This is a genomic window from Streptomyces sp. NPDC056883 (assembly GCF_042788835.1).
GTDB lineage: Bacteria > Actinomycetota > Actinomycetes > Streptomycetales > Streptomycetaceae > Streptomyces > Streptomyces stoeckheimensis.
The window spans coordinates 113,292-167,927 of record NZ_JBHUBS010000008.1 but is presented as its reverse complement, the minus strand read 5'-3'; the positions used below and the strand labels follow the sequence as shown (position 1 = coordinate 167,927).

General features: G+C 72.2%; 54 protein-coding genes and 1 tRNA gene (2 of these 55 running past the window's edge). 27 read left to right on the top strand and 28 right to left on the bottom strand.

What is annotated here, in order from left to right; all coding sequences use genetic code 11:
- The 4 genes from ACFRU2_RS21365 to metH all read right to left on the bottom strand — a co-directional run.
- Positions 1–692, bottom strand: the beginning of a protein-coding gene (locus ACFRU2_RS21365) for an ABC transporter substrate-binding protein (RefSeq protein WP_382974268.1). The gene continues 889 nt to the left of window position 1, outside the view; 692 of the gene's 1,581 nt are visible here — the first part of the coding sequence; its start codon is at positions 690–692; its stop codon lies beyond the left edge, outside the window.
- Positions 693–770: 78 nt separating this feature from the next.
- Complete coding sequence (locus ACFRU2_RS21360; protein ID WP_382974266.1) at positions 771–2,375, bottom strand: ABC transporter substrate-binding protein; 1,605 nt, start codon at positions 2,373–2,375, stop codon at positions 771–773.
- Between the two features lie 481 nt (positions 2,376–2,856).
- Positions 2,857–3,558, bottom strand: coding sequence for an HAD family hydrolase (locus tag ACFRU2_RS21355; protein ID WP_382974264.1), 702 nt, complete (start codon positions 3,556–3,558; stop codon positions 2,857–2,859).
- Between the two features lie 184 nt (positions 3,559–3,742).
- Positions 3,743–7,252: a methionine synthase gene (metH, locus tag ACFRU2_RS21350; protein WP_382974262.1), complete on the bottom strand. Its 3,510-nt coding sequence runs from the start codon at positions 7,250–7,252 to the stop codon at positions 3,743–3,745.
- 263 nt (positions 7,253–7,515) lie between these two features.
- On the opposite strand from metH, the gene ACFRU2_RS21345 reads away from it, so the two are divergent.
- The 5 genes from ACFRU2_RS21345 (at position 7,516) to ACFRU2_RS21325 (ending at position 13,766) form a co-directional block, all read left to right on the top strand.
- The gene (locus tag ACFRU2_RS21345; protein WP_382974260.1) at positions 7,516–8,283 is read left to right on the top strand and encodes an IclR family transcriptional regulator; all 768 of its coding nucleotides are present in this window, start codon (positions 7,516–7,518) and stop codon (positions 8,281–8,283) included.
- Between the two features lie 329 nt (positions 8,284–8,612).
- Positions 8,613–9,395 carry an MIP/aquaporin family protein gene (locus ACFRU2_RS21340; protein WP_266959047.1) on the top strand — a complete coding sequence of 261 codons (783 nt, stop codon included), beginning with the start codon at positions 8,613–8,615 and terminating at the stop codon, positions 9,393–9,395.
- Positions 9,396–9,473: 78 nt separating this feature from the next.
- Positions 9,474–11,000: a glycerol kinase GlpK gene (glpK, locus tag ACFRU2_RS21335; RefSeq protein ID WP_382974258.1), complete on the top strand. Its 1,527-nt coding sequence runs from the start codon at positions 9,474–9,476 to the stop codon at positions 10,998–11,000.
- A gap of 45 nt (positions 11,001–11,045) precedes the next feature.
- Positions 11,046–12,653 (top strand): FAD-dependent oxidoreductase, encoded by a 1,608-nt coding sequence (locus ACFRU2_RS21330; RefSeq protein WP_382974256.1) that lies wholly within the window; start codon positions 11,046–11,048, stop codon positions 12,651–12,653.
- Between the two features lie 126 nt (positions 12,654–12,779).
- Positions 12,780–13,766: a PAC2 family protein gene (locus ACFRU2_RS21325; RefSeq protein ID WP_382974253.1), complete on the top strand. Its 987-nt coding sequence runs from the start codon at positions 12,780–12,782 to the stop codon at positions 13,764–13,766.
- Positions 13,767–13,877: 111 nt separating this feature from the next.
- Here the strand turns inward: ACFRU2_RS21325 and mshC are convergent, their stop codons facing one another.
- From mshC to ACFRU2_RS21305, 4 genes are all read right to left on the bottom strand, one after another.
- The gene (gene mshC, locus ACFRU2_RS21320; protein WP_382974251.1) at positions 13,878–15,107 is read right to left on the bottom strand and encodes a cysteine--1-D-myo-inosityl 2-amino-2-deoxy-alpha-D-glucopyranoside ligase; all 1,230 of its coding nucleotides are present in this window, start codon (positions 15,105–15,107) and stop codon (positions 13,878–13,880) included.
- A 120-nt stretch (positions 15,108–15,227) separates the two neighbouring features.
- Positions 15,228–16,073: an SCO1664 family protein gene (locus tag ACFRU2_RS21315; RefSeq protein WP_382974639.1), complete on the bottom strand. Its 846-nt coding sequence runs from the start codon at positions 16,071–16,073 to the stop codon at positions 15,228–15,230.
- Entirely contained in the window at positions 16,037–16,627 is a 591-nt protein-coding gene (locus ACFRU2_RS21310; RefSeq protein WP_243333987.1) for a DUF3090 domain-containing protein, read from the bottom strand. The genes ACFRU2_RS21315 and ACFRU2_RS21310 overlap by 37 nt, the downstream gene beginning before the upstream one ends.
- Before the next feature lie 77 nt (positions 16,628–16,704).
- Complete coding sequence (locus ACFRU2_RS21305; protein ID WP_382974249.1) at positions 16,705–17,427, bottom strand: histidine phosphatase family protein; 723 nt, start codon at positions 17,425–17,427, stop codon at positions 16,705–16,707.
- 62 nt (positions 17,428–17,489) lie between these two features.
- Here ACFRU2_RS21305 and corA point away from each other — a divergent pair, with 62 nt between their 5' ends.
- A complete protein-coding gene (gene corA / locus ACFRU2_RS21300; protein WP_382974247.1) occupies positions 17,490–18,473 on the top strand; it encodes a magnesium/cobalt transporter CorA in 984 nt (327 codons plus the stop codon).
- 33 nt (positions 18,474–18,506) lie between these two features.
- Here corA and ACFRU2_RS21295 read toward each other — a convergent pair whose 3' ends face one another.
- Complete coding sequence (locus ACFRU2_RS21295) at positions 18,507–19,295, bottom strand: ferritin-like domain-containing protein (RefSeq protein ID WP_382974245.1); 789 nt, start codon at positions 19,293–19,295, stop codon at positions 18,507–18,509.
- A 189-nt stretch (positions 19,296–19,484) separates the two neighbouring features.
- Positions 19,485–20,534: an LLM class F420-dependent oxidoreductase gene (locus tag ACFRU2_RS21290; RefSeq protein WP_382974243.1), complete on the bottom strand. Its 1,050-nt coding sequence runs from the start codon at positions 20,532–20,534 to the stop codon at positions 19,485–19,487.
- 100 nt (positions 20,535–20,634) lie between these two features.
- Here ACFRU2_RS21290 and ACFRU2_RS21285 point away from each other — a divergent pair, with 100 nt between their 5' ends.
- Both ACFRU2_RS21285 and ACFRU2_RS21280 read left to right on the top strand, forming a co-directional pair.
- A complete protein-coding gene (locus ACFRU2_RS21285; protein WP_382974241.1) occupies positions 20,635–21,627 on the top strand; it encodes an aldo/keto reductase in 993 nt (330 codons plus the stop codon).
- Complete coding sequence (locus ACFRU2_RS21280) at positions 21,624–24,047, top strand: helix-hairpin-helix domain-containing protein (RefSeq protein WP_382974239.1); 2,424 nt, start codon at positions 21,624–21,626, stop codon at positions 24,045–24,047. Before ACFRU2_RS21285 ends, ACFRU2_RS21280 begins: the two co-directional genes overlap by 4 nt.
- A gap of 77 nt (positions 24,048–24,124) precedes the next feature.
- Here ACFRU2_RS21280 and ACFRU2_RS21275 read toward each other — a convergent pair whose 3' ends face one another.
- Together ACFRU2_RS21275 and ACFRU2_RS21270 are read right to left on the bottom strand one after the other, a co-directional pair.
- On the bottom strand, positions 24,125–24,793 hold the full coding sequence (locus ACFRU2_RS21275) for a hypothetical protein (RefSeq protein ID WP_382974237.1): 669 nt from the start codon (positions 24,791–24,793) through the stop codon (positions 24,125–24,127).
- Between the two features lie 60 nt (positions 24,794–24,853).
- Positions 24,854–25,177, bottom strand: a complete 324-nt coding sequence (locus ACFRU2_RS21270; RefSeq protein ID WP_382974235.1) for a hypothetical protein — start codon at positions 25,175–25,177, stop codon at positions 24,854–24,856.
- Positions 25,178–25,333: 156 nt separating this feature from the next.
- Here ACFRU2_RS21270 and ACFRU2_RS21265 point away from each other — a divergent pair, with 156 nt between their 5' ends.
- A complete protein-coding gene (locus ACFRU2_RS21265) occupies positions 25,334–25,522 on the top strand; it encodes a DUF5703 family protein (RefSeq protein WP_250740335.1) in 189 nt (62 codons plus the stop codon).
- A gap of 38 nt (positions 25,523–25,560) precedes the next feature.
- Here ACFRU2_RS21265 and ACFRU2_RS21260 read toward each other — a convergent pair whose 3' ends face one another.
- From ACFRU2_RS21260 to ACFRU2_RS21250, 3 genes are all read right to left on the bottom strand, one after another.
- Positions 25,561–26,358 (bottom strand): chaplin, encoded by a 798-nt coding sequence (locus tag ACFRU2_RS21260; protein WP_382974233.1) that lies wholly within the window; start codon positions 26,356–26,358, stop codon positions 25,561–25,563.
- Between the two features lie 176 nt (positions 26,359–26,534).
- Positions 26,535–26,768 carry a chaplin ChpH gene (gene chpH, locus ACFRU2_RS21255; protein ID WP_250740333.1) on the bottom strand — a complete coding sequence of 78 codons (234 nt, stop codon included), beginning with the start codon at positions 26,766–26,768 and terminating at the stop codon, positions 26,535–26,537.
- A gap of 169 nt (positions 26,769–26,937) precedes the next feature.
- On the bottom strand, positions 26,938–28,263 hold the full coding sequence (locus ACFRU2_RS21250; RefSeq protein WP_382974231.1) for a M20/M25/M40 family metallo-hydrolase: 1,326 nt from the start codon (positions 28,261–28,263) through the stop codon (positions 26,938–26,940).
- A 168-nt stretch (positions 28,264–28,431) separates the two neighbouring features.
- Between ACFRU2_RS21250 and ACFRU2_RS21245 the strand changes: the two genes are divergently transcribed.
- Positions 28,432–28,519: transfer RNA gene (locus ACFRU2_RS21245), tRNA-Leu, on the top strand.
- A 92-nt stretch (positions 28,520–28,611) separates the two neighbouring features.
- Positions 28,612–28,971, top strand: coding sequence for a zinc ribbon domain-containing protein YjdM (locus tag ACFRU2_RS21240; protein WP_250740331.1), 360 nt, complete (start codon positions 28,612–28,614; stop codon positions 28,969–28,971).
- Between the two features lie 75 nt (positions 28,972–29,046).
- Here ACFRU2_RS21240 and ACFRU2_RS21235 read toward each other — a convergent pair whose 3' ends face one another.
- Together ACFRU2_RS21235 and ACFRU2_RS21230 are read right to left on the bottom strand one after the other, a co-directional pair.
- Positions 29,047–30,618: an APC family permease gene (locus ACFRU2_RS21235; protein WP_382974229.1), complete on the bottom strand. Its 1,572-nt coding sequence runs from the start codon at positions 30,616–30,618 to the stop codon at positions 29,047–29,049.
- A gap of 121 nt (positions 30,619–30,739) precedes the next feature.
- A complete protein-coding gene (locus tag ACFRU2_RS21230) occupies positions 30,740–31,687 on the bottom strand; it encodes a hypothetical protein (protein ID WP_382974227.1) in 948 nt (315 codons plus the stop codon).
- A 228-nt stretch (positions 31,688–31,915) separates the two neighbouring features.
- Between ACFRU2_RS21230 and ACFRU2_RS21225 the strand changes: the two genes are divergently transcribed.
- Complete coding sequence (locus ACFRU2_RS21225; RefSeq protein WP_382974224.1) at positions 31,916–32,347, top strand: ASCH domain-containing protein; 432 nt, start codon at positions 31,916–31,918, stop codon at positions 32,345–32,347.
- Here the strand turns inward: ACFRU2_RS21225 and ACFRU2_RS21220 are convergent.
- Positions 32,277–32,564, bottom strand: a complete 288-nt coding sequence (locus tag ACFRU2_RS21220) for a DUF6193 family natural product biosynthesis protein (protein ID WP_382974222.1) — start codon at positions 32,562–32,564, stop codon at positions 32,277–32,279. The genes ACFRU2_RS21225 and ACFRU2_RS21220 overlap by 71 nt on opposite strands.
- Before the next feature lie 53 nt (positions 32,565–32,617).
- Positions 32,618–34,273, bottom strand: a complete 1,656-nt coding sequence (locus ACFRU2_RS21215; protein ID WP_382974220.1) for an FAD-binding dehydrogenase — start codon at positions 34,271–34,273, stop codon at positions 32,618–32,620.
- A gap of 82 nt (positions 34,274–34,355) precedes the next feature.
- Between ACFRU2_RS21215 and ACFRU2_RS21210 the strand changes: the two genes are divergently transcribed.
- From ACFRU2_RS21210 to ACFRU2_RS21175, 8 genes are all read left to right on the top strand, one after another.
- Positions 34,356–34,901, top strand: coding sequence for an NUDIX domain-containing protein (locus ACFRU2_RS21210; protein WP_382974218.1), 546 nt, complete (start codon positions 34,356–34,358; stop codon positions 34,899–34,901).
- 9 nt (positions 34,902–34,910) lie between these two features.
- Complete coding sequence (locus ACFRU2_RS21205) at positions 34,911–35,309, top strand: YidH family protein (protein ID WP_266959025.1); 399 nt, start codon at positions 34,911–34,913, stop codon at positions 35,307–35,309.
- Entirely contained in the window at positions 35,306–35,638 is a 333-nt protein-coding gene (locus tag ACFRU2_RS21200) for a DUF202 domain-containing protein (RefSeq protein ID WP_382974216.1), read from the top strand. The genes ACFRU2_RS21205 and ACFRU2_RS21200 overlap by 4 nt, the downstream gene beginning before the upstream one ends.
- Before the next feature lie 92 nt (positions 35,639–35,730).
- On the top strand, positions 35,731–36,033 hold the full coding sequence (locus tag ACFRU2_RS21195; protein ID WP_250740323.1) for a hypothetical protein: 303 nt from the start codon (positions 35,731–35,733) through the stop codon (positions 36,031–36,033).
- Between the two features lie 112 nt (positions 36,034–36,145).
- Positions 36,146–37,057 (top strand): MBL fold metallo-hydrolase, encoded by a 912-nt coding sequence (locus ACFRU2_RS21190; protein WP_382974214.1) that lies wholly within the window; start codon positions 36,146–36,148, stop codon positions 37,055–37,057.
- A gap of 138 nt (positions 37,058–37,195) precedes the next feature.
- Complete coding sequence (locus ACFRU2_RS21185; RefSeq protein ID WP_382974212.1) at positions 37,196–38,248, top strand: phosphotransferase family protein; 1,053 nt, start codon at positions 37,196–37,198, stop codon at positions 38,246–38,248.
- A gap of 10 nt (positions 38,249–38,258) precedes the next feature.
- On the top strand, positions 38,259–39,479 hold the full coding sequence (locus ACFRU2_RS21180; protein ID WP_375953541.1) for an acyl-CoA dehydrogenase family protein: 1,221 nt from the start codon (positions 38,259–38,261) through the stop codon (positions 39,477–39,479).
- Positions 39,480–39,724: 245 nt separating this feature from the next.
- Positions 39,725–40,351 (top strand): acetate uptake transporter, encoded by a 627-nt coding sequence (locus ACFRU2_RS21175; RefSeq protein ID WP_382974210.1) that lies wholly within the window; start codon positions 39,725–39,727, stop codon positions 40,349–40,351.
- Here the strand turns inward: ACFRU2_RS21175 and ACFRU2_RS21170 are convergent.
- Positions 40,348–40,746, bottom strand: coding sequence for a MerR family transcriptional regulator (locus ACFRU2_RS21170; protein ID WP_382974209.1), 399 nt, complete (start codon positions 40,744–40,746; stop codon positions 40,348–40,350). The two genes, ACFRU2_RS21175 and ACFRU2_RS21170, sit on opposite strands and share 4 nt — an antisense overlap.
- 62 nt (positions 40,747–40,808) lie before the next feature.
- Between ACFRU2_RS21170 and ACFRU2_RS21165 the strand changes: the two genes are divergently transcribed.
- A complete protein-coding gene (locus ACFRU2_RS21165; protein WP_382974207.1) occupies positions 40,809–41,987 on the top strand; it encodes an alkene reductase in 1,179 nt (392 codons plus the stop codon).
- Here the strand turns inward: ACFRU2_RS21165 and ACFRU2_RS21160 are convergent.
- From ACFRU2_RS21160 to ACFRU2_RS21150, 3 genes are all read right to left on the bottom strand, one after another.
- Positions 41,926–42,534: a TetR/AcrR family transcriptional regulator gene (locus ACFRU2_RS21160; RefSeq protein ID WP_382974206.1), complete on the bottom strand. Its 609-nt coding sequence runs from the start codon at positions 42,532–42,534 to the stop codon at positions 41,926–41,928. The genes ACFRU2_RS21165 and ACFRU2_RS21160 overlap by 62 nt on opposite strands.
- Positions 42,535–42,596: 62 nt before the next feature.
- The gene (locus ACFRU2_RS21155; RefSeq protein WP_382974637.1) at positions 42,597–44,324 is read right to left on the bottom strand and encodes a class I adenylate-forming enzyme family protein; all 1,728 of its coding nucleotides are present in this window, start codon (positions 44,322–44,324) and stop codon (positions 42,597–42,599) included.
- Between the two features lie 170 nt (positions 44,325–44,494).
- The gene (locus ACFRU2_RS21150) at positions 44,495–45,259 is read right to left on the bottom strand and encodes an SDR family oxidoreductase (protein ID WP_382974203.1); all 765 of its coding nucleotides are present in this window, start codon (positions 45,257–45,259) and stop codon (positions 44,495–44,497) included.
- A 123-nt stretch (positions 45,260–45,382) separates the two neighbouring features.
- Here ACFRU2_RS21150 and ACFRU2_RS21145 point away from each other — a divergent pair, with 123 nt between their 5' ends.
- The 4 genes from ACFRU2_RS21145 (at position 45,383) to ACFRU2_RS21130 (ending at position 49,742) form a co-directional block, all read left to right on the top strand.
- Complete coding sequence (locus tag ACFRU2_RS21145; protein ID WP_382974201.1) at positions 45,383–46,678, top strand: exo-beta-N-acetylmuramidase NamZ domain-containing protein; 1,296 nt, start codon at positions 45,383–45,385, stop codon at positions 46,676–46,678.
- Positions 46,679–46,759: 81 nt separating this feature from the next.
- Positions 46,760–48,130, top strand: a complete 1,371-nt coding sequence (locus ACFRU2_RS21140; protein ID WP_382974199.1) for a serine-threonine protein kinase — start codon at positions 46,760–46,762, stop codon at positions 48,128–48,130.
- A gap of 152 nt (positions 48,131–48,282) precedes the next feature.
- Entirely contained in the window at positions 48,283–48,951 is a 669-nt protein-coding gene (locus ACFRU2_RS21135) for a hypothetical protein (RefSeq protein WP_382974197.1), read from the top strand.
- Entirely contained in the window at positions 48,948–49,742 is a 795-nt protein-coding gene (locus tag ACFRU2_RS21130; protein ID WP_382974195.1) for a 3-keto-5-aminohexanoate cleavage protein, read from the top strand. The genes ACFRU2_RS21135 and ACFRU2_RS21130 overlap by 4 nt, the downstream gene beginning before the upstream one ends.
- Here the strand turns inward: ACFRU2_RS21130 and soxR are convergent.
- A complete protein-coding gene (gene soxR / locus ACFRU2_RS21125) occupies positions 49,720–50,166 on the bottom strand; it encodes a redox-sensitive transcriptional activator SoxR (protein ID WP_382974192.1) in 447 nt (148 codons plus the stop codon). The two genes, ACFRU2_RS21130 and soxR, sit on opposite strands and share 23 nt — an antisense overlap.
- A gap of 113 nt (positions 50,167–50,279) precedes the next feature.
- Between soxR and ACFRU2_RS21120 the strand changes: the two genes are divergently transcribed.
- Complete coding sequence (locus ACFRU2_RS21120; protein ID WP_250740308.1) at positions 50,280–50,741, top strand: MaoC family dehydratase; 462 nt, start codon at positions 50,280–50,282, stop codon at positions 50,739–50,741.
- On the opposite strand, the gene ACFRU2_RS21115 is transcribed toward ACFRU2_RS21120, so the two are convergent.
- The 3 genes from ACFRU2_RS21115 to ACFRU2_RS21105 form a co-directional block, all read right to left on the bottom strand.
- Positions 50,732–51,355, bottom strand: coding sequence for a TetR/AcrR family transcriptional regulator (locus ACFRU2_RS21115; RefSeq protein WP_382974189.1), 624 nt, complete (start codon positions 51,353–51,355; stop codon positions 50,732–50,734). The genes ACFRU2_RS21120 and ACFRU2_RS21115 overlap by 10 nt on opposite strands.
- A gap of 63 nt (positions 51,356–51,418) precedes the next feature.
- On the bottom strand, positions 51,419–51,730 hold the full coding sequence (locus tag ACFRU2_RS21110; RefSeq protein WP_250740306.1) for a YiaA/YiaB family inner membrane protein: 312 nt from the start codon (positions 51,728–51,730) through the stop codon (positions 51,419–51,421).
- 94 nt (positions 51,731–51,824) lie between these two features.
- Entirely contained in the window at positions 51,825–52,976 is a 1,152-nt protein-coding gene (locus tag ACFRU2_RS21105) for an acyl-CoA dehydrogenase family protein (RefSeq protein WP_382974187.1), read from the bottom strand.
- An 80-nt stretch (positions 52,977–53,056) separates the two neighbouring features.
- On the opposite strand from ACFRU2_RS21105, the gene ACFRU2_RS21100 reads away from it, so the two are divergent.
- Positions 53,057–53,704, top strand: a complete 648-nt coding sequence (locus tag ACFRU2_RS21100) for a TetR/AcrR family transcriptional regulator (protein WP_382974185.1) — start codon at positions 53,057–53,059, stop codon at positions 53,702–53,704.
- A gap of 281 nt (positions 53,705–53,985) precedes the next feature.
- On the opposite strand, the gene ACFRU2_RS21095 is transcribed toward ACFRU2_RS21100, so the two are convergent.
- On the bottom strand, positions 53,986–54,636 hold the 3' portion of the coding sequence (locus tag ACFRU2_RS21095) for a zinc-binding dehydrogenase (protein WP_382974183.1). 429 nt of this gene lie beyond the right edge of the window; 651 of the gene's 1,080 nt are visible here — the last part of the coding sequence; its start codon lies beyond the right edge, outside the window; it ends in the stop codon at positions 53,986–53,988.

Here is a 54,636-nt window from a genome sequence, read left to right as displayed (position 1 = left end):
AACTTCATCGTGACGCCGCTGTTCTTCGGCTTGGCCTTGCCGCTGTAGCTGTCGTTGACGGAGAAGGAGGCGCTCTTGTCGTTGATGGAGTCCAGCTTGTAGACGCCGGAGCCGAAGGCCTTGCCGTCGGTTCGGAGTTTGTCCGCGGGGTACTGGGTGTGGTCGACGATGGAGCCGGCGCCGGATGCGATCTTGCTGGGGAAGGTCGCGTCGGGGGCCTTGAGGTGGAAGACGACGGTCTTGTCGTCGGGGGTGTCGATGGTGCCGATCGACGCGAGCATGACGGCGGGGCCGTTCTCGTCGTTGATCTTGAGGGTGCGCTCGAAGGAGTACTTGACGTCCTTGGAGGTGAGGCTGTTGCCGTTGCTGAACTTCAGGCCGCCGCGCAGGGTGCAGGTGAAGGTCTTGCTCTCGCCGCCCTCGAAGCCGCAGGACTGTGCGGCGTCGGGTTCGGGGTTGGTGCCGCCCTTGGGGAAGCTGAGCAGGGACTGGAAGACGTTGTTGAAGAGCAGCCAGGAGCCGGGGTCGTAGCCCGAGGCGGGGTCGGTGGCCTTCACCTTGTCGGATATGCCCATGACGACGCCCTTGCCGCTGCCGGCGTTGGAGCCGTCCGTCGCACCGCAACCGCTCAGCAGCGCGGCGGCGGTGGCCGCTCCGAGGGGGGCTGCCAACCACTGGTTCCGTGTCTTCACGCGAACATCCTTCTCAGTCTTACTGGCTCGTCTGGTTCTGGTGCCCGGGGGGTGGGCACCGGGCCTGGTGCCGGGGTGTCAGCCGCTGACGCCGCGGCCGAGTTCCCACAGCTGGAGGTCGGAGATGGCGTTGACCGACCACTCCACTCCGGTGATCCCGTCGCGTGCGGCGACGTACTGCTTGCCCTGCCACAGGGGCAGGACGGGTACGTCCTCGGCGACGATGTCCTGCATCTCCGCGATCGCGGGTCCGGCGACGCCCCGGTCGACGGCGCGGCGCGATTCGGGGATGAGCTTGGTGCGCACCGTGGTGTTGGCGTACGGGGTGCCGAGGAAGTTGTCCTGCTCCAGGAAGGGGGCGAGGAAGTTGTCGGCGTCGGGGTAGTCGGGGAACCAGCCGAGCCCGTAGGCGGCGTAGTCGCCCTTCTTCTGTGCGGGCCTGAAGGCGGCCCAGTCGGCGCCCTGGACGGTGATGTCGAAGAGCTGGGTGGAGTTCAGCTGGGCCTTGAGGGCTTCGAACTCGGCCGCGGTGCCGTCGCCGTAGTGGTCGTTGGTGTAGTTGAGGGTGAGCTTGACGGGGGTTTTGATCCCGGCGGCCTTCAGCAGGTCGGCGGCCTTGGCGGTGTTGGCTTCGCCGTACTTGTTGAAGAAGGAGTTGACGTGGCCGCTCACGGTGGTGGGGACCAGTGAGTACAGGGGCTGCGCGGACTTGCCGTAGACCTTGGTGATGAGGGCGTTGCGGTCGACGGCTGCGGCGAGGGCCTGGCGTACGGCCTTGTCCTTGACTCCGGGGGCGTCGGTGTTGAAGCCGATGTAGCGGATCTCCAGGCCGGGCATGGGGACGAGCTTGATGCCCTTGGGGGGCTTGGCGGAGAGTTCGGTGATCTGGGCGGGCGACAGGGTGCGCGAGACCATGTGGACGGCGCCGCGCTCCAGGGCCTTGCCCATGGCGTCGGAGTCGTCGAAGGCGCGCAGTTCGGCCTTGTCGTTCTGGAGTTTCAGATCACCCTTGTAGTGCGGGTTCTTGGTGAAGACGGCGCGGACGAGGCGGTTGTCCTTGACTTCGGCCTTCATCGTGTAGGGGCCGGAGCCGTCGACGGTGAAGCCGGTGCGGAGCTTCTTGGCGTCGTACTTCTTGGCGCTGACGATGCCCGCGGCGGGGGTGGAGAGCTTCTGCGGGAAGGTGGCGTCGGCGGTCTTGAGGTGGAAGACGACGGTGTCGGCGCCCTTGGTCTCGACGGTGTCGACGGTGGAGAGCAGCGAGGAGGGGCCGTTCTCGTCCTTGATGGCGAGGACGCGTTCGATGGAGAACTTGACGTCCTGCGCGGTGAGGGGGCTGCCGTCGGCGAAGGTGAGGCCGGGGCGCAGGACGCAGCGGTAGCTCTCGTTGCCGGTGTCGGTGAAGCGGCAGTCGTGTGCTGCTTCGGGGACGGGCTGGCCGCCGCCTCGCGGGGTGTGCATCAGCGTCTGGACGGTCTGGCGGAGGATGTTCCAGGTGCCGGCGTCGTAGGCGTAGGCGGGGTCGAGCGGGGCGGGGGCGTAGTCGGCTGCCTCGAACCGGTCGGTGGTGCCGACGACGATCGTTCCGGATCCTGCTCCTGCGCCGCTGGTGCTGCCGCAGGCGGTCAGCGCGGGGGTGAGCAGTCCGGCGGCTGCCGTCAGCGCCATGGTCTTGCGGTTCATGCTGGAAGTACTCCCTCGACCCGGCACTTGTTCAAAGCTGGCGTGGAGGGCATCGCGGCGGTCGCCCGGTCTGGGCGGAACGATCGGGCCGGTGGTGTGACGATCGGTCCACGCGGTTCCGGAACAGGGGTGTGTGTCCGGGACGGCTGAGGTGCGGCGCAGTGCCCGTATCGACATTAGTGGCCTGCGGAGGGGTGGCTTGAACCGTGTGGAGCGGGGGTGTTGTCGCTCTGTTGCGGGAGTTGACCGGGCGGTGTGCGCGGGGTGGTGCGCAGATTCGGTCAGGTGCTGATCAATGGGGACACAAGGGGTGGTGCGGGAGGGCGCGCAGTGGTGCGAAGGGGTCTTTGCGGGTGACAAAGGTCACCCGGGACAACTCCCCCGGCAGGGATGGAATTTCGGCCTCCGGGGAAGTGCGCGGGAGATCCGCCCGCGGGACCTTGGTCCTGGGGTCGGATCTCCCGGTACGGAGCGTGCGCGGTCAGTTCAGCGGAGTGATGAGGGAGCGCAGGAAGGGCAGGTCGACGTCTTCGAGGGAGCCGACGATGGTGCGGCCCGGGGCGGGTGCGATCTGGCCTACGGAGGGGATGGCGACGACCCTGCATCCGGCGGCTTCGGCGGCGGCGACGCCGGTGGCGGTGTCCTCGATGACGGCGCAGCGGGAGGGGTGGGCGCCGAGGGTGTGGGCGGCGAGGAGGTAGGGGTCGGGGTGCGGCTTGGTGCGCGTGACCTCGTCGCCGGCGACGGTCATGGTGAAGCGGTCGCGGCCGAGGGTGAGCAGGACCTGGTCGATGACGCGCCGGTGGGAGGCGGAGACCAGGGCGGTGGGGACGTTGTGCCGGGCCAGTTCGCTCAGGAGGCGTTCGGCGCCGGGCATGAGGGGTACGCGGTCGGCGATGCGGGCTTCGAAGCGCTCGTTGAGCAGGACGGTGAGTTCGGCGAGGCCGATGTCGGCGCCGGTGGATTCGATGAGGAAGCCGGCGCTGCGGGTCATGGGGCCGCCGACGACGACGTCGCGCCAGGATTCGTCGAGGCGGTGGCCGAGTTCGGCGAAGACGCCGACTTCGATCTCCCACCAGAAGCCCTCGGTGTCGACGAGGGTGCCGTCCATGTCGAGCAGCACCGCCTGCAGGGCGTGTCCGTCTGCCGTACGGGCGACGGGGGCGGGGACTGTGCTCGTCATGCGCGCACCTTTCGGGGGGTCCGTTGGGGACGAGAAGGCCGGTCACCTCACCTCCGGGGGCGTGCCCGGGGGAACAGGTGACCGGCCTGTATGGGACCGACTAGTGTACGCCGGTCCGTCTCGATGTGCGTTGAATTACGTCTCGGCGTGCGCGGTGGTGCGTCTCGGTGTGGGTCGAGGCGTCTCAGCGTGCGTTGAAGTACTTCGCTTGGGGGTGGTGGATGACGATGGCGTCGGTGGACTGCTCGGGGTGGAGCTGGAACTCCTCCGAGAGGTGGACGCCGATGCGCTCGGGCTGGAGGAGGTCGGCGATCTTGGCGCGGTCCTCCAGGTCGGGGCAGGCGCCGTAGCCGAGGGAGAAGCGGGCGCCGCGGTACTTCAGGTCGAACATGTCCTCGACCTTGGCGGGGTCCTCGCCGCCGAAGCCGAGCTCGGCGCGGACCCGGGCGTGCCAGTACTCGGCCATGGCCTCGGCGAGCTGGACGGAGAGGCCGTGGAGCTCCAGGTAGTCGCGGTAGGAGTCGGACTCGAACAGCTTGGCCGTGGCCTCGCCGATCTTGGAGCCGACGGTGACGACCTGGAGGCCGACGACGTCGGTTTCGCCGGACTCTTCGGGGCGGAAGAAGTCGGCGAGGCACAGGCGGCGGCCGCGGCGCTGGCGCGGGAAGGTGAAGCGGGTCCGCTCGTTGCCGGCTTCGTCGAGGATGATCAGGTCCTCGCCCTTGGACACGCAGGGGAAGTAGCCGTAGACGACGGCGGCTTCGAGGAGGTTCTCGGTGTGCAGCTTGTCGAGGAGGCCGCGCAGGCGCGGGCGGCCCTCGCTCTCGACGAGCTCCTCGTACGTGGCTCCGCCGGCGCGCGCCTGCTTGAGGCCCCACTGACCCTTGAAGAGGGCGCCTTCGTCGAGCCAGGAGGCGTAGTCCTTGAGCGGGATGCCCTTGACCACGCGGGTGCCCCAGAACGGCGGGGTGGGGACGGGGTTGTCGGTGGAGGTGTCGGAGCGGCCGCCGGGCTCTTCGGTCTCCTCGACGAGGGCCGCAGTGTCGCGCTTGGCGACGCGGCGCTGCTTGAGTTCGGGGAGGCTGGCGCCGGGGACTCCGCGCTTGACGGCGATGAGGGCGTCCATGAGGCGCAGGCCCTCGAAGGCGTCGCGGGCGTAGCGGACCTCGCCCTCGTAGATTTCGTGGAGGTCTTGTTCGACGTAGGCGCGGGTGAGGGCGGCGCCGCCGAGGATGACCGGGTAGTCGGCTGCCAGCTTGCGCTGGTTGAGCTCCTCCAGGTTCTCCTTCATGATCACCGTGGACTTGACCAGCAGACCGGACATGCCGATCACGTCGGCCTTGTGTTCCTGCGCGGCTTCGAGGATCGCGGAGACCGGCTGCTTGATGCCGATGTTGACCACGTTGTAGCCGTTGTTGGTCAGGATGATGTCGACGAGGTTCTTGCCGATGTCGTGGACGTCGCCGCGGACGGTGGCCAGGACGATGGTGCCCTTGCCCTCGTCGTCGCTCTTCTCCATGTGCGGTTCCAGGTGGGCCACCGCGGTCTTCATGACTTCGGCGGACTGGAGGACGAAGGGCAGCTGCATCTGGCCGGAGCCGAACAGCTCGCCGACGACCTTCATGCCCTCCAGCAGGGTGTCGTTGACGATGTCGAGGGCGGGGCGGGTCTGGAGGGCCTCGTCGAGGTCGGCGTCCAGGCCGTTCTTCTCGCCGTCGATGATCCGGCGCTGCAGGCGCTCGTCCAAGGGCAGCGCGAGGAGTTCCTCGGCGCGGCCGGCCTTCAGCGACTTGGTGTTGACGCCCTCGAAGAGGGCCATCAGCTTCTGGAGGGGGTCGTAGCCCTCGGCGCGCCGGTCGTAGATCAGGTCGAGGGCGGTGGTGACCTGCTCGTCGTCGAACCGGGCGATCGGCAGGATCTTGGAGGCGTGGACGATCGCGGAGTCCAGGCCGGCCTTGACGCATTCGTCGAGGAAGACCGAGTTCAGCAGGACGCGGGCGGCCGGGTTGAGGCCGAAGGAGATGTTGGAGAGGCCCAGGGTCGTCTGGACTTCGGGGTGGCGGCGCTTGAGCTCGCGGATCGACTCGATCGTGGCGATGCCGTCCTTGCGGGACTCTTCCTGGCCGGTGCAGATGGTGAAGGTCAGGGTGTCGATGAGGATGTCGGACTCGAGGATGCCCCAGTTCCCGGTCAGGTCGTCGATGAGGCGCTCGGCGATGGCGACCTTGTGCTCGACGGTGCGGGCCTGGCCCTCCTCGTCGATGGTCAGGGCGATCAGCGCGGCGCCGTGTTCCTGGGCGAGGCGGGTGACCTTCGCGAAACGGGACTCCGGGCCGTCGCCGTCCTCGTAGTTCACCGAGTTGATCACGGCGCGGCCGCCGAGCTTCTCCAGACCGGCCTGGAGGACGGGGACCTCGGTGGAGTCCAGCACGATGGGCAGCGTCGAGGCGGTCGCGAAGCGTCCGGCCAGCTCCTGCATGTCGGCGACGCCGTCACGGCCGACGTAGTCCACGCACAGGTCGAGCATGTGCGCGCCCTCGCGGATCTGGTCGCGGACCATTTCCACGCAGTCGTCCCAGCGGGCCTCGAGCATGGCCTCGCGGAACTTCTTCGACCCGTTCGCGTTGGTGCGCTCACCGATCGCCATGTAGGAGATGTCCTGGCGGAACGGGACCGTCTGGTAGAGCGAGGAGGCGCCGGGCTCGGGGCGGGGGTCGCGGACGGCCGGGTCCAGGCCGCGGACGCGCTCGACGACCTGGCGCAGGTGCTCGGGGGTGGTGCCGCAGCAGCCGCCGACCAGGGAGAGGCCGTACTCGCGGACGAAGGTCTCCTGGGCGTCGGCGAGCTCGCTGGCGGACAGCGGGTAGTGCGCGCCGTTCTTGCCGAGGACGGGCAGGCCGGCGTTGGGCATGCAGGAGAGCGGGATGCGGGAGTTGCGCGCCAGGTAGCGCAGGTGCTCGCTCATCTCGGCGGGGCCGGTGGCGCAGTTCAGGCCGATCATGTCGATGCCCAGCGGCTCCAGCGCGGTCAGCGCGGCGCCGATCTCCGAACCCAGGAGCATCGTGCCGGTGGTCTCCACCGTCACCGAGCAGATCAGCGGGACGGAGACGCCGAGGGCCTCCATGGCGCGGCGGGCACCCACGATGGAGGACTTCGTCTGCAGGAGGTCCTGGGTGGTTTCCACGAGGAGCGCGTCGGCGCCGCCGGTGATCAGGCCTTCGGCGTTGATCTGGTAGGCGTCGCGGATGGTTCCGTAGTCGATGTGGCCCAGGGTGGGCAGCTTCGTGCCGGGGCCCATCGAGCCGAGGACCCAGCGCTGCTGTCCGGTGGAGGCGGTGAACTCGTCGGCGATCTCGCGGGCGATCCGGGCACCGGCCACCGACAGCTCGTGGTTCCGGTCGGCGATGTCGTACTCGGCGAGCGCGGCATAGTTCGTGCCGAACGTGTTCGTCTCGACGCAGTCGACACCGGCCTCGAAGTACTCGCGGTGCACATTGGCCACGATGTCGGGGCGGGTGACGTTGAGGACCTCGTTGCAGCCTTCGAGCTGTTCGAAGTCTTCCAGGGTGGGGTCCTGGGCTTGGAGCATGGTTCCCATGGCTCCGTCGGCGACGACCACGCGGGTCTTCAACGCCAGGCGGAGGGCATCGGCCCGGGTCTGGGTGTCTGCGGGCGGGTTCGGCAACGAGGCCATGGTTGAGCTCCCTGGGATGCGACGGCTGTCGGCTTTGCACCCCCTCTGTGTCAAGGGTGCACGCGGCCAGGGTAACGGTGCATACCCGGCCCCGGTGAGGGTGTCCCACGTGGCGGACTGCATTCTGTGCCCGGAGGGCGGCGACTTCCGGCCGGGGTGTCCTGGGCCACTCGTATCGGTGGACTCTGCCCTCATCATGCACAAAGTCGGCATCGACCGATAGTGTTCAGCATTGTCGAACTACGTCAGCAGGAGGCTGCGCGATGGCACGGAACATCCAGTCGCTCGAACGAGCCGCTGCGATGCTGCGGCTCCTGGCGGGCGGCGAGCGCCGGCTGGGGCTCTCGGACGTCGCCTCCTCCCTTGGCCTGGCCAAGGGCACGGCGCACGGGATCCTGCGCACGCTGCAGGCCGAGGGTTTCGTGGAGCAGGACCCGGCTTCGGGCCGCTACCAGCTCGGCGCGGAGCTGCTCCGCCTGGGCAACAGCTATCTGGACGTCCACGAGCTGCGGGCGCGCGCCCTGGTGTGGACGGACGACCTGGCCCGCGCGAGCGGGGAGAGCGTGTACGTGGGGGTGCTGCACAAGAGCGGGGTGCTGATCATGCACCACGTGTTCCGGCCCGACGACAGCCGTCAAGTGCTGGAGGTGGGGGCCATGCAGCCGCTGCATTCCACGGCCCTGGGCAAGGTGCTGTCGGCGTACGACCCGGTGGCGCACACGCAGGTCCTCGAGGTGGAGCGGGAGTCCTTCACCCCGCGGACGGTCACGGACGGCGCCGGCTTCGAGGAGGTCCTGGGGCTGATCCGGGCCCGCGGCTGGGCCAGCGACGTCGAGGAGACCTGGGACGGGATCGCCTCGGTGGCGGCCCCGATCCACGACCGCCGCAGGATGCCGGTCGGTGCGGTGGCCGTCGCGGGCGCCGTGGAGCGGGTGTGCGGGGACTCCGGAGAGCCCCGGGCGTCGCTGGTGGCCTCCGTACGGGACTGCGCGCGGGCGGTTTCGCGCGATCTCGGGGCGGGCCGGTTCTGACCTTGGCATGACCTCATCGCTCCGCCCGGACCACCCAACGGCCGCGTCAAAGTGGCATTTGGGTGGTTTTTGGCGTTTGATGATCAACGAATGGCCTAATTTGTTCGATCACACCGGCCGGTAACGATCCGGCTCATTGGCCTGGTCAACTCTTGACGCCCGCTTCACCTGGGCGGAAAACTGCCGTTCATCGGTCGGCAATGCCGAACACCTACCGGCAATACGCGCTAGGGTGTGGCAAGGCCAAGGACCGGTGCAGCACTCACCGAGTGCGTGGACCGCCGGAGGGACCCGGCGGCCACCACCCCTGAACGACAAAGGAGTCGCGGGTGTCCAGCTCCGACATCTTCATCGGCGAGACCATCGGTACCGCCCTGCTCACCCTGCTCGGTGGCGGCGTGTGCGCCGCACTGACCCTCAAGAGCTCCAAGGCTCGGGGCGCCGGCTGGCTCGCGATCACCTTCGGCTGGGGTTTCGCCGTCCTGATCGCCGCCTACGTCTCCGCACCGCTCTCCGGTGCACACCTGAACCCGGCGGTCACCGTCGGCATCGCGATCAAGACCGGCGAGTGGGGTGACGTTCCGGTCTACTTCGCCGGCCAGCTCCTCGGCGCCATGATCGGCGCGGTTCTGATGTGGCTCGCCTACTACGGCCAGTTCCGGGCGCACCTGTCCGACCCGGAGCACATCCGTGACGCCAAGCTCGGTCCCGAGGACCCGCACCCGCACGACGTGGCCGGCCCCGTGCTCGGGATCTTCTCCACGGGCCCCGAGATCCGCAACGTCGTCCAGAACCTGACGACCGAGATCATCGGCACCGCCGTCCTGGTCCTGGCCATCCTGACCCAGGGCCTGCAGGACGACGGCAAGGGCCTCGGCGTGATCGGCGTCCTGATCACCTCGTTCGTGGTGGTCGGCATCGGCCTCTCGCTCGGCGGCCCGACCGGTTACGCCATCAACCCGGTGCGCGACCTCGGCCCGCGCATCGTCCACGCCCTGCTGCCGCTGCCCAACAAGGGCGGCTCGGACTGGGGCTACTCCTGGATCCCGGTCCTCGGTCCCCTCGCGGGTGCCGCGCTCGCCGGCGGTCTGTACAACATCGCGTTCGCCTGATCAGCAATCGGCACCACGGCACCTCCCGCACCGCCATTCTGATTCCGCCTACTTCGACACCTGCCAGGAGCAGCCACCATGACCACCAGCACCGGCCCCTTCATCGCCGCGATCGACCAGGGCACCACCTCCTCCCGCTGCATCGTCTTCGACCGTGACGGCCGCATCGTCGCCGTCGACCAGAAGGAGCACGAGCAGATCTTCCCGAAGCCGGGCTGGGTGGAGCACGACGCCACCGAGATCTGGGCCAACGTCCAGGAGGTCGTCGCCTCGGCCATCGCGAAGGCGGAGATCACCGCGGCGGACGTCAAGGCCGTCGGCATCACCAACCAGCGCGAGACCACCCTGCTGTGGGACAAGAACACCGGCGAGCCGGTCCACAACGCGCTGGTCTGGCAGGACACCCGCACCGACGCCCTGTGCAAGGAGCTCGGCCGCAACGTCGGCCAGGACCGCTTCCGCCGCGAGACCGGCCTGCCGCTGGCGAGCTACTTCGCCGGCCCCAAGGTCCGCTGGCTGCTCGACAACGTCGAGGGCCTGCGCGAGCGCGCCGAGGCCGGGGACATCCTCTTCGGCACCATGGACTCCTGGGTCATCTGGAACCTCACCGGCGGCGCCCAGGGCGGTGTGCACGTCACCGACGTCACCAACGCCTCGCGCACCATGCTGATGAACCTGCACACCCTGGCCTGGGACGAGAAGATCGCCGAGTCCATGGACGTACCGCTCAACGTCCTCCCGGAGATCAAGTCCTCCGCCGAGGTCTACGGCCACGTCAAGGAGGGCGTCCTCGCGGGTGTCCCGGTCGCCTCGGCGCTCGGTGACCAGCAGGCCGCGCTGTTCGGCCAGACCTGTTTCGCCGAGGGCGAGGCGAAGTCCACGTACGGCACCGGAACGTTCATGCTCATGAACACCGGCGACAAGATCATCAACTCCTACAGCGGCCTGCTGACCACGGTCGGCTACCAGATCGGCGACCAGCAGCCGGTCTACGCGCTGGAGGGCTCCATCGCCGTCACCGGCTCGCTCGTCCAGTGGATGCGCGACCAGATGGGCCTGATCAAGTCCGCGGCCGAGATCGAGACCCTGGCCTCCTCCGTCGAGGACAACGGCGGCGCGTACTTCGTGCCGGCCTTCTCCGGCCTGTTCGCCCCGTACTGGCGCTCCGACGCCCGCGGCGTGATCACCGGCCTCACCCGGTACGTCACCAAGGCGCACATCGCCCGTGCCGTCCTGGAGGCCACCGCCTGGCAGACCCGCGAGATCACCGACGCCATGACCAAGGACTCGGGCGTCGAGCTCGCCGCCCTCAAGGTCGACGGCGGCATGACCTCCAACAACCTGCTGATGCAGACGCTCTCGGACTTCCTGGACGCCCCCGTGGTGCGCCCGATGGTCGCCGAGACCACCTGCCTCGGCGCGGCCTACGCCGCCGGCCTGGCCGTCGGCTTCTGGCCCGACACCGACGCCCTGCGCGCCAACTGGCGCCGCGCGGCGGAGTGGACCCCGCGGATGCCCGCCGAGCAGCGGGAGCGCGAGTACAAGAGCTGGCTCAAGGCCGTCGAGCGGTCCATGGGCTGGGTCGACGACGAAGACGCCAGCTGACCGCACGGCCGGCGCACTGCGACGAGTAAGTAGGAGTCAACGGATATGAGCACCCTGCAGAGCGTTCCCACCCTGGGTACGCACCCGACCGCCGGTTCGAACGCGAGCCGTGCCGAGACCCGTGAGCAGCTGGCCAAGGCCACGTACGACCTGCTGGTCATCGGCGGTGGCATCCTGGGCATTTCGGTGGCCTGGCACGCCGCGCAGTCGGGTCTGCGGGTCGCCATGGTGGACGCCGGCGACTTCGCCGGCGCCACCTCCTCGGCCTCCTCCAAGCTCGTCCACGGCGGCCTGCGCTACCTGCAGACCGGTTCGGTCAAGCTGGTCGCCGAGAACCACCACGAGCGCCGGGTGCTGGCCAAGGACGTGGCCCCGCACCTGGTCAACCCGCTCACCTTCTACCTCCCGGTGTACAAGGGCGGTCCGGTGGGTGCGGCGAAGCTGGGCGCGGGCGTGTTCGCGTACTCGGCGCTGTCGGCCTTCGGCGACGGCATGGGCAAGATCATTTCTCCGGCCCGTGCCGCCGCCGACAACCCGGGTCTGAAGACGGACGACCTCAAGGCCGTCGCGGTCTACTACGACCACCAGATGAACGATTCGCGCGTCGCCGTGATGACGGTCCGCGCGGCCGTCGAGTCGGGCGCGGTCGTCCTGAACCACGCCGAGGTCACCGGTCTGCGCATGACGCGCGGCCGGGTCTCGGGCGCCGAGCTCAAGGACCGCCTGGACGGTACCGAGTTCGGTGTGGACGCCCGTGTCGTGCTGAACGCCACCGGCCCGTGGGTGGACCACCTGCGGCGCATGGAGGACAAGCACTCGATGCCGTCCATCCGCCTTTCCAAGGGCGCGCACATCGTGATGAAGCGCAAGTCGCCGTGGAAGGCCGCCATGGCCACCCCGATCGACAAGTACCGCATCACCTTCGCCCTGCCGTGGGAGGACCAGCTGCTGCTGGGCACCACGGACGAGGTGTACGAGGGCGACCCGGCGGACGTGCGCGCCACCGAGGCCGACATCCAGCAGATCCTGGACGAGGCGGCCTTCTCGGTGAAGGACGCGGATCTGGACCGCTCGTTGATGACGTACGCCTTCGCGGGTCTGCGCGTGCTGCCCGGCGGCCCGGGCGGGGTCGAGAAGGCCAAGCGCGAGACGGTCGTCTCCGAGGGTGCGGGCGGCATGCTGTCGGTGGCCGGCGGCAAGTGGACCACGTACCGGCACATCGGGCGCGTGGTCATGGACAAGCTGGCCAAGCTGCCGGGCAGCCCGCTGACCGAGGACATGGAGCCGGTGAAGTCGCTGGTACGCCGGATCGCGCTGCCCGGTGTCGCCAACCCGAACGCGGTGGCGCACCGGCTGCTCGTGGACCGCGAGCCGGGCTCCCGGATGGACCCGCTGACCGCGCGGCACCTGGCCTCGCACTACGGTTCGCTGGCCTTCGACATCGCGCGCCTCGCCAACGAGGACCCGGCGCTGGCCGAGCGGATCCACCCGGACGGGCCGGAGATCTGGGCGCAGGTCGCCTACGCCCGGGACAACGAGTGGGCCGAGACGGCGGACGACGTGCTGCGCCGCCGTACGACGGTGACGGTCCGCGGTCTGGACAACGCGGAAGTGCGCGGCCGGGTCGAGGAGATGCTGGCCCACAAGGCATAAGCAGGGGCGTGAACGGGCAGAGGGGCGGTTCCAGGGGAACCGCCCCTCTGTCGTGGGCTGTGGCCGGTGCCTCATCAAGGCTTAGGCTGACCCACGTACACAAGGGAACTTCGGAAGGAGACCTGGGTGATCGAGCTTGAGGGCGTGCCCGAGCTGATCGACCCGGTCATGGTGGCCGCGTTCGAGGGCTGGAACGACGCGGGTGACGCGGCCTCCGGTGCGGTCGCACACCTGGACCGGGAGTGGAAGGGCGAGGTCTTCGCGGCTCTGGACGCCGAGGACTACTACGACTTCCAGGTCAACCGGCCGACGGTGTGGCTGGACAACGGGGTCCGCAAGATCACGTGGCCGACGACCCGGCTGTCGGTGGTCCGGATCGGCGGGACCAAACCGCGCGACCTGGTGCTGGTGCGGGGCATCGAACCGTCCATGCGGTGGCGTTCGTTCTGCAACGAGATCCTGGGCTTCGCCCACGAACTCGGCGTGGAGATGGTCGTCATCCTGGGGGCGCTGCTGGGCGATACCCCGCACACCCGGCCGGTGCCGGTCAGCGGGGTGACCTCTGACGCGGATCTGGCGCGGACGATGGACCTGGAGGAGACCAAGTACGAGGGCCCGACCGGGATCGTGGGCATCCTCCAGGAGGCCTGCACCCATGCCGGGGTGCCGGCGGTGTCCCTGTGGGCGGCGGTGCCGCACTACGTGTCCCAGCCGCCGAACCCGAAGGCCACGCTGGCCCTGCTGAACCGCCTCGAGGATCTGATCGACATCCGGATCCCGCTGGGCGAACTCCCCGAGGACGCGCGGGCGTGGCAGCTGGGCGTGGACCAACTGGCCGCGGAGGACTCCGAGGTGGCGGAGTACGTCCAGACGCTGGAGGAGGCGCGGGACACCGCCGACCTGCCCGAGGCGTCCGGGGATGCGATCGCCCGGGAGTTCGAGCGGTACCTGCGGCGGCGGGATCCGTCTGCCGGGGCGGAGCCGGGGGACGGGTCGTATCTGCGGGACACCTCCGGCGGGCTGACGCGGCCGCCGAAGCGGAAGCCGGAGCCGTCGGTGGACGAGCCTCCGGCGGTCTCGCCGGACGAGGACGAGACGCCTCCGGAGGCGTAGCCGTACGAAAGGGCGGGGCGGGGATTTTCTCCCCGCCCCGCCCTTTCGCTGTTTCCCGGGGCGCTGCCCCGGACCCCGCTCCTCAAACGCCGGAGGGGCTGGAATTTCCGGTTACAGGGCCACGCCCAGCAGCGCGTCGACCGTGCGGGACACGAGGCCCGGGGCCGACTCGTCGTCTCCGTCGGTGACGAGCTGGCGCTCGACCCAGCGGTCCACCGCCGCGAGGGCGGCAGGGGCGTTCAGGTCGTCGGAGAGGGCCTCGCGGACCTCCTCGACCAGGTCGTCGGCCGGGATGCCGTCGGGGCGGGAGACGGCCGCGCGCCAGCGGCCCAGTCGGGCCACCGCCTCCGCGAGGACCTCGTCGGTCCACTCCCAGTCCGCGCGGTAGTGGTGCGAGAGCAGGGCCAGGCGGATCGCCGCCGGGTCCACGCCCGCACGCCGCAGGGCCGATACGAAGACCAGGTTGCCCTTGGACTTCGACATCTTCTCGCCGTGCAGGGCGACCATCCCGGCGTGTACGTACGCCTTGGCCATCGGGAACTCGCCCGTCAGGACCTGGGCGTGCGAGGCACCCATCTCGTGGTGCGGGAAGGCCAGGTCGGAGCCGCCGCCCTGGATGTCGAAGGTCATCCCCAGGTGGTCCAGGGCGATGGCCACGCACTCGATGTGCCAGCCGGGCCGGCCGCGGCCCAGCGAGCCGCCGTCCCAGCTCGGCTCGCCCGGGCGGGCGGCCATCCACAGCATCGGGTCGAGCGGGTTCTTCTTGCCCGCGCGGTCGGGGTCGCCGCCCCGCTCGGCCGACAGCAGCCGCATCGCCTCGGCGTCCAGGTTGGACACCTTGCCGAAGTTCGGGTCGGACTCCACCGAGAAGTAGACGTCGCCGTCCAGCTCGTAGGCGGCGCCCGCATCGCGCAGCCGCTCGACCAGCGGCACGATGCCGGGTATGGCCTCGACGGCGCCGATGTAGTGCTGCGGCGGCAGCATCCGCAGAGCGGTCATGTCCTCACGGAAGAGAGCCGTCTCGCGTTCGGCGAGCTCGGTCCAGTCCTGGTTGTCGCGCAGGGCCCGCTCCAGCAGTGGATCGTCGACGTCCGTGACGTTCTGGACGTAGATGACCTGCCGCTTGGTGTCGAGCCACACGCGCTGCACGAGGTCGAACGCGTTGTAGGTCGCCGCGTGACCGATGTGCGTCGCGTCGTACGGGGTGATCCCGCAGACGTAGATACGGGCGACGGGACCGGGGGCGAGGGTGATCGCCCCTTGGGTCGCGGTGTCGTGGATCTGGAGGTCGCGGCCCTTGCCAGGCAGGGCGGGGACCTCAGAAGCGGGCCAGGCATGCATGTCTCGAGCCTAACCGGACGGGTGTTCCGAAAACTAACCGGACCTGCACTGTTGTCCGGATCGGCGCTCTTGCGCCATGGCCGGTTCTGTGCGTGGGTCCCGCTGCGGGCCCCGGCCCGGTCAGACGGGCGGCCAGGGGATCGCGGGCCACTGCCCCGAGGGCTGCGGATGCTTCCCGGAGCGCAGCAGCAGGGCCACGCGGGCCCGTACGGCGGCCAGCTCGGCGGTGGTGACCAGTTCGGCCAGTCGGGTGGCGAGGGGCTGTCCGGAGGCCAGTGCGGCCTCCAGGGCGGTCAGGACGGACCCCGCTTCCTCCGTCAGCGGCTCCCCGGCCCAGCCCCAGAGCAGGGTGCGCAGTTTGTCCTCGGTGTGGAAGGTCACGCCGTGGTCGATGCCGTAGAGGCGTCCGTCGGGGGCGGGCAGCAGGTGGCCGCCCTTGCGGTCGCCGTTGTTGATCACGGCGTCGAGGACGGACATGCGGCGCAGCCGTTCGTCGTCGGCGTGCACGAGGAGCGCGGTGCGGCCCTCGCCGACCTCGGCGAAGGCGACGGGCTTCCAGCCCTCCCCCGCCTCCTCGCCGTCCACGAGCGCGAGCAGCTCGGCCTCCGGGGACTCCCCGGTCTCGATCCACTGCTGGACCATGCCCTCGCCGTACGGTCCGTCGCGCAGCACGGTCGGGGGCACGAGCCCCCAGCCGGTGGCCTCGGAGACCAGGTAGGCGGCGACTTCGCGCTGGGCGAGATTGCCGTCGGGGAAGTCCCACAGCGGGCGCTCGCCCTTGACCGGCTTGTACACGCAGTCGGTGCTCGTGCCCCCGTGCGTGACGGTGCACAGCAGGACGGCGTTGGACGCCTCCCGGATCCGGCCGACGACGGTGAGTTCCCCGTGGGCCAGCAGTGCTTCGAGTTCCGGCGTTCCCCCCGTTGCGTTCACGCTTGGCGCCGGTAGCCGTTCTGGCGCGGGCAGACGTGCCCTTCGGGGTCCAGCGGGAGGCTGCACAGCGGGCACGGCGGCCGGCCCGCGTTGACCACGTCCAGGGCCCGCTTGGTGAAGGCCCGGGCCTGGGCGCCGGTGAGGCGGACCCGGAGCATCGGCGGACCGTTCTCCTCGTCCTGGAGCAGCCGCTCCTCCGCCTCGGCGAGATCCTCCTCCGAGTCGGCGTCGAGTTCCACCAGGGCCTGCGCCTCGACGATCATGCGCTGGTCCTCGCCGTCCCAGGCCAGGGCCATGGTGCCGACGCGGAACTCCTCCTCGACGGGGACGTCGAGGGGGGCGGTGTCGGTCGCTTCGGCGGGTGCCACGGCCGGGACGGGGGCATTGCCCCCGGTGCGCCGCACGACCTCGTCCAGCAGCTCTTCCATCCGCTCCGCGAGCGCCGCCACCTGGGTCTTCTCCAGGGAGACGGAGGTGACGCGGGGGCCGGTGGAGGCCTGCAGGAAGAACGTACGGCGTCCAGGCAGGCCGACCGTGCCGGCCACGAAACGGTCCGGTGGGTCGTAGAGGAACACCTGACGGGGCACGTCCAGTCTCCAAGCGTCGGCAGCAGGGGCAGGGCTGCGCCCATGGGTTGGCCCGTCCACCCTACTGCTCCGTTCGATCACACCGCGCCCGCACCACCCCCTACGACCGCCTCGCCGCCCGCTTCCGCGGCGTCCTGGGCCGCCGCGGCGTCCGGCGAGGCCTTTTCGCGGGGTGCGAAGGAGGCGAAGTCGCCGGTGTCGCCGAGCCGGAGCAGGAAGGGCCGGGTCGGCGTGTAGCGGATCGCGGTGACCGAGCAGGGGTCGACGTGGATCCGCTGGAAGAGGTCCAGGTGCATGCCGAGGGCGTCCGCGACAAGGGACTTGATGATGTCGCCGTGCGAGCACATCAGGAACACGGCGTCGGCGCCGTGCTCCTCCTCGATCCGCGCGTTCCAGTCCCGTACGGCGTCCACGGCGCGGGCCTGCATGGCGCGCATGGACTCGCCGCCGGGGAAGGCGGCGGCCGAGGGGTGCTGCTGGACGATGCGCATCAGCGGTTCTTCGGACAGTTCGGAGAGTTTGCGGCCCGACCAGTCGCCGTAGTGGCACTCGCCGATCCGCTCGTCGGTGTGCAGGGCGAGTCCGGGCCGCGCCGCCAGCAGCGGGGCCAGGGTCTCGGCGCACCGCTCCAGCGGGCTGGTGACGGCGGCGGCGAGGGGCACGGCGGCGAGCCTCCCGGGCAGCGCGGCGGCCTGTGCGGCTCCGTGCTCGTCGAGGGTCACCCCCGGGGTCCATCCGGCGAGCAGCCCTGCGGTGTTGGCGGTGGACCGCCCGTGTCGTACGAGGATCAGCGTGGCCATGGCAGAAGGGTAAGCGGTGCCGTCGGCGTGCGGTCGGGGCCGGGGCAGGGAACAATGCGCGAGTGATTGTGGACTGCGCCATGTACCGCGAAGGCCGCCGCTCCGCGGCGCCCGACGACTTCTCCGATGCCCTCGACGAGGCGCGGGCCACCGGTGACGCCTTCCTCTGGGTGGGCATGTACGAACCGACGGAGAAGGAGTTCGAGCACGTCAGCCACGAGTTCGGGCTGCACCCGCTGGCGGTGGAGGACGCGCTGACCGCGCACCAGCGGCCGAAGATGGAGGTCTACGACGATTCGCTGTTCGTGGTCCTGAAGCCGGTGATGTACGACGACGCGTCGGACACGGTGAGCACGGGCGAGCTGATGCTCTTCATCGGCGACTCCTTCGTCGTCACGGTCCGGCACGGCGAGGGGGCCGCGCTGGCCGCCGTGCGCCACCGGCTGGAGCACGAGCCCGAGGTGCTCAAGCACGGCCCCACTGCGGTGCTGTACGCGGTCGCGGACGCGGTGGTGGACCACTACATCGAGGTGGCCGCCGAGCTCCAGGGGGATCTGGAGGAGCTGGAGGCGGAGGTCTTCGCTCCGAACCCCTCGGACAGCAAGAACACCGCCGCCCGGATCTACGGGTTCAAGCGGCAGGTCCTGGAGTTCCGCCGGGCCACGAGTCCGCTGCTCGCGCCGATGGACCGGCTCGCCTTCGGGAACGTGCCCTTCGTGCACGAGCACGCCCAGCCGTTCTTCCGCGACGTCGCCGACCACCTGACCAAGGCGAACGAGTACATCGAGGGTCTGGACCGGCTGCTCTCGGACGCGCTGGCCGCGCACCTGGCGCAGATGGGCGTCCGGCAGAACGACGACATGCGCAAGATCTCGGCCTGGGCCGCCATGGCGGCGGTGCCGACGATGGTGGCGGGGATCTACGGGATGAACTTCGCGCACATGCCGGAGCTCAAGCACAAGTGGGGCTATCCGCTGGTGCTGCTGGTGATGGTGGCCCTCTGTCTGGGCCTGCACCGGATGTTCAAGCGCCGCGGCTGGCTCTGACCGTCCCTGCCTCCCTGTCCCCCGGCCGGCCCGCTACGCGAACTCGGCCGCCGTGGTCACCGGGCCGCCCAGCGCGTTCGAGCGGGCCGGCTCGCGCAGGGAGACCATCCGGTGCCAGCCGGCCAGCCTCTCGTACGCGTACATGCCCCGGATCCCGGCGGCCAGCGCGGCGGCCTTCGGTGCGGGCCAGTGCAGGAGCCGCCCCATGTGGCCCATGACGGCCAGGCTCACGTCCCGGTAGACGCCGATCTCGACGAGCGCGCTCTCCCGCAGCACCTGCTGGATGGTGCGGCCGTGGCCCTCCCGGGCCAGGCGCAGCAGCTCCTCGTGGCAGTAGGCGAGGTGGTTGTCCTCGTCATGGCTGATCATGCGGATGGCCTTGCCGACCTCGGGGTGGTCTCCGAAGTACTTGACCAGCATGTCCATCTGGTCGGCGGCGCGCTGTTCGGTGACCCGGCTGTGCGCGAGGTAGACGGTGATGTCGCGCTCGGTCAGGGGCTCGTCGCGGCGGAGCTTCTCGTGCGCGAGGCCGATGCCGCGGCGCTCCAGCAGCATCGTGTAGTCGGTCTCGGGCGGGACCGGAACGGGCGGCAGGCCGCGCTTGCGCAGCAGGGCGTTGAAGATCCGGCCGTGTTTGTCCTCGTCGGCTCCGTGCCGGGTGATCTTGGGTGCGAGATCGCGCATGCCTTCGGGCACCAGGGCCGCGATCCGGGCGTTCTCCCAGCCGCCCTGGGATTCCCCGCTGGCGGCGATGGAACAGAACAGCTGGAAGGAGTCGTCGTTCTCGACGATCTCCTGGAACAGGCTGCGGGCAGAGAGCATGCACCGAGTCAAACTCCGCCCGCCCGGGCGGGCAACCCGCGGGACGCGCTACTCGTCCGAATGAACGAAGCCCCCGAGATGGCCCCCGGCGCGTAACCCGGGGGCCGTCCGGCGCGTTGTCTGCTGTGTCGGCCGTGGCGGGGAAGACCCCCCGAGCCCCCACCACGGCCGCAGACTTCCGCTCCGCCCTCAGGCCAGTCCGGCGAGCTCCATGGCCTCGACACCCGCCCGCAGCGCGGCGGTGCGCTCCTCCAGGGTGAAGCCGGCCGGGGCGAGCGTCAGGGTGGTGACCCCCGCCTCGGCGTAGGCCCGCATCCCGTCGGCGATGCGCTCCACCGGGCCCAGCAGGGTGGTGGAGTCGATCAGCGAGTGCGGGACCGCGGCGGCCGCGCCCTGCTTGTCGCCGGCCAGGTACTTGTCCTGGATCTCGGCGGCTTCCTTCTCGTAGCCCATGCGCTGGGCCAGCTGGTTGTAGAAGTTCTGCTTGCGGCTGCCCATGCCGCCCACGTACAGGGCGGTGTACGGGCGGAACATGTCGGCGAGCCCTTCCACGTCCTCGCCGAGGGCCAGCGGCACGGTCGGGCAGACGTCGAAGCCGTCCATCGTCAGCCCGGCCTTCTCGCGGCCCGCCCGGATGTGGGTGAGGGCGGTGGCCTCCAGGTGCTCGGCGGCCGGGAAGATCAGCAGGGCGCCGTCGGCGATCTCGCCGGTCTGCTCGAGGTTCTTCGGGCCGATGGCGGCGATGTAGAGCGGAATGTGCTCGCGCTCGGGGTGCACGGTCAGCTTGAGCGGCTTGCCCGGCCCGCCGGGCAGCGGCAGCGTCCAGTGCTCGCCCTCGTACGAGAGCCGCTCGCGGGTCATCGCCTTGCGGACGATCTCCACGTACTCGCGGGTCCGCGCGAGCGGCTTGTCGAACTTCACGCCGTACCAGCCTTCGGACACCTGCGGTCCGGAGACGCCGAGGCCGAGCCGGAAGCGGCCCTTGGTGAGGGAGTCGAGGGTGGCGGCCGTCATGGCCGTCATGGCGGGCTGGCGGGCCGGGATCTGCAGGATCGCGGAGCCGACGTCGATGCGCTCGGTCTGGGCCGCGACCCAGGCGAGCACGGTCGGCGCGTCGGATCCGTAGGCCTCCGCGGCCCAGCAGACGTCGTAGCCGAGGCGGTCGGCCTCCTGCGCGACGGCCAGGTTGTCGGCGTCCATGCCAGCGCCCCAGTAGCCGAGATTGATGCCGAGCCGCATGTGTGGTCCCCTTGCCTGTTTACCGATCAGTAACGTGGGTCTGCGGGGACTGTAGCGCGCCCGGGTGCCCCGCGTCAGCGCCGCAGTAGTCTCAGCCCTCATGGAGCAGAGGCATCTCGGCCGCACCGGACTGCGCGTCTCCCGGATCGGTCTCGGCACACTGACCTGGGGCCGGTCGGCGGACGGACCGGACGAGGCGGAAGCGGCCGCTCAGTTGAAGACGTTCTGGAACGCGGGCGGCACGCTCGTGGACACCGCCGACGTGTACGGGGGCGGGGAGGCCGAGTACCTCCTCGGGCAGTTGATCGGTTCCGTGGTCCCGCGGCGGGACCTGGTGATCGCGACGAAGGCGGGCGGGGTCGCTGACCCGGACCGCCGTTTCGACGCCTCGCGCGGCCACCTCCTCGCCGCCCTGGACGATTCCCTGTCCCGTCTGGACACGGACTACGTCGACCTCTGGCAGGTCCACGCCTTCGACCCCTGGACCCCGCTGGAGGAGACCCTCCAGGCCCTGGACATCGCGGTGAGCAGCGGCCGGGCCCGGTACGCGGGCGTGTCGAACTTCAGCGGCTGGCAGCTCGCAAAGGCGGCGACCTGGCAGCTCGCGGCGCCGGGGGTACGGACCCGGCTGGCCTCGACGCAGATGGAGTACTCCCTGCTCCAGCGCGGCGTGGAACGGGAGGTGGTCCCGGCGGCCCTGGACCTGGGCCTGTCCCTCCTGCCGTCCTCCCCCCTCGGCCGGGGCGTCCTGACGGGCAAGTACCGGTCGGGCACCCCCGCGGACTCCCGGGGCGCCTCGGAGACCCTGGCCGCGTTCGTGGACCCCTACCTGGATGAGGCGGCGAGCCGGATCGTGGACGCGGTGGCGACGGCCGCGCACGGCCTCGCGGTGACCCCGCTCCAGGTGTCCCTGGCCTGGGTCCGGGACCGCCCCGGGGTGGCCGCGCCGATCGTCGGCGCGCGCACGTCGGCGCAGCTCGGGCAGGCCCTGTCGGTGGAGGCCCTTAGTCTTCCGGAGGAGATCCGCCGAGCGCTGGACGACGTCTCGGCGCCCGTCCACCGCTACCCCGATCACGACTGGAGCACCTTGTGAGCGACACCGCCGCCGCCGACGCCGCCACCGCGGAGGCCCCGGCGCCCGCCGCTGCCCCCACCCCGGAACCCCCGGACGGGGACACAACCGTCGCGGACGGCTCGGCCGAAGCCGGGGCCGTCGCGGACGCCTCCGGCGAGGCCGAGGCCGAGCCCCCGGCGGCGGACCACGCCCCGGCAGACCCCGAGGACACCTCCGACGGGGAGGCAACCGTCGCGGACGCCTCCGGCGAGGGCGGAGCCGCGGACCCGGACGGGGGTCCGGGGGCGGAGCCCCCGGTTTCGGGAAGGGGCGGGGTGGGGGAAAGCCCCGCAGGGCCCACCACCGGCGAAGCTGTCGCCGAGGAGGACCCCGAGACGGACGCGGAAGCGGACGCCGACCCGGAAGCGGAAGCCGCCGACGGGACTGCCGGTACCGCCGCCGCGGACGGGACCGCCGAGGCCGCGCCCCAGCTCAGCGAAGCCGCGGCGGAACTGGCCGCCCAGAAGATCGAGCGGGAGCGCATCGCCCGCCGCAAGGCGGAGCGCGAAGCCCCCGTGGAGGCCGGCGCCAAGCTCAGCGGCACGGCCGCCGACCTGCTGGCCGCCGTACGGGCCGTGGAGAGCGGCGGCAAGCCCCCCGCCGCGTTCAGCGCGCCGCCGGCGCCCCGCACGCCGTCCCCCGCGCCCGCGCCCGCCCCGGCGCGCACCCCGGCATCCGCACCCACCGCCGCACCCGCGCCGCAGGCCGCCGCCGCCCCCTCCCCCGACGCCGTCCAGGCGATCCGCGCCGTCCTGGCGCGGGGCGGAGCCCCCGAGTCACTCGCCCCGCAGGCCGCCGTCGCCCTCGGCGAGGACGCCGCCGCGCAGCTCGCCGAGTCCCCCTGGCGGCTGCTGGCCGTCGCCGGGGTCCGGCCGACCCAGGCCGACGGGTTCGCCCGCGCCCTGCTCGGCGCCGAGGCGACCGGCCCCGGGGACGAGCGGCGGGCCGCCGCCCTGGTGAGCTGGCTGCTGGCACAGGCCGCCGCCAAGGGCCACACCGTGCTGGAGGCCCCCACCCTGGAGTCGGCCCTCGCCCAGTACGGCGTGCCGGACCCCGCGCAGGCCCTGGAGGCGGCCGTCGGCGAGGGCGCCGCGCTGGCCTTCGAGGAGCCGGTCGGGCCGCCTGGCGGTGAGTACGCCGAAGAGGACGAGCAGCCCGTACGGATCCTGGTGGGCCTGGAGGGCTCCGCCATGGCCGAGGAGAGCCTCGCCGAGGGGCTGGCCCGGCTCGCCAACACCTTCACGGACCCGGCCGACTGGGACAAGGCCGCCACCGGCCCCGGCGCCGAGCTGATCCGCGCCGCCGCCGGGCACGGTCTGGTCACCCACTCCGGCGGGGAGGCCGCCCGCGCCGAGCCCCGCGCGCTGTTCGCGGCCGCCCGGGAGTTCGGCCTGCGGGTCTGCCTGGCCGCGCACGCCCCGGCCGAGGGGGCCGTCACCGTGGCGGGTCTGCTGTCCGGCGCCGAGGGCCCGGGCCGGGACGCGGACGGGCAGTTCGCACTGGACCTGCTCATCGTCCTGGACGCCCCGCAGCTGGACGTGGAGACGGCCGCCCTGCTGGTGGAGTCCGTCCCCGACGGGGCCCGCCTGGTGCTGTCCGGCGACCCCTCGGTGCTCGGCTCCGCGGGTCCCGGCCGGGTCTTCGCCGATGTGCTCGCGGCCCGCACCTGCCCGCAGCTCGTCTCCCGGATCCCGGACCCGGGCCCGATCGGCGAGCTGGTCTCCGGCATCGCGGTCGGCGAGCTGAACCAGGTCGACGCCCCCGGCAAGGAGGTCGTCATCGTCCCGGTCCGCGACGCCGGGGAGGCGGTGCACCGCACCGTGCAGCTGGTCGCCGAGTCGGTGCCCCGCGCCTTCGGGATCCCGGCGGACGCCGTCCAGGTGATCACCCCGGGCCACGGCGGCCCGGCGGGCACCCGCGCCCTCAACGCGGCCCTCAAGGAGCGGCTGAACCCGGGCCCCGGCCGGTTCGGCGGCTTCGACCCCGGTGACCGGGTGGTGCACGTGCCCTCCGCCGGGCGGGCGCTGCCGGCCCGGGTGGTGTCGGCCGACGCGCAGGGGCTGCACCTGGCCGGAGCCGCGGGCGCGCGGATCGTCGTACCGAAGGAGCGGGTGGAGTCGCAGGTGCGGCACGGCTGGGCGGTGACGGCGCACCAGGCCGTCGGTTCGCGCTGGCCCGCGGCGGTCGTCGTGCTGCCCGGGGACGCGGCTCAGGCCCTGTCCCGGGACTGGGTGTACACGGCCTTCGGCCGGGCCGAGCGGCACCTGTCGGTGGTGCACGGGGTGGACCAGGCACTGCCGCGCGCGGTCGCCGAGGTGCCGGCGAAGCCCCGTACGACCCGCCTGACGGGGCTGCTGCGGGGACTCTTCGTATCCGAGTCTGCGTCGCAGCCCGAGTAGCGGACGCGCCGCGGCCCCCGTCCCGGGTGGGACGGGGGCCGCTGTGCGTTCCGTACGGGGTGTCGCGCGGGGCGGGGTCAGGCCGTGGTCAGGCCCCGCTCGGCGGGCTCGCCGTCCCCGGCCTCCTCGTCGTCGCCCTCGTCGCCCTCTTCGTCGTCGAAGACCGAGCTGACGTCGAACCGGTGCATCACGTCCTGCGGATCGATGTGCGCGAACGGCGCACCGAGCCACTCCCCCGGTTCCGCGACCTCCTCCGAAGCGGCGATCCACAGCGTGGAATCGCCCTCCTCCAGCCCGAAGTCCTTGGCGCGGGAGGCGATTTCATCGGGCTCGTACTCGCCGAAGAGCACGCCGAGCGCATCGGCGGTGCCGCCGTCGTGGGCGAGTTCGGCCTCGCGGTCGTGCGCGACGACGCGTTCGGCCTGGGCGATCAGGCGCGCCGGTTCGACGACGGCGTAGTCGCGGCGGATGAGCACGCTGAAGGCGGCGGGCTCGGCCGGGCCGGTGTACGGGAGCCCGTCCTCGGGAGTGGGGATCTCGAACGGGGTGACCTCGTCGTAGCGGTCGTAGAGGAGCTCGTCGTACTCCTCGGCGGCGGCGGCGAGTTCGTTGAACGCGGCGTAGACGTCCGGATCATCGTCCCCGATCCTGCTCTCGACCGCGGCGAGGTGACGGTCGAGCGCGGCCTTGACCGCCTCGGCGGCGGCGCGTACCTCGGCAACAGTGGGCAGAGCGGCATCAGACATAGTGCAGACGCTATCCGTAGCAGGGCTCTGCCCGCACGCAGAATGCGAGTGAGCTGGCGCTCAGGAGCGGAGCGCCGCCTGCGGGTCCGTGTTCAGGCCGTCGGCGCATCCCACCATGAGGGAGTCCATCCGGGGCTGATCGGGGTATAGGTCCCGCAGGACTTCGGCCTTCCTGCACTGGGACAAGTCGTCCACGTAGTCGTTGGTGTTCTTCACGTAGTGGCGCTGGCCCCAGTTCCACCCGCGCCGGTACGCGTCCACGAGCGGTCCGGCCTCGACGGCGTGGGTCACGGTCACGGTGGGAGTCGGCTGAGGAGTACCGGTGGAGCATCCGGTGGCGAGGGCGGCTATGCAGACGAAGGCGGCGGCGGCTTGGGTTCTCAACGGGGTCCCGTTCGTGATCGTGGTGCTGGTGTCGGCCGCCAGTTCAGCACGTCAGGGCCCGGTGCCGCGCCCGGTGTTCAGCCTGTGAACAGGGGGCCGCCGACGGGTACAGGGCTTCATGGGCGCGCCCTTGACACCCCGAGCAGAATGGATGCGATGTCGGAATACGAATTCGTCGACCTGTACGTGCCCCGCGGGGTTCCGCGCCAGGAAACGACCCGCCTGCTGACCGAACACGCCGAGTACGGGCACTGGGAGCTCGACCGGCTGACCCTGCTTCGGGACGGCAGTCGCCGCGTGCGACTGCGCCGCCGGATCATCCGTCAGGTCCGCGCGACCTGGTGACGCGGGTCCCCGGGAGGGACCCGCGTCATGAGGCACCGTCAGGCTGCGTTGCGCGCCCGGCGGTAGAGCACGGCGCCGGCCAGCAGCATGCCCGCGGCCAGGGGCAGTCCGGCGGTGAGGACGTCACCGGAGCCCGTGGCGGCGAGTCCCCCGGCCGGGGTCGAACCGGTTCCCGTACCGGTGCCGGTCCCCTGGGCGGGGTGCGTCACCGGGGTCACCGATCCGGTGCCGGGAGCCGTACCGGTACCCGCGCCGGGCCCGGCGGGAGTTCCGGGCTGCTGCCCGGCACCCGGACCGCCGGGGGCTCCGTTGCCGCCGGGACCGCCGGGATTGCCGTTGCCACCCGGTCCGCCCGGGTTCCCATTGCCGCCGGGGCCGCCCGGGTTCCCGTTGCCTCCCGGTCCGCCCGGGTTGCCGTTGTCACCCGGACCCCCCGGGTTTCCGTTCCCTCCCGGACCGCCCGGGTTCCCGTTGCCACCCGGACCGCCCGGGTGTTCCGGATGCCCCGGGCCTGTGTCCTCGTCGCACGGTTCGTGCGGGTTGCCCGGGTGTTCGGGGTGGGTCGGGTGCTGCGGGCGGCCCGGGAGGTTCGCGCAGTGGTTTCCGAAGGCCGGGTTCAGGGCCCCCACCACCGTCACCGTGTTCCCGCAGGCGTTCAGCGGTGCGTCCACGGGGGCCTCGAGGGCGTTCCCCGACAGCAGTCCCGGTGAGTGTGCGGCACGGCCGGAGGCGCCGGAGTCCGCGTGTGCGTAGCCCCCTCCGAGCGCGAGCAGACCCCCCGCGGCCGCCATGGTGATCAAGGTCTTCCTGCCGGTGACCTGTACCTGTCGTCGCATCTGTACTTCGTCCCCTGGTGTGTGCGTCGTGCACGCGCACGCACGTGCACTCCCGGTCGGCGCACTGGCCGCTCAGGCTCCCCCGCCTGGTACGCCGAAAGATCGTCATCGGGCCCTTAAAGCCCGGCAGCCCCGGAGCGCTGGAATGCACTCCGGGGCCGAGAACTTCAGAAACGTCAGGCGTTGACGCAGGTGTTGCCGAAGGCCGGGTTCAGCAGGCCGATCACGGAGATCGTGTTACCGCAGACGTTCACGGGAACGTGGACCGGAACCTGGACGACGTTGCCGGACAGGACACCGGGCGAACCGATGGCCGCACCCTGGGCACCAGCGTCGGCGACAGCCAGACCCGCACCCGCGAGAACCAGACCACCGGTGACAGCCGCAGCGGCGGCAACCTTCTTGAGCATTGTTCCTCCTAGTAGGCAAGCGCGGTCCCAGCCGCGGACCGCACCACCTGTAACGAGGAGGGATCACCGGGGCTACGAGCGTATGAGTGCATTCACTCTTCTCAGTGGATTCCGCACACCTTCCCGATTCCCGTGCGTTAGGTACGCCCCCTTCGGTCGCCCGCGCGCCTCAGGACTCGTCGATGAACCGGTCGAGCACCCGGACGCCGAACTTCAGACCCTCCACCGGCACCCGCTCGTCCACCCCGTGGAACATCCCGGCGAAGTCCAGCTCCGGCGGAAGCTGGAGCGGGGCGAAGCCGAAGCAGCGGATCCCGAGGTCGTCGAAGGACTTGGCGTCCGTACCGCCGGAGAGCATGTACGGGACCGCGCGGGCGATCGGGTCGTGCGCCTTCAGGGCGGTCTGCATGGCGTCCACGAGCTTGCCGTCGAAGGCCGTCTCCAGCGCCTTGTCCGCGTGGACGTCCTCGCGCTTCACGCGCGGCCCGAGGATCCGGTCGAGGTCGGCGAAGAACTCCTCCTCGTAGCCCGGCAGGAAGCGGCCGTCCACGTGGGCGGTGGCCTGGCCGGGGATGACGTTGACCTTGTAGCCGGCGCCGAGCATGGTCGGGGCGGCGGAGTTGCGCAGGGTCGCGCCGACCATCTTGGCGATGCCGCCGAGCTTGGCGAGCGTGGCGTCCATGTCGTCCGGGTCCAGCGGGGTGCCCAGCGCGTCCGAGAGCTCGTCCAGGAAGTGCCGGACGGTCTTGGTGACCCGCACCGGCCAGGTGTGGCGGCCCAGGCGGCCCACGGCCTCGCAGAGCTCGGTGATGGCGTTGTCGTTGTTGGTCATGGACCCGTGGCCGGCGGTGCCCTCCACCGTCAGGCGCATCCAGTGCATGCCCTTCTGGGCGGTCTCCACCAGGTACAGCCGCAGGTTCTCGTTCACGGTGAACGAGAAGCCGCCGACCTCGCCGATCGCCTCCGTGACCCCCTCGAAGAGGTCGGGGTGCTTGTCGACGAGGTACCGGGCGCCATAGGTGCCGCCCGCCTCCTCGTCCGCGAGGAAGGCCAGCACGATGTCGCGCGGGGGCTTGCGGCCGCTGCGCATGCGGTCGCGGACGACGGCCAGCGTCATCGCGTCCATGTCCTTCATGTCGACCGCGCCGCGGCCCCACACGCAGCCGTCGGCGATCTCGCCCGCGAAGGGGTTGTAGGTCCAGTCGGCGGCGTTGGCCGGGACCACGTCGGTGTGCCCGTGGATCAGCAGGGCCGGCCGCGAGGGGTCCTCGCCCTCGATCCGCGCCACGGTCGAGGCGCGTCCCTTGTGCGATTCGAAGATCTGCGGCTCCAGCCCGACCTCGGCGAGCTGCTCGGCGACCCACTCGGCCGCCTTGCGCTCGCCGGGTCCCGAGTGGTCCCCGTAGTTGCTGGTGTCGATCCGGATGAGGTCCCGGCAGAGGTCGACGACCTCGTCCTCGCCGGAGACTGTCCTGCCCGCGCCCGATTCGCTCACGCTGCTTCCTCCCACTGATCAGTACCGAACTGACTCCATCCTCGCGCCCCGGGCCGCTTCCCCCAAGGGCCATCCCCGGCCGCCGGGGGGTGTGATCGAGGACCCCGGAATGTTTGGTAATGTTTTCCACGTCGGAACGGCCCGCGAGGGACGCGAGACAGACACCTTGTCCGGGTGGCGGAATGGCAGACGCGCTAGCTTGAGGTGCTAGTGCCCTTTATCGGGCGTGGGGGTTCAAGTCCCCCCTCGGACACCAAGCGAAAACCCCACTTCACGTGGGGTTTTCTGCGTTGGGCGGCAGATTCGGTGCAGAGGATCCCGGTGGGCGGTTCGGGATATTCTGTCCGGGTGAACGAGAATCTTCCTCCTTGCCCGAAATGTTCCTGTGAGTACACCTACGAGATGAACGCGCTCGTGGTGTGCCCCGAGTGCGGTCACGAGTGGGTGCCCGCCGAGGGCGGCGCCGAGGGTGGCGCGGACGCCGGGGAGCAGGTCGTGAAGGACGCCGTCGGGAACGTGCTGAGCGACGGCGACACCGTGACCGTCGTCAAGGCGCTCAAGGTCAAGGGCAGCCCCTCGGGGATCAAGGCCGGCACCAAGGTGCGCAACATCCGGCTCATCGACGGGGTCGACGGGCACGACATCGACTGCAAGATCGACGGCTTCGGTGCCATGCAGCTGAAGTCCAGCGTGGTCAAGAAGGCCTGAGCCGTACCGGACGCACGAAGAGGGGCCCCGCCGTGGCGGGGCCCCTCTTCTTCTGCTTCGTACGTCTCCTACGGATCAGCCGCGCGGGGCCGGGATCGCGGCTTCGGCCGACTCGGCCGCCTGGTCGAGGCGGAAGGCCTCGTTGCCCAGGCCGATGCGGGCGTGCACCGCGGGGCGGCCGGAGCGCAGGAAGAGGCCGTACGCCAGGCCCACGAGCGCGGCGGCGGCGATGATGCCGGGCAGGGCCCAGCTCAGCGCGGAGCCCTCCTGGGCGCCGACCAGGACGCCGAAGTCCTTGACCGTGTAGACGGCGATGGCGAGCAGCGCGAGGCCGGCGAGGCCCGCCGCGCCGAGCCGCCAGAGCTGGGCGCCGGCGGTGCCGCGGCGGACGAAGAAGGCGATGACCGCGAAGGAGGCGGTGGCCATGAGGAGGGTCACGCCGAGGGCGCCGACGCTGCCCATCCAGGTGAACAGGTGCAGGACGGGCACGGTGGGGTCGCCGGCCGGCGTGTCGTCGGTGAACGCGAAGGCCAGGACGACCACGACGGAGATCACGGTCTGCAGGAGCGAGCCGGTGGCGGGGGCGCCGGTGCCCTTGTTGGTGCGGCCGAAGGCTGCCGGGAGCAGTCCCTCGCGGCCCATGGCGAAGGCGTAGCGGGCGACGACGTTGTGGAAGCTGAGCATCGCCGCGAACATGCCGGTCACGAACAGGACGTGCAGGACGTCGGTGAAGGTGGTGCCCAGGCGGCTCTCGGTGAGCTGGAAGAGCAGGCCGGGGCCGGCCTCGGCGGAGGCCTTGACCACCTCGCCGGGGCCGGTGGCGACGGAGAGGGCCCAGGCGCTGAGGGCGAAGAAGAGGGCGACGAAGCCGACGGCGAGGAACATCACCCGGGAGACGACGATGTGCGGCTTGCTGGTCTCCTCGGCGTACACCGGGGACTGCTCGAAGCCGACGAAGGCGGCGATGCAGAAGCACAGGGCGGTGCCGAGGCCCGCGCCGGTGAGGGTCTCGGGGTTGAAGGCGTGCAGCGAGAGGCCTTCGGGGCCGGGCTTGCCGAGGGCGGCGACGTCGAAGACGACGACGAGGAGCACCTCGATGAGCAGGAGGACGCCGAGGACCTTGGCGTTGAGGTCGATCTTCAGCCAGCCGAGCGCGCCGGTGAGGGCGACGGCGGCCAGGGCCGGTATCCACCAGGCGAGTTCGGTGTCGAGGTAGGTGGCGAAGAGGCCGGAGATCTCGAAGCCGAGGATGCCGTAGACGCCGACCTGCATGGCGCTGTAGGCGACGAGGGCGACGAACGAGGCGCCGGCGCCCGCGGTGGGGCCGAGTCCGCGCGCGATGTAGGCGTAGAAGGCGCCGGCGTTGTGGACGTGCCGGCTCATCTCGGCGTAGCCGACGCTGAAGAGGGCGAGGACGGCGCCGAGGATCACGAACAGCAGGGGCTGCCCGACGATGCCCATGACCCCGAAGGTGGTGGGCATGACGCCCGCGACGACCATCAGGGGCGCGCTCGCGGCGAGCACGGAGAGCAGCAGGCCCGCGGTGCCGAGGCGGTCGGCGCGCAGGGCCCGGTCCTGGCCCTTGTACGTACGGATCTCGGCCTGGCCGGCCGGGTCGGTGAGCGTGGTGGATCTGCCCGTCGGCATGGCGGGGGTGTCCTTTCAGGTGGGGACTGAGCGGCACTTGCTGAGCGGTACGTGCTGAGTGGTTCTGGCCGGGCGGTACTGGCTGAAGCTCTTCGTGCTGGCGGTACGGGCCGAGCGGAGGTCAGGCGGTGCCGAGCGCGGCGCTGCGTGCGGCGAGGAAGGCCTTGTGCGGGTCGCGGTCCGGGTAGGACCAGGGGGCCTGGGTGGCGTGGCTGCCGATGCGCTGGAAGAGGGCGGCGGCCTCGGCGGGGCGGCCCTCGCAGAGCTTGGCGTGGGCGAGGAAGTTGAGGTCCACCCGGTTGCGGGGGTGGTCCTCGCGCTCCCACTCCAGCCACCAGTCGAAGGCCGAGCGCAGCACCTGGCGGGCGCGGCGGCCGGACCAGTGCTCGGCTCCGGCGTCGGGGCCGTGGCCCTGCCCGGCGGCGAGGACGCGGTAGCGCTCGGCGTGGGCGATGACGGGGAGGACGGCGAGCGGGGAGTCGGCCGGGGACTCCTCGGCGGCCCAGGCGGCGAAGTCGTAGACCTCGTGGAGCGGGTCGCTGCCTGCGGAGGGGGCGCGTTCGGCCAGTCGGGAGACCATCAGGTGGTGGGCGTGGTGGTGTTCGCGGTGGCGGGCCCGGACCTGGTCGAAGTGGCGGCTGAACTCCTCCTCGGTACCGAAGGCACGGGTGAGGAGCAGCAGGCCGAGCCAGGGGGTGGGGTCGGCCGGGAGCAGGGCCGCGGCGCGACGGCAGGCCTCCTCGGCGGCCTCGGGGGTGCCCTTGCGGCGCAGGGCGCCGAAGACGGCCGCGCAGGCGAGGAGGGTGACGGCGTCGGCGCTCTCCGGTTCGGCGAGGAGCCATTCGCGGGCCCATGCGGTGGCGGCCGGGGTTTCGGCGAGGACCACGAGCCGGTGCCCCCGGCGGTCCCAGTCGTCCCCGGTGGCGACGAGGAGGGAACGGGCCTTGGCCCAGCGGCCCTGGGTGAACTGCGCGCGCACGTCGACGAGTTCCGTGTCGCAGAGGGCGGGGTCGAAGAGCTGGGCGTCCCGCTTGCGGGCGCGGCCGAGGGGCGGCGGAGGGGGCGACATCCGCGGTTTTCCCTCCAGGACGCGGGCGGTTGGGCGGTGTGGCTGGAAGATCACGCACAGCAAAGCGGTACGCACAGCTCCGCGTCAAGGTCCAGTCCACCGGGTGGCTCGTTTCAACTGGTCTTTCGGGCGGGCGAGTTGGCGCGCTTGTGACGGTTCGCGGCATGTTTCCGGCCGGACGCGTCCCGGTGCGGGCCGGGCCGCCCGCAGGACCGTAGGCTGGGTTCCATGACGGCCTACGCAGACCTCCCGCCCATCGAGTTCGCCTTCCCCGGGCCGCTGCGCGACAGGCTGGTGGCGGCCGTACTGAGCGGCGCCAAGACCACGACCACGGGCGTCCTGGCCGATTACGAGGCGGCGGGGGACCCGCTGCCCGTGGCGGGCGAGCGGATGGTGATCGTGGACTCCGCCGGGCGTCCGGTGGGTGTCCTGGAGGTGACGGACGTACGGGTCCTGCGGCTGGCGGACGTGGACCTGCGGCACGCGCTGGACGAGGGCGAGGGGTTCACGTCAGTGGCCGAATGGCGTTCGGGTCACGAGGAGTTCTGGCACGGCCCGCAGATGCGGGAGGCCGTCGGCGACCCGCACTTCACGGTCGACGACGACACCCCGGTCGTGGCGGAGCGGTTCCGCCTGGTGACCCGCCTGCCCCTGCCGTAGGGATCCTTGCCGGTGGCGCCGGATCAGGGAGCGGCGTCGGGCGCGTCCGCCGGCAGTGCGGCGACCACGAGGGAGATCGCCTCGGCCGCGCCCGTGGCCTCCCCGGCGACAGCACGCGCAGCCGGGGTTCGGCGAAGGCGGCTTCGACCAGGTCCCGGATGCCCGACCGGTCCCGGACGGCGATCCGCTCGCGCAGCCCCCGCCACCGCTCCTCCACGGTGTACCCGAGGCCGTCGCTCGGATACTGCGGGGCGGGCCCGGAGGTCCGGGTCAGGAGACGGCCTCGGCCGCCGCGCGGCCGGCCGCGCGGCCCGAGAAGATGCAGCCGCCGAGGAAGGTGCCCTCCAGGGCCCGGTAGCCGTGGACGCCGCCGCCGCCGAAGCCGGCGGCCTCGCCCGCCGCGTAGAGGCCCGGGAGGGGTTCTCCGGTGGCGGTCAGGACCCGGGAGGAGAGGTCGGTCTCCAGGCCGCCGAGGGACTTGCGGGTCAGGATCGAGAGTCTGACGGCGATCAGCGGGCCCGCCGCGGGGTCCAGGATCCGGTGCGGGGCGGCGGTGCGGATCAGCTTGTCGCCGAGGTACTTGCGGGCGCCGTGGATCGCCGTGACCTGGAGGTCCTTGGTGAAGGGGTTGGCGATCTCCCGGTCGCGGGCCACGATCTCGCGGCGGACCGTCTCCTCGTCGAGGAGTCCGTCCTTGGTGATCGCGTTCATGCCGCGCACCAGCGCGGAGAGGTCCTTCTCGACCACGAAGTCGGCGCCGTTGTCCATGAAGGCCTTCACCGGGCCCGGGACGGCCTGGCGCGCCCGGTCGATGACCCCGCGGACCGACTTGCCCGTCAGGTCCGGGTTCTGCTCGGACCCGGAGAGCCCGAACTCCTTGCCGATGATGCGCTGGTTGAGGACGAACCACGTGTGGTCGTGCCCGGTCTTCATGATGTGGTCGAGCGTGCCGAGGGTGTCGAAGCCCGGGAACAGCGGTACGGGCAGCCGCTTGCCGGTGGCGTCCAGCCAGAGGGAGGACGGGCCGGGCAGGATGCGGATGCCGTGCCGGGACCAGATCGGGTTCCAGTTCTCGATGCCCTCGGTGTAGTGCCACATCCGGTCCTTGTTGATGTGGCTGGCGCCCGCCCCTTCCGCGATGCCGAGCATCAGTCCGTCCACGTGGGCCGGGACCCCGGAGAGCATCCGCGCGGGAGGGGTGCCGAGGCGGGCGGGCCACTGGGCCCGTACGAGGTCGTGGTTGCCGCCGATGCCGCCGCTGGTCACGATCACGGCCTGGGCCCGCAGGGAGAACTCCCCGGTGGCCTCGCGGCCGCTCGCGGTGCCGCGTACGGCGTCCGAGGGGGCCAGGACCTCGCCGGTCACGGTGTCGAGGGTGCCCGCCGTACGGGAGAGCCCGGTGACCCGGTGGCGGAACTTCAGCTGGACCAGCCCCCGGGCCACCCCGGCCCGTACCCGGCGCTCGAAGGGCTCCACGAGGCCGGGGCCGGTGCCCCAGGTGATGTGGAAGCGGGGGACGGAGTTGCCGTGGCCGTTGGCGTCGTAGCCGCCGCGCTCCGCCCAGCCGACGACGGGGAAGAAGCGGACGCCCTGGGCGTGCAGCCAGGGGCGCTTCTCGCCGGCCGCGAAGTCCACGTAGGCCTCGGCCCAGCGGCGCGGCCAGGCGTCCTCCTCGCGGTCGAAGCCGGCGGTGCCGGACCAGTCCTGGAGGGCCAGCTCGCGGGTGTCCTTGATCCGCATGCGGCGCTGTTCGGGCGAGTCGACGAAGAACAGGCCGCCGAAGGACCAGTGGGCCTGGCCGCCGAGGGACTGTTCGGGCTCCTGGTCGAGCAGGATGACCTTGCGGCCGGCGTCGACGAGCTCGGCGGTGGCCACGAGGCCCGCGAGCCCGGCCCCGATCACGATCACGTCTGCGTCGTACGTCATGTGGAACCCGTCCTCCGTCGATGGTGGGGCGATCCTTTGCTACGGAGCGGTAACCAGTCAACAGGAGCGGAGAGATCACGGCATGAGCGCGGCCGACGAGGTACTGGACGTGGTGGACCGGGAGGACCGGGTGACGGGGCGCGCGCCGCGGGGCGAGGTGTACGCGGCCGGGCTGATCCACCGCTGCGTGTTCGTGCTGGCGCGGGACGGGGAGGGGCGGATCTTCACGCACCGGCGGACGGATTCGAAGCTGGTCTTCCCCTCGTTCTACGACATGTTCGTGGGCGGGGTGGTCGGCGCCGGCGAGAGCTACGCCGAGGCGGCCCTGCGGGAGGCGGAGGAGGAGCTGGGGGTGGCGGGGCTGGGGCAGCCCGAGCCGCTGTTCAAGTTCCTGTACGAGGGCCCGGGCGGTGCCTGGTGGAGCCACGTGCACGAGGTCCGCTGCGAGCTGCCGGTCCGGCCGCAGGCCTCGGAGGTGGCCTGGCACGCGTGGCTGCCCGAGGACGAGGTGGCGCGGCGGGTCGCGGACGGCTCCTGGCCGTGGGTGCCGGACGGGCTGGAGGCGTACCGCAGGCTGGTGGAGTTCCGCGGATCCGCTCCGGGGGCCGGTGGGGCGGGACGCCAGTAGATTGGGCGGGTGATCGACTTCGTCAAGGACGTGCGGCTGTGGTTCGCGCCGGCTCGGGTGAGGGACGAGGGCGAGACCCCCGACTACCGCTTCTCGCTGGCCAACGAGCGGACCTTCCTGGCCTGGATCAGGACCGCCCTGGCCCTGATCGGCGGCGGGTTCGCCGTGGACCAGTTCCTGCCCGACCTGCGGTGGGCGGTGCGCGTGGCGATGGCCTTCGCGCTGCTCGCGGTGGGCGCGGCCTGCTCGCTGCGCGCGGTGAACCACTGGGTGCGGTGCGAGCGGGCCATGCGGCGCGGCGAAGACCTGCCGATGTCCCGGTTCCCGGTGGTGCTGAGCCTGGGGGTCGGGCTGGTCGCGGTGGCGATGGTGGTGGTCGTCCTGCTCGGCTGGACGAAGGGGCGATGAGCGCCTCGGCCGACCGCGAGGGCCCTGGCGGCCGTGACGCGGGGCTGCAGCCGGAGCGGACCCGGCTCGCGTGGCGGCGTACGACCCTGTCCTGCGCGGTGGTGGCCGTACTGGCGCTGCGCCAGGTCCTGCACGGGTCCGGATCCCTGGTGGCGGCCGCCGGGTGCGCGGTGATCGCGCTGCTCTGGCTGGCCTTCATGGGGGTGGCGCACCGGCGGGTGCGGGAGCTGGCGGCGGCGCGGCCGGCCGGGCTCGCGGTGGGTGCGGCGCTGGCCGCGACGGCGTGCACGGTGGGCCTGGCCGTGTTCGCGATGACACTCATCGTGTGAGCCGACGAACCGATGGTCCGCCTTGTGACGCCACTCCGGCGCGTAGCGGACACAAGGGGCGAAGCGGGGTGTTCCGCACTAGCGTCGGCGTCATGACGACTCTGCACCAGGAACACCCCGCGCAGGAGCACGCCCACGCCCACGGGCCCGACTGCGGCCACCAGGCGGTCGAGCACGGCGACCACGTCGACTACGCGCACGACGGCCATCTGCACCGCGAGCACTCCGGACACTGGGACGAATGCGAGCCCTCCGGGCACGCGCCGCACACCGCGCACGAGCACGCCCACGGCGCGGACTGCGGCCACGGCTCGGTCCGGCACGGGGACCACGTCGACTACCTGCACGACGGGCACCGGCACGCGGAGCACGACGGACACTACGACGACCACTGACGGACGCTGACGGACGCCGACGACCGCCGACGTCCGAACTCCCCCTCCCCCCGGGCCCGCCGTGACTGGCAGGATGCCGAAGGCCCGTCACAGCAACCCGGGGAGAGCGCAGATGCCCGCCGAAGAGCCCTACGTCGTCCAGCCCGCGCCCGGGGTCTACGCCTACGTGCAGCCGGACGGCGGCTGGTGCCTCAACAACGCCGGTTTCGTGACCGGCGGCGGCCGGACCCTGCTGGTCGACACGGCGGCCACCGAGCGGCGGGCGCTGGCCCTGCGCGCGGCGGTGCTGGCCGCGGGGGCGCCGCTCCCCCGCACGGTGGTCAACACCCACCACCACGGCGACCACACCTACGGCAATGGCGTGTTCGCCCCGGAGGCGCTGGTCCTGGGGCACGAGAACGCGCGTTCCGAGCAGCTCGCCGCCGGGCGTCAGTTGGAGCTGATCTGGCCGGCGACCGACTTCGGCTCGCTGGACATCACCGCGCCCGATCTGACGTACGGCGACCGGATGACGCTGTACGTCGGGGAGACCGAGGTGCGGGTCCTCCACCCGGGCGTCGCGCACACCACGGGCGATTCCCTCGTGTGGCTGCCCGAGCAGCGGGTCGTCTTCACCGGTGACCTGGTCTTCGCGGAGGGCACGCCGTTCCTGGCGATGGGCTCGCTGGCCGGTTCGCTGCGGGCACTGGAGCTGCTGCGCTCGCTGGGCGCGGAGACGGTCGTACCGGGCCACGGCCCGCTGACGGATCCCGGTGCGTACGAGGCCACCGAGCGCTATCTGCGGTACGTGGCCGAGCTGGCCCGGGAGGGCCGCGCGAAGGGGCTGACCCCGCTGGAGACGGCCCGGCAGGCCGATCTCGGGGAGTTCGCCGGCTGGCGGGAGAGCGAGCGGCTGGTGGCCAACCTGCACCGGGCGTACGCGGAGCTGGCCGGGGAGCCCGAGGGGATCCCGCTGGACATCCTGGCGGTGCTGAAGGACATGACCGTGATGAACGGCGGGACGCCGATCCTCTGCCACGCCTGATCGCGGCGGCGGGCCGGGGGTGTCCCGTGGCCCGTCCCCGCTTCCTCTTCCCTCCGCCTACTGGACGGCATACCGACTGGTCGGCATGATGGGTCGCGTCCGTTCCGTCGTCGTCAACCCCGTACGGAGGCGCGCACCATGACCTCAGCCCCAGATCCGGCCCCGTCCGGCCCGCGAGGCCTTGACCTGGAACGGCTGCGCGGTCATCTCGACCGGGTGCTGCCGGGCCTCGTGGCCGGGCCGCTGACCGGCCGGCTGATCGAAGGCGGCCGCTCGAACCTCACGTACGAGGTGGGCGACGGGAGCTCCCGCTGGGTGGTGCGCCGGCCGCCGCTGGGGCACGTACTGGCCACCGCGCACGACATGCGGCGCGAGCACCGGGTCATCGCGGCGCTGCACGGCACCGCGGTGCCGGTGCCCGAGCCGCTGCTGCTGTGCGAGGACGAGGCGGTGCTGGGCGCGCCGTTCTACGTGATGGAGTACGTGGACGGGGTGCCGTTCCGGACGGCCGCCGAGCTCGCCGCGATCGGCCCCGAGCGGACCCGGCGGGCGGTGCTGGGCCTGGTGGACACCCTGGTCGACCTGCACGCCGTGGACCCGGAGGCGGTGGGCCTGGGCGATTTCGGGCGGCCCGAGGGCTTCCTGGACCGGCAGCTGCGCCGCTGGGGCAAGCAGCTCGCGGCGTCCCGGGGGCGGGAGCTCGCCGGGATCGACGAGCTGCACGGCGCCCTCGGGTGCGCCCTGCCCGACTCCCCCGCGCCCACGGTGGTGCACGGGGACTTCCGGCTGGACAACGTGCTGATCGGAGGCACCCCCTCCGGCACCGATGAGATCCGGGCGGTGCTGGACTGGGAGATGTCCACGCTCGGCGATCCGCTGACGGACCTCGGGCTGCTGGTGATGTACAGCTCCGACCTGGGGCTGACCGACTCCCCGGTCAGCACGACGAGCGCGGCCCCCGGCCACCCGGCTCCCGCCGAGCTGATCGAGCGGTACGCGGCCCGCTCGGGCCGGGACGTCTCGCAGGTCGCCTGGTACACGGCCTTCGCCTGGTTCAAGCTCGCGGTGATCCTCGAAGGCATCCACTACCGCTTCACGCTCGGGCAGACCGTCGGCGCGGGCTTCGACCGGATCGGCGAGCTGGTCCCGGTCTTCATCGAGCACGGTCTGACCACCCTTCAGGAAGGCTGAGGAACCCCCGATGGACTTCGCATTCGACGCCCGTACCGAGGAACTCCGAGGACGGCTCCTCGCGTTCATGGACGAGTACGTCTACCCGGCCGAAGCCGTCGCCGCCGAGCAGCGCGCGCGGCTGGCCTCGCCCTGGGACACCCCGGCCGTGTTCGGCGAGCTGAAGGCAGAGGCGCGCCGCCAGGGGCTGTGGAACCTCTTCTTGCCCGATGCCGAGTACGGCGCCGGGCTGACCAACCTCCAGTACGCCCCGCTCGCCGAGATCACCGGGCGCAGCCCGCACCTGGCGCCGACGGCGACGAACTGCGCGGCTCCGGACACCGGGAACATGGAGCTGCTCGCGCAGTTCGGCAACGAGGAGCAGAAGAAGCAGTGGCTGGAGCCGCTGCTGGCCGGGGAGATCCGGTCCGCGTTCGCGATGACCGAGCCGGAGGTGGCCTCCTCGGACGCCACGAACATCGAGACCCGGATCGAGCGTTCCGCGAGCGGCGACGAGTACGTGATCACGGGGCGCAAGTGGTTCATCTCCGGGGCGATGAACCCGGACTGCAAGGTCTTCATCGTGATGGGCAAGACCGATCCGGGGGGCGCCGACCCGCGCCGCCAGCAGTCCATGGTCCTGGTGCCCCGGGATGCTCCGGGGGTCGAGATCCGGCGTGCGATGACGGTGTACGGGTACGAGGACCACGACCACGGCGGTCATGCCGAGGTCGTCTTCGACGGGGCCCGGGTCCCGGCGGGGAACCTGATCGGCGAGGAGGGCGGCGGCTTCGCCATCGCCCAGGCCCGGCTCGGGCCGGGGCGGATCCACCACTGCATGCGGCTCATCGGCATGGCGGAGCGGGCCATCGAGCTGATGTGCCGGCGCGCGGTGGGACGTACCGCCTTCGGCAAGGAGCTGGCCGCGCAGGGCGTCGTACAGAACTGGATCGCGGACGCCCGGGTCACCGTGGAGCAGCTGCGGCTGCTGGTGCTGAAGACGGCCTGGCTGATGGACACGGCCGGCAACCGGGGCGCGCACACCGAGATCCAGGCCATCAAGATCGCGACCCCGCGGGCGGTGGTGCGGATCCTGGACGACGCGGTGCAGCTGCACGGCGCGGGCGGGGTGAGCCAGGACTTCCCGCTGGCCGAGCTGTGGGCGGCGGCGCGGACGCTGCGACTGGCGGACGGGCCGGACGAGGTGCACCAGCGCTCGCTGGCGCACCGGGAGCTCAAGCGCTACCGCTGAGTCCGGGGCGGGGGCAGGGGCGGTGGCGGGGTGCCCGGCCGCCCGGCCCGGGGCCCCCGCGCGGGCTCCGCGGGCGGGCTCCGCTGGCGAGTCGCTCAGCGCGGCCGCCGGGTGAGCCGGCCCGGCCGAGGCCCATCGGCGGGACCGGAAGGGGCCCTTCGGCCCGCCCCACACGGCCCGAAGTGGTCCAGACCAGCCCGAGATGTCCGATATCTTGGAGCGTCCCCCACTGAAAGTGCCCCGTCATGCCCAGCACCACCCTGGCCGCCCCCGCCACCGCACAGCAGGCCACGGCCACCCCCGCCGCCGCGCCGCAGGCCATGGCCAACCCCGGCCCGCTCGGCCTGGCGGCGTTCGCCCTCACCACCTTCGTGCTCAGCCTCTTCAACTCGGGGCTGATCTCGAACGCCGCGCTCAGCGCCGTCGTGCTGCCGCTGGCGCTGTTCTACGGCGGTCTCGCACAGTTCGTCGCGGGCGTGATGGAGTTCCGCCGCGGCAACACCTTCGGGACCACCGCGTTCGTCTCGTACGGCGCGTTCTGGATGTCCTTCGCCGGCTACGTGAAGTTCGTCGTCCCGACGCTGCCGGCCGACCAGGCGCACGTGGCGACCGGCTGGTTCCTCGTGGCCTGGTTCATCTTCACCGCGTACATGTCGATCGCCGCCATGAAGCTGGACGTCGCGCACCGCGTGCTGTTCGTCTCGCTGGCGCTGACCTTCCTGTTCCTCGCCCTCGGCGACCTGGCGCAGAGCACGGCACTGGGCCACACCGGCGGCTTCCTCGGCCTCTTCACCGCGGGCGTCGCCTGGTACGTCTCCTTCGCCGTGGTCGCCAAGGAGACCTGGGGCCGCAAGGTCGCACCGCTCGGCTAGGACGTCTCCACGGCCATCGGCCCGGCGGCGGACACGGTCCGGCCGGCCGCCGCGTCGATGACCTCGTCCAGCACCTCACGGGACCGGAGCAGATCGGCGATCAGCCGGTCGATCCGGTCCCGTTCCGTCGTCAGCTCGGCGACGAGCGCGGGCGTGGCCCGTACGTTCGGCCCACCGTCCGCATCGCGCATGCAGGGCAGGATCTGCCCGATCTTCGCGCTGTGCAGTCCGGCCGCGTAGAGCTCCTGGATCCGGATGACCCGGTCCACCGCCCGCTCGGTGTAGTCGCGGTGGCCGCCGGGCGTCCGGTCGGAGACCAGCAGTCCCTGGGTCTCGTAGTAGCGCAGCGAACGCTCGCTGACCCCGGTGCGCGCCGCCAACTCCCCGATCCTCATGTGCACTCCGTCCCGAGTCCCGACTTGAATCTGACATCAACGTCAGGTTTTACGGTACCGGCATGACGCAGACGCAGCAGGTCCCCACCTCATCCCCTCTCTTCCGGTCCGCCACCCTCGGCGGGCTCGAACTCCCCAACCGCCTGGTGATGGCGCCCCTGACCCGCCACCGGGCGGGCGCCGACGGAGTCCCCGGTCAGCTGATGGCCGTCCACTACGCCCAGCGCGCCTCGGCCGGTCTGATCATCGCCGAGGGCACCACGCCGAGCGCCGTCGGCAAGGCCTATCCACACATCCCCGGCATCCACACCGCGGAGCAGATCGCCGGCTGGCGCCGCGTCACCGACGCGGTGCGGGCGGGAACCGACGGACGGGGCGGCGGCGCGGCGATGTTCCTCCAGCTCGAACACGGCGGCCGGGTCGGTCACCCCGACACCAGCGGGCACGTCCCGCTCGCGCCCTCCGCCGTACGGCTCCCCGAGCAGCTGCACACCCCCGGCGGGCTGCGGGACGCCGCCACTCCGCGCGCCATGACGGCCGAGGACATCCGTGCCACCCTCGCCGACTTCAAGGCCGCGGCCCGCAATGCCGTGGAGGCCGGTTTCGCGGGGGTGGAGGTGCACGCCGCCAACGGCTTCCTGCCCCACCAGTTCCTGGCGCAGGGCACCAACCTGCGGACCGACGCGTGGGGCGGCCCGGTGGAGAACCGGATCCGGTTCACCGTCGAGGTGGTCCGGGCCGTCGCCGAAGCCATCGGCCGGGACCGGGTCGGCATCCGGATCTCGCCCGGAGTGACGGTCAACGGCATCGAGGAGGGCGACACCGAGGAGATCTACCCCGCGCTGCTGGCCGCCCTGGCGGAGATCGACCCGGTCTATCTCCACATCCTCTACGCCGGCGAGCAGCGGGACCGCTTCCAGGAGCACCGCAGGGCCTGGCCGGGCACGCTGATCGCCAACCAGCTGCTCTCCCGGGAGCAGTTCGCGGCCGACGGCGGCAAGGGCGTCGCCGAACGGCTCCTGGCCGAGGGCGCCGACCTGGTCTCGCTGGGCCGGGGCTTCCTCGCCAACCCCGACTTCGTGGAGCGGCTGCGCGTGAACGCCCCGCTCAACGAGATCCGCTCCGAGTTCCTGATGCACGTACAGGGGGCGGAGGGGTACAACGACTACCCCGCGCTCGCTACGGGCGCAGCGCCCGCATCAGCAGGTCCGCGAGGTGGTCGGCTACCTGCTGCGGCGTGAGCGGGCCGCCCTCGTGGTACCAGGTCGACAGGTGGTGGACGGAGCCGAAGTGGTAGTCCACCACCAGGTCGGCGGGGGTGGCGTCGGAGAAGACCCCGGTGCGCTGGCCCTCCTCGACCAGCGCCCGGAAGCGCTCGTGGTAGCGCCGGCGCTCCGCCCGGACCTGCTTGGACTTCTCCGGGCTCAGCTGGTGCATGGAGCGGAAGAAGATCGCCGCGTCGTCCAGGTTCTCGATCGTGGTGACCACCACGTCGGCGGCCGCGGCGCGCAGCCGCTCCTCCACCGGGGCGTCGGAATCGGCCACCGCGTCGAGCCGCTGCTGCTGGAGCCGCAGCATGCGCGCGTACACCTCGTGCAGCAGATCGTCCTTGGATCCGAAGTAGTGGTAGAGCGCGCCCTTGGTGACCCCGGCCGCCTCGACGATCTCCTGGACCGAGGTCCGGTCGTAGCCGCGTTCGGCAAACAGCCTGGTCGCGGCGGCGAGCAGCCGGCGCGGTACCGGGGCCTCGTGCGCCCCGACGGTCTCCGTCGTGGTCTTTGCGGCCATGGCTGTCGCCTCCCTTTCGTGGTCCTCGCGTGTGCGGGTCGTACGGACGTGGCCGGCCGTTTTCAGCCGTCGTCGCGTTCGCGCAGTTCCCGTCGCAGGATCTTGCCACTGGTCGTCTTCGGAAGGACAGGCAGGATCTCCACCCGGCGCGGGTATTTGTACGCGGCGAGGCGCTCGGCGCAGTACGCGGAGAGTTCCTCCGGGTCGGTTTCGGCCCCGGGGCGCAGGCTGACGTAGGCCTTCACGCTCTCCCCGCGGTAGGGGTCGGGGACGCCGACGACGGCCGCCTCGCGCACGGCGGGGTGGGTGTAGAGCACGTCCTCCACCTCGCGCGGCCAGACCTTGAAACCGGAGGCGTTGATCATGTCCTTCTTGCGGTCGACCACGTAGAGCCAGCCCTCGGGGTCCATGAAACCGACGTCTCCGGTGCGCAGTTCGCCGTCCGGGAAGGCCTTGGCGGTGTCCTCGGGCAGGCCCCAGTAGCCGGGGACGACCTGGGGTCCGCGTACGGCGATCTCCCCGGTCTCGCCGAAGGGGACCTCGGCGCCGCTCTCGTCAAGGATCCGTACGAGGGTGTCGGCGCCGGGCACGCCGACGGAGAGGGTGCCCGAGGCCGGGTCCACGGGGGCCTCGAGGTGGACGGGTACGGAGGCGCAGGGGGCGGTGCATTCGGTGAGGCCGTAGCCGTTGCGCAGGTAGAAGCCGTAGGCGGCGCGCAGGCGTTCGACCAGGGCGGGCGGCAGCGGGGCGCCGCCGGAGGAGACCACCCGGAACGAGGCGAAGTGGTCGCGGGTGGCCCCGGGGTGCGCGGCGAGCGCCATGAAGGCGGTGGCCGGGCCCACGGTGTAGGCGGGGCGGTGTTCGAGGAAGGCGTCGAGGACGGCTCCGGCGTCGAAGCGGTGGGCGAGGACCAGGGTGCCGGCGTTGGTGAAGCAGGCGGCGAGCTCGCACACCATGCCGGTGATGTGGAAGAGCGGGGCGAGCGCGAAGTAGCCGGACCCCTCGGGGAGGGGGTGGCCGGTCACCTGGCGGACGGCGTTGTGGGTGAGCGCGCCGTGCGGGTTCATGGCGCCCTTGGGGGTGCCGCTGGTGCCGGAGGTGTAGCTGATGAGGGCGGTGTCGGCGGCCGTGAGGTCCGGGTCGGGCGGGGCGGGGTGGCCCTGGCGGGCCACGGTGAGCAGGTCGGCGGGGCCTGCCCCGTGGGGCCCCGGTGCCCCGTCGGCGTGTCCGGCCTCGGCGGCTTGTCCGGCCCCGTCGGCGTGTCCGGACTCGTCGGCGAGCGGGTGCGCGCGGGGGGACCCGGGTGGGGCGGTGGCAGGCGCGGGGAAGACCCGGGGGTCGTTTCGGGTCTGGAAGTCCGTGTCGTGCGCCGTCAGGGCGACCCGTACGCCCGTCCCCCGTACCGTCTCGCCCAGGTACGCCTCCCAGGCGCGGGCCTCGCAGACCAGGGCGGTGGCCCCGGAGTCGCGCAGGATGTGGCCGACCTCGCCGGACTTGTACATGGGGTTGAGCGGGACCACGACCGCTCCGGCCTTCCAGGCGGCCAGGACGGCGAGCACGAAGTGCGGAGTGTTCTGGAGCATGACCGCGACCCGGTCCCCGCGGCGGGTGCCGTGGGCGGCGAGGTGGCCGGCGAGGGAGTCGGAGAGCGCGTCGGCCTCGGCGTAGGTCAGGCGGCCGTCGAAGTAGGCGAGGGCGGTGTGCCCGGGCGCGCGGGCGACGGCGGCGCGGAAGGCGTGCAGCACGCTGGGCGGGGGCGCGATCGGGGCCCGCTGGACCGGGCTGAGCAGGCCGAGCCAGGGCTTGGCGGCGTAGCGGGAGGCCGAGGCGGACGGGTCCGGGGAGGCCGAGGCGGACGGGTCCGAGGAGGCCTGGGCGGACGGGTCCGGGGCCGGGGCGGACCGGTCCGGGGCCGGGGCGGACCGGTCCCGCGACGGGTCCGGGGCCGGGGTGTGTGCGGTCACCGGGTCTCCCACGTGCGCTGGAGGTGGTTCATGCCGCTCAGCCAGCGGTCCGGGTCGGTGGCCCGGGCCGCGTAGTAGTCCGCGACCTCGGGGTGCGGGAGGATCAAGAACCGGCCCTTCTCCATGCCGTCGAACAGTGCGTCCGCGACCGCTTCCGGCTCGATCGCGGTCGGTGCGAGGACCAGCTCGCCCGCCGATCCGGCGGCGGTGAGCATGTCGGTCCGGACCCCCTGCGGGCAGATGGCGTGGACCTGGAGCCCGCGGTGGCGGTAGGTCAGCGAGAGCCATTCCGCGAAGGCGAGCGCGCCGTGCTTGGTGACACTGTACGGGGCCGCTCCGATCATGGTCAGCAGCCCGGCGGCCGAGACGGTGGACACGAACCGGCCGCTCCCGCGCTCCAGCCAGTCGGGCAGCAGCAGCCGGGCGGCGCGGACGTGGGCCATGACGTTGACGTCCCAGGCCGCCTCCCAGACGGCCTCCTCGGCGAAGGCGTCGCCGCCGGAGGCGAGGCCCGCGTTGGCGCAGTAGACGTCCACGGTGCCGCCGAGCGCCTCGCGGGCCTGCGCGGCCACGGCCGAGGCGTCGCCGGGCACCGCGACGGCACGATCGCCGATCGCGTCCGCGACCGCGGCGGCCTTGGCGGGGTCGAGGTCGTTGACCGCCACGGTCGCCCCCTCGGCGGCGAAGCGGTGGGCGAGGGCGGCTCCGATGCCGCCGCCCGCGCCGGTGACGACGACTCGCTGGTCCTGGAACGCGTTCACGGGTCCGCCCTTCGTGTGGTGGTGCCTCGATGTCTGCGCGGCCTGCTGGCGCCTGCCGGATCACGGGCAGACTAACCAGTCGGTATGTCCGGGTGGAAGGGTGCGGAGCCCTACTTTGGCGCGATGACACTGTCGCGACGCGGGTTGCTGGGTCTGGCCGGGGCGGCGGGCGCCGCGGGCGCCCTGGGGGCGGGAGCCCGGGAGACGGGAGCCCCGGGGGCCGGGGCCCGGTCCGGATCCGGCGCCGCGGGCGCCGCTGGCGGGCGGGTGCGGACCGGGTTCGAGCGGCTCGCCGCGGACGGGTACGCCGTACTGGCCGGTCAGCGGGTCGGCGTGGTCACCAACCCGACGGGGATCACCGCGGACGCCCGCCACCTGGTCGACGTGCTGCACGCGGACGAACGTGTGGACCTGGTCGCGGTGTTCGGCCCCGAGCACGGTTTCCGGGGCACGGCCCAGGCGGGCGGTTCGGAGGGGGCCGGGCGGGATCCGGCGACCGGGCTGCCCGTGTACGACACGTACGACAAGAGCGGGCAGCGGCTCGCGGACGTGTTCACGGCGGCCGGCGTCGACACCGTCGTCTTCGACATCCAGGACGTCGGCGCCCGCTTCTACACCTACATCTGGACCCTCTACGACTGCATGCGCGCGGCCGCCCTCGCCGGCAAGGCGGTGGTGGTGCTGGACCGGCCCAACCCGGTCGGCGGCCTGCGGGCGGCCGGACCCGTCCTGCAGCGCCCGTACGCGAGCTTCGTGGGCCGGGAGCCGATCGCGCTGGCGCACGGGATGACGGCGGGCGAGCTGGCCGGGCTCTTCGCGGGCGAGTTCCTCCGGGAGGCCGGCGCCGCCCCGCGGCTGGAGGCGGTGCGGATGGCCGGGTGGCGGCGGGAGTCCTTCTTCGAGGAGACCGGGCTGCCCTGGGTGCCGCCGAGCCCGAACATGCCGACGCCGGGCACGGCCCTGGCGTACGCCGGGACCTGCCTGTTCGAGGGGACGAACCTGTCGGAGGGGCGCGGCACCACCACCCCCTTCGAGCTGGTCGGCGCGGAGGGCGTCGACCGGAAGTGGGCGGAGGCGGCGAACGCCCTGGAGCTGCCCGGGGTCTGGTTCCGGGAGGCCTATTTCACGCCTTCCTTCTCCAAGTACGCCGGGAAGACCTGCGGCGGGGTCCGGCTGCTCGTCCACGACCGGGAGGCCTTCGATCCGGTACGGGCCGGCATCGGGCTGCTGGTCACCGCCCGGCAGGTGTGGAGCGGCTTCGCCTGGCGCTCCGACCAGTGGATCGACCGGCTGACGGGCTCGGACCGGGTCCGGCGGATGGTCGACGCGGGGGCGGGCGTGGAGGAGATCGCGGGCGACTGGGCTGCGGGGCTGGCGGGGTTCGCGGCGGCACGGGAGCAGTACCTGCTGTATCCGTGAACCGGTGGGTGCACAGGGGCTGGCCGGGCGGCCCGTTCCGCAGGATGCTGCGGACAGGGACACGGCGTGGAGGGGGGCGTCATGGTGCACATCGGCGGGGCGGTGCCCGCGGGGGCTGCGGGGGCGACGGGGACGGCGGTGGGCATCGGGGCCCGCCCGTACGTGGAACTGACCTTCGACGCGCAGGGCGACGCGGGCCCGGGCGCCCGGGAGGCGGTCTTCGGGATCGAGGCCACGGACCTGCTGGTCTTCGCCCACGGATGGAACTCCGACCGGTCCACTGCGATCCGGCTCTTCGACCGGTTCTACGGCCCCTTCGCGGATCTGGTGGGGACCGGGGTGCGGCTGGGGTACGTGGGGGTCGTGTGGCCCTCGATCCGGTTCGCGGACGAGCCGATCCCCGACTTCGACGCCCGGGGCGCCGTGGAAGGTGCCGGGGAGGGTGCCGGGGAGCCGGGCCACGGAACGGCCCTGGACCCGGTCACCCGCAGGGCCCTCGGCGCGTTCTGGCCGGGGCGGGCGGCGGAGCTGGACCGGATCGCCGAGCTGCTGGAGGAACGGCCCACGCGGGAGGGCGACTTCACCGAGTTCGGTGCGCTCGTACGGGAGCTGGCCGGGGTGGACGGGGTGGGCACGGGCGACGATCTGGCGGCGGCCTTCGCCCCGCGCGAGGTGCCGGACTTCCTCGGTGGTGACGTCCTGCGGGTGTGCCGGGAGTTCACCGACGCCCTGGCCGAGGCGGGCGCCACCTTCCCCGGGGACTCCCCGGGCTTCTCGGCCGGCGGCGGGGTGCGGACGCTGTGGAGCGGCGCCAAGGAGGTGCTGCGCCAGGCCACGTACTACCAGATGAAGGCCCGGGCCGGGGTGGTCGGCGAGCACGGCCTCGGGCCGCTGCTGGCGGAGCTGGCCGGCCGCCGCCCGGCCCTGCGGGTGCACCTCATCGGCCACAGTTTCGGCGGCCGGGTGGTCTCCTTCGCACTGCGCGCACTGCCGTCCGGGGCCCGGAACGTGAAGTCCCTGACCGTCCTCCAAGGGGCCTTCTCCCACTACGCGTTCGCCGACAGCCTGCCGCACGACCGGGGGCGCGGGGGCGCCCTGCGCGGACTGCAGGACAGGGTCGACGGTCCGCTGACGGCCTGCCATTCCCCCTACGACTCCTCCCTCAAGGTGTTCTACCCGCTGGCCTCCCGGATGGCCGGAGATTCGGCCGGTCTGCTCGGTTTCGACGAGCGGTGGGGCGCGATCGGGCACGACGGGGTGCGGGGGGTGCCGGGAACCCCGCGGCTGACGCTGGACGCGGCACTGCGCGACGGCCTGCCCGCCGCGGGCTGCGTGAGCGTGGACGCGGGCTCCGTGGTCCGCCGCGGCGGGGCTCCGTCGGGGGCGCACAGCGACATCTGCCACGAGGAGCTGGCCCGGCTGGTGGTGGTCGCGGGGCGCATGGGGCGCTGAGTTCCGGCCATGTGCCACCCGTACGCCTCGACCGCCCCCGCATGCGCCCGCACCGGGCCGGGCATGTTGGGCACACGGCGCCGGTCCTGTGGGGAACACAGCGCGGCGGGCACGGCGCCCGGTGCTGGGCGCTCTGCGGAGGTGAAGGTGTGATGGCGGGATTCCGGAGTCTGGCCCATCAGGTGCGCGACGCGCGCAACGACAGGGCCCTGCGGCGCCATTCGCTGCGGCGCTGTCTGGAGCGGTTCGCCCCGTACGGGCACCGCGCGACCTGGTGGCACCTGTGCGACCGGCACGGCATCGGTCCCGAGGACCGGGCGGCCGACCCCTCGCGGCTGGTGGCCGCGCTGGAGGAGCTGGAGGAGGCGCGGGCGGTCTGGCTGGAGTACGAACGGCAGTTCGCGGCGCGCCGTCGGCGCGAGAAGCACGACGGGCTGCGGCGGCCCGAGTGGGCATGGAGCGGCAGCGGGGACGCGGTGGTGCGGTGCGCCGATCCGGGTGTGCGGCCGCAGGGGGCGCTGGGCGAGGTGTTGAGACGGCTGGTGGACGCGCTGGAGTCGGAGCCGGGGACGGGGTGTCCGGTGTGCGGGGCGCGGGAGTTGCACTGGCCGGTGCGGGTGCCTCCGGCGGTGGCGGCGAAGGCGGTGGCCCGGGCGTCGGGCCCCGCCCAGGCCGGCGGGGCCGGAGGGCCGGCCGGCTCCCCCTCCAACGCCGGGTGGGCGTGGGACGGGCCGGTGTGCGCGGGCTGCGGAATCGTGGTGCCGAGACCGGCGCTCGCGGACACGGCCCTCCAGGGGGCCGATCTGGCGGGCGCGGCGTGAGCGGGTCCTCGGCGGGGGCCGGAGCGGGAGCCGGGGCCGGGGCGGAGCCGACTCTGGTGGTGTCGCTGAACGGGGCTCGGGGCGCCGCCGACGGGGCGGCCGTCCCCATGAGCCCCGGGGATCTGGTGGATGCCGCGCGGGCGGCGGTGGCCGCGGGGGGCCGGGAGGTGCTGGTTCATGCGCGCACGCCGTGTGGCCGCGAGAGCCTCTCGCCCCGGGTGGTGGGGCCGCTGCTGGAGGCCCTGCGCGACGCGGGCCTCGGGGCCGGGCCCGGCGGCGGGGTGGCCGTCTCCGTGGCCGTGAGCGTGGGGTCCGAGCCGGATCACGCGGGGCGGTCGGCGCGGGTGCGGAGCTGGACGGTGCTGCCCGACCGGGCGGTGGTGCGGTTCGCGGAGCCGGGAGCCCGGGAACTCGCCGAAGAGCTGCTGGAGCGCGGGGTGGCGGTGGACGCGGAGGTCCCGGTGGGCGGGTCGCCGGAGCCGCTGGCGCGGTTCCTGGCCTGGCCCGTACGGGACCCCGCGCGGGTCCGGCTCGTCGCCGAGCCGGCCTCCGCCGACCCGGGGCCGGTGGCCGAGCTGCTGCGCCGGCTGCCCCCGGTGCCGGTGCTGCTGTTCGGGCGGGGGCCGGCGGCCTGGCCGGTGCTGCGGCTGGCCGCGCGGTACGGCACCGGGGCGCGGATCGGCGTAGGAGACGTGCTGCACCTGCCGGACGGGCGGGCTGCGCGGTCGAACGCCGAGCTGGTCGCGGCGGCGGTCCGCGCACGGAACCTCACATCAGCCGGGAACCGGTGAGGCGTTCGCCGAAGACGTCGTCGGGGTTGGAGAGCGCACAGTTCTCCAGGGAGAGGCATCCGCAGCCGATGCAGTCGGTCAAGTGGTCGCGCAGGCGGCCGAGTTGGGCTATCCGCTGGTCGAGCTCGGCGCGCCAGCTCTCGGAAAGCCGGGCCCAGTCCTCGCGGTTGGGCGTGCGCCCTTCGGGGAGCTGGGCGAGTGCGTCGCGGATGCTGGCGAGGGGGATGCCGACGCGCTGGGCGGCCCGTACGAACGCCACGCGGCGCAGGGCGTCTCGGGTGTAGCGGCGCTGGTTGCCGGAGGTGCGGCGGCTGCTGATCAGGCCCTTGGTCTCGTAGAAGTGCAGTGCGGAGACGGCCGCGCCGCTGCGGGCGGACAGCTGGCCGACGGTGAGTTCATGGACCTTCTCGGGAATCTGCGGCACACCGCCGAGGGTAATCGGCCGGGCCGGGATTCGGTGCCCGGTACGTCGTTGACAGATCCACGACGGCCCCAGCATGCTGAGCAAGCGCTTATTCGCCAGGGAGAGGTACGGGTATGTCCGAGCCGAGGATCTTCACGTCCGCCGAGGAGCTCACCGCCGGGATCGGCGCACCGCTCGGCCCGAGCGACTGGCTGGAGGTGGACCAGAAGCGGATCGACCTCTTCGCGGACGCCACCGGGGACCACCAGTGGATCCACGTGGACCCGGAGCGGGCGGCGTCCGGACCCTTCGGCTCCACGATCGCGCACGGATACCTCACGCTGTCGCTGCTCCCGAGCCTGGTACCGCAGATCATGCGGGTCGAGGGCATGCGGATGGGCATCAACTACGGGGTGAACAAGGTGCGTTTCCCGGCGCCGGTGCCGGTCGGTTCGCGGCTGCGCGCGACCGCGCTGATCACCGAGGTGGTGGAGGCGGGCGGCGGAGTCCAGGTGTCGGCCACCGTGACGGTCGAGCGCGAGGGCGGCGACAAGCCGGTGTGCGTGGCCGAGTCGGTGTCCCGCTACTACTTCTGAACCGCGCCCACCATGCGGAGCACGAGGCCGGCGTAGAGCGCGCCGACCTCGTCGGGGGTGCGGCGGCCGTCCGCGCTGAACCAGCGGGCGACGTCGATACAGAGCGACAGCACGGCCAGGGTGGTGCCGGGGACGTCCGGGACGAAGAACTCACCGGCCGCGACGCCGTCGGCGAGGATGCGGCGGATGGCCGCGTCGCTCTGCCGGCGCAGGGCCACGATGTCGGAGCGGTGCTCCGGAGCGAGAGCATCGAGCTCGTACTGGACCACGCGCGCGGTGGTGTGATGGGCCGCATGCCAGCGCACGAAGGACCGTACGGCCGCGTCGAGCCGCTCCGCGGCGCTGCCGGGGCCGGAAGCCGCGGTGTCCAGGATCTCCAGGGCCTTGTCGTGGCCGATCCGGCTGATCCGGTGGAGCAGCTCTTCCTTGGTCTTGTAGTGGATGTAGAGCGCGGCCGGGCTCATGCCGGCCCGCCCTGCGATGTCCCGCGTGGTGGTGGCGTGGTACCCGCGCTCCGCGAAGGCCTCCACGGCGGCGACGAGCAGTCGCCGCGCGGCGTCGGGAGTGACCTCCGACCACGGCCGGTAGCCGCCGATCTCCTCCACGCTGTCCATCACTCGCTCACCCTCGTCGGCCTGTAGGAATGAACAGCTTACCGGAGGGTGGTGAGCAAGCGCTTAGCGATCCTGGGGAGTGGGCTGCTTCGGGACGGCGAAGGGATCGTAGCCCGTCATGATCTTCTCCATCCTGGCCTGGTCGACCCGGGTGACGATCTGGGTGACCTCCTGGCGGTCGCGGATCACCTTGGCCAGGGTGAAGGCCGAGGTGGTGAGGTAGAGGACCGCGATGCCGAGGAAGGCGCGGACCCAGCCGTTCGCCTCCAGGTTGTAGATCCCCAGGGCGACCGCGCCGATGGCGATGCCGAAGGAGGCGACGGCCTGGCCGTAGTAGGCGCCCGTGTTCTGCTGCTTGACCGGTGTCTCGTTCATGGGTCCAGCTTCGGGCGGGCGGGGCCGCCGCACATCCGTGCGCGTACTCACGTACGTACTCAGGAACTTCGGTCATCCCTGGGGAACTTCGGGCTCAGAAGGCGGAAACCCCCGTGCGGGCGCGGCCGATGAGGAGCTTCTGGATCTGACTGGTGCCCTCGTACAGGGTCATCACGCGGGCGTCGCGCAGCAGCTTGTCGGCCGGGTACTCGTCTATGTAGCCGTAACCGCCGTGCACCTGGAGGGCGTTGCTCGCGGCGCGGACGGCGGCCTCGGAGGCGAAGAGCTTGGCGGTCGAGGACTCGGTGGCGAAGGGCAGTCCGCGGTCGATCAGATCGGCGACCCGCCAGGTCAGCAGCCGGGCGGCGTCCACGTCCACGGAGATGTCGGCGATCAGCTCCTGGACCAGCTGGTGGTGGGCGATCGGCTTGCCGAACTGCTCGCGCTGGGCCGCGTAGGAGACGGCCGCGTCCAGTGCGGCCTGGGCGATGCCGACGCAGCCCGCGGCCACGGACATCCGGCCCTTGGCGAGGGCCGACATGGCGACGGAGAAGCCCTTCCCCTCGGGGCCGAGCATCGCGGAGGCGGGCACGCGCACGCCGTCGAGGGCGAGTTCGGCGGTGGCCTGGCCGCGCAGGCCCAGCTTGCCGTGGATCTCGCGGCGGGTCAGGCCCGGGGCGTCGGCGGGCACGAGGAAGGCGGAGATCCCGCGGTGGCCCGGCTCCTCGTTCGTGCGGGCGAAGAGCAGGACCACGTCGGCCCAGGTGCCGTTGGTGATGAACATCTTGCTGCCGCTGATCACGTACGCGTCGCCCTCGCGCCGGGCCCGGGTGGTGAGGGCGGCGGCGTCGGAGCCGGTACCGGGCTCGGTGAGCCCGAAGCAGCCGAGGGCTTCGCCCGAGCACAGGCGGGGCAGCCAGGCGCGCTTCTGCTCCTCGCTCCCCCAGGCGGCGACGGTCTTGGCGACCAGGCCCAGGGAGACGGAGACGATGCCGCGCACGGCGGAGTCCCCGCGGCCGAGCTCCTCGGTGACCAGGACGTAGGAGAGGTGGTCTCCGCCGGAGCCGCCGTACTCCTCGGGGACGGTCAGGCCGAGGAAGCCGACGGAGCCGAGCTTCTTCACGATGGCCCGGTCCACGCTCTCGGCGCGGTCCCACTCGGCGGCGTACGGAGCGATCTCGCGCTCGGTGAACGCGCGGGCGAGATCACGAACGGCGGACTGCTCCTCGCTGAGCTCCAGATTCACCGGGCACCTCCGGGTGGGGACGGGATCGACCGTTAATTACCACCGCTAGTTTAATTGCGGCAGGCCTTACTATGTGGCGCATGGCCAGACCGCGCAAGCCCCTCCTCAGCAGATCCCGCATCGTCGAGGCGGCCGGCGCTCTGGTGGACGGCGAGGGGCTGGAGGCCGTCTCCACGCGGCGGCTGGCGGCGGCGCTGGGGGTCAGCGGACCTTCGCTGTACAACCACTTCCGCACGAAGGACGAGATCCTGGACGCGGTCGCGGACGCGGTGAGCGCGCGGGTCGACCTGTCGATGTTCGACGCCGGGGACGGCCGGGAGTGGCAGGTCGCCCTGCGCGACTGGGCGCACTCGTACCGGGCCGCGCTGTCCGACCATCCGAACATCGTGCCGGTGCTGGCGCGGGGGCCGGGCCGCAGGCCGGCCGGACTGCGGGTGGCGGACGCCGTCTTCGGGGCCATGACCGCGGCCGGCTGGCCGCCGGCGCAGGCGACCCGGATCGGTGCGCTGATGCGGTACTTCATCCTCGGCTCGGCCGTGGCTTCCTTCGCCGGTGGTTTCGTCGACGACGAGGCGGCATACGACCCGTCGGACTATCCGCACCTGGGCCAGGCCCACCTGTTGGCGGAGCGCCGGCGCGAGGTGGACGAGGGCGCCTTCGAGACGGGCCTGGCGGCACTGCTGGACGGCCTGGCCCTCCAGTACGCAGCACTGCGGGAGCACGCCTGACGGGCGGCCGGCCTGGGGTCCTTCAGCCGTGCGGCCCCAGAGGCCCGGGGTTCGGGCCTTTCCAGCCGTCCGGCGCTTGAGGACCGGGGTCCGGTCCTTCCAGCCGTCCGGCGTTTGAGGACCGGGGTCTGGGGCGGAGCCCCAGGGGGTCCGGGCGCAGCCCGGGACCCCCTTCCAGCCCGTCCGGCGTTTGAGGACCGGGGTCCGGGCAGCGCCCGGGGAACGGTGGAAGGGCGGGTAGGGGAACTCCGCCCCGCGGCCACCCGGGGCCCGGCCGGGCCCTAGAAGATCACCAGGGAGCGGCCGCCCTTGCCCGCGAGCATCGCGTCGAAGGCCGCCGGGATGCCGTCGAGGGTGATGCGGTCCGTGACGAGCGCGCCGAGGTCCATGCGGCCGGCCAAGACGTGGGCGGCGATCACCGGGAGGTCGCGGGCGGGGTCGCTGTTGCCGTAGACGCAGCCGGTGAGGGTGCGGGCGAAGTGGAAGATCTCCAGGGCGTTGAAGGTGACCTGCTGTTCCTTGCCGCCGATGCCGACGACCGTCGTACGGCCGCCGCGCCGGGTGGATTCCCAGGCGGCCCGGATGCTCGCCGCCCGGCCGGCGCACTCGACGGCCACGTCCGCGCCGTGGCCGCCGGTGAGCGCGCGGATGTCCTTGGCGGTCGTCTCGGAGGCGAGCAGGAACTCCGTGGCCCCCGCCGCCCGGGCCAGTTCCTCCTTGTCCGGGGAGACGTCCACGGCCACGATCGGGCCCGTCGTCGCGATCCGGGCCGCCTGCAGGGCGGCCAGACCCACGCCGCCGACTCCGAAGACGGCCACCGACTCGCCGGGGCGGACCTGGGCGCTGTGGTGGACCGCTCCGTAGCCGGTGAGGACCGCGCAGCCGAGCAGCGCGGCCTCGGCGAGCGGGATCCCGGCGGGGGCGGGCAGGAC

Coding starts and splice junctions, on each gene's coding strand:
- ACFRU2_RS21360 (WP_382974266.1), bottom strand. CDS start 2,375: ATGAACCGCAAGACCATGGCGCTGACGGCAGCCGCCGGACTGCTCACC.
- ACFRU2_RS21355 (WP_382974264.1), bottom strand. CDS start 3,558: ATGACGAGCACAGTCCCCGCCCCCGTCGCCCGTACGGCAGACGGACAC.
- metH (WP_382974262.1), bottom strand. CDS start 7,252: ATGGCCTCGTTGCCGAACCCGCCCGCAGACACCCAGACCCGGGCCGAT.
- ACFRU2_RS21345 (WP_382974260.1), top strand. CDS start 7,516: ATGGCACGGAACATCCAGTCGCTCGAACGAGCCGCTGCGATGCTGCGG.
- glpK (WP_382974258.1), top strand. CDS start 9,474: ATGACCACCAGCACCGGCCCCTTCATCGCCGCGATCGACCAGGGCACC.
- ACFRU2_RS21330 (WP_382974256.1), top strand. CDS start 11,046: ATGAGCACCCTGCAGAGCGTTCCCACCCTGGGTACGCACCCGACCGCC.
- mshC (WP_382974251.1), bottom strand. CDS start 15,107: ATGCATGCCTGGCCCGCTTCTGAGGTCCCCGCCCTGCCTGGCAAGGGC.
- ACFRU2_RS21305 (WP_382974249.1), bottom strand. CDS start 17,427: ATGGCCACGCTGATCCTCGTACGACACGGGCGGTCCACCGCCAACACC.
- ACFRU2_RS21295 (WP_382974245.1), bottom strand. CDS start 19,295: ATGCTCTCTGCCCGCAGCCTGTTCCAGGAGATCGTCGAGAACGACGAC.
- ACFRU2_RS21290 (WP_382974243.1), bottom strand. CDS start 20,534: ATGCGGCTCGGCATCAATCTCGGCTACTGGGGCGCTGGCATGGACGCC.
- ACFRU2_RS21285 (WP_382974241.1), top strand. CDS start 20,635: ATGGAGCAGAGGCATCTCGGCCGCACCGGACTGCGCGTCTCCCGGATC.
- ACFRU2_RS21275 (WP_382974237.1), bottom strand. CDS start 24,793: ATGTCTGATGCCGCTCTGCCCACTGTTGCCGAGGTACGCGCCGCCGCC.
- ACFRU2_RS21265 (WP_250740335.1), top strand. CDS start 25,334: ATGTCGGAATACGAATTCGTCGACCTGTACGTGCCCCGCGGGGTTCCG.
- ACFRU2_RS21260 (WP_382974233.1), bottom strand. CDS start 26,358: ATGCGACGACAGGTACAGGTCACCGGCAGGAAGACCTTGATCACCATG.
- chpH (WP_250740333.1), bottom strand. CDS start 26,768: ATGCTCAAGAAGGTTGCCGCCGCTGCGGCTGTCACCGGTGGTCTGGTT.
- ACFRU2_RS21235 (WP_382974229.1), bottom strand. CDS start 30,618: ATGCCGACGGGCAGATCCACCACGCTCACCGACCCGGCCGGCCAGGCC.
- ACFRU2_RS21230 (WP_382974227.1), bottom strand. CDS start 31,687: ATGTCGCCCCCTCCGCCGCCCCTCGGCCGCGCCCGCAAGCGGGACGCC.
- ACFRU2_RS21225 (WP_382974224.1), top strand. CDS start 31,916: ATGACGGCCTACGCAGACCTCCCGCCCATCGAGTTCGCCTTCCCCGGG.
- ACFRU2_RS21215 (WP_382974220.1), bottom strand. CDS start 34,273: ATGACGTACGACGCAGACGTGATCGTGATCGGGGCCGGGCTCGCGGGC.
- ACFRU2_RS21210 (WP_382974218.1), top strand. CDS start 34,356: ATGAGCGCGGCCGACGAGGTACTGGACGTGGTGGACCGGGAGGACCGG.
- ACFRU2_RS21200 (WP_382974216.1), top strand. CDS start 35,306: ATGAGCGCCTCGGCCGACCGCGAGGGCCCTGGCGGCCGTGACGCGGGG.
- ACFRU2_RS21195 (WP_250740323.1), top strand. CDS start 35,731: ATGACGACTCTGCACCAGGAACACCCCGCGCAGGAGCACGCCCACGCC.
- ACFRU2_RS21190 (WP_382974214.1), top strand. CDS start 36,146: ATGCCCGCCGAAGAGCCCTACGTCGTCCAGCCCGCGCCCGGGGTCTAC.
- ACFRU2_RS21185 (WP_382974212.1), top strand. CDS start 37,196: ATGACCTCAGCCCCAGATCCGGCCCCGTCCGGCCCGCGAGGCCTTGAC.
- ACFRU2_RS21180 (WP_375953541.1), top strand. CDS start 38,259: ATGGACTTCGCATTCGACGCCCGTACCGAGGAACTCCGAGGACGGCTC.
- ACFRU2_RS21175 (WP_382974210.1), top strand. CDS start 39,725: ATGCCCAGCACCACCCTGGCCGCCCCCGCCACCGCACAGCAGGCCACG.
- ACFRU2_RS21170 (WP_382974209.1), bottom strand. CDS start 40,746: ATGAGGATCGGGGAGTTGGCGGCGCGCACCGGGGTCAGCGAGCGTTCG.
- ACFRU2_RS21165 (WP_382974207.1), top strand. CDS start 40,809: ATGACGCAGACGCAGCAGGTCCCCACCTCATCCCCTCTCTTCCGGTCC.
- ACFRU2_RS21160 (WP_382974206.1), bottom strand. CDS start 42,534: ATGGCCGCAAAGACCACGACGGAGACCGTCGGGGCGCACGAGGCCCCG.
- ACFRU2_RS21145 (WP_382974201.1), top strand. CDS start 45,383: ATGACACTGTCGCGACGCGGGTTGCTGGGTCTGGCCGGGGCGGCGGGC.
- ACFRU2_RS21140 (WP_382974199.1), top strand. CDS start 46,760: ATGGTGCACATCGGCGGGGCGGTGCCCGCGGGGGCTGCGGGGGCGACG.
- ACFRU2_RS21135 (WP_382974197.1), top strand. CDS start 48,283: ATGGCGGGATTCCGGAGTCTGGCCCATCAGGTGCGCGACGCGCGCAAC.
- ACFRU2_RS21120 (WP_250740308.1), top strand. CDS start 50,280: ATGTCCGAGCCGAGGATCTTCACGTCCGCCGAGGAGCTCACCGCCGGG.
- ACFRU2_RS21115 (WP_382974189.1), bottom strand. CDS start 51,355: ATGGACAGCGTGGAGGAGATCGGCGGCTACCGGCCGTGGTCGGAGGTC.
- ACFRU2_RS21110 (WP_250740306.1), bottom strand. CDS start 51,730: ATGAACGAGACACCGGTCAAGCAGCAGAACACGGGCGCCTACTACGGC.
- ACFRU2_RS21100 (WP_382974185.1), top strand. CDS start 53,057: ATGGCCAGACCGCGCAAGCCCCTCCTCAGCAGATCCCGCATCGTCGAG.